We start from the raw sequence: 56,767 nt of genomic DNA, 5'->3' as shown, positions 1-56,767 counted from the left end.
GAGAAGTTCGACTACACCAAGGGCTTCAAGTTCTCGACGTACGCGACCTGGTGGATCCGCCAGGCGATCACCCGCGCGATGGCCGACCAGGCCCGCACCATCCGTATCCCGGTGCACATGGTCGAGGTCATCAACAAGCTGGCCCGCGTCCAGCGCCAGATGCTCCAGGACCTGGGCCGCGAGCCCACCCCGGAGGAGCTGGCCAAGGAGCTCGACATGACCCCCGAGAAGGTCATCGAGGTCCAGAAGTACGGCCGCGAGCCCATCTCGCTGCACACCCCGCTCGGCGAGGACGGCGACAGCGAGTTCGGTGACCTCATCGAGGACTCCGAGGCGGTCGTCCCGGCCGACGCCGTCAGCTTCACGCTGCTGCAGGAGCAGCTGCACTCGGTGCTGGACACGCTGAGTGAGCGCGAGGCGGGCGTGGTCTCCATGCGCTTCGGCCTCACCGACGGCCAGCCGAAGACGCTGGACGAGATCGGCAAGGTGTACGGGGTCACCCGTGAGCGCATCCGCCAGATCGAGTCCAAGACCATGTCCAAGCTGCGTCATCCCTCGCGTTCCCAGGTGCTCCGCGACTACCTGGACTGATCCGGCGGAACGCCCGGACGGGCCCTCGACCGCCATCGGCGGTCGAGGGCCCGTCGGCTTTTCCGGACAGTTCTCCGGATGCGGGCGTCGCCCGGTCAGGTCACTGTGGGTGCTCTGAGCATTCCGGACGGTGAGGAGAATGCATGCGTTCCTCGATCCGCACGCTGATCGGCGGGCTCATAGCCGGGTCTGCGCTCGCGCTGTCGCTGCCGGTTTCCGCCACCGCCGCGGTGGAGTACGCCCCCGGCGCCTCGAGCGCCGACAACGGTGTCATAGGTGGTACGCCGGTCACCACGGAGCAGTATCCGTGGGCGGTGACCCTGTCGAGCCGGTCCCGGTACGGAACGGGCCGCTCGGGGCAGTTCTGCGGCGGAGCACTCGTCGGGCCGACCACGGTGGTCAGCGCCGCGCACTGCTTCAGCCCGACCGCGCTGGGCGGGGACTGGAGCCAGGTGCCCGATCTGCGCATCATCGCCGGCCGGACGGACCTCGCGGGCTCCGCGGGCAGGGAAGTGCCGGTGCGCAAGGTCTGGGTCAATCCCGCGTACGACCCGACGACGAACAGCGGTGATGTGGCGATCGTCACAACCGCCCGACCGCTTCCCGCGGGAAGCGCGATACGCATGGCGGCACCCGGGGACACGGCGGCCTACGAGGCCGGCACGCCGGCGCAGGTCTTCGGCTGGGGGGACACGGCGGGACTGGGGACCTACTCGAACGTCCTGATGGCGGCGAATGTCACGGTGCTCGCCGACTCGGTCTGTGAGCAGGCCTATCCAGGCAGTGTGGAAGGCAAGTACCAGAAGAGCGACATGGTCTGCGCCGGTGATCTCGCCGGTGGGCACGACTCGTGTCAGGGGGACAGCGGCGGTCCGCTGGTGGCGGACGGGCGGCTGATCGGGCTGGTGTCCTGGGGCGCGGGATGCGCGCAGGCGGGACACCCGGGCGTCTACACCAGGGTCTCCGCGGTGGCGGGACTGGTCAGCCAGCTTTCATGACGCGGGGCGGACAAGCCGACGGGCGGCCTCCCTCGCGGGAGGCCGCCCGTCCTTGAGAGCTCGTCGCAGTGCTACGCGTCAGCGTTCGTCATCGGCCGCGACGGTCGGGGTGGCGGTGAGCCGACCGGTCTCGTCCTGTATTTCCGCAGCGATCTTCTTCAATTCGGGCTCGAACTTACGCCCATGGTGCGCGCAGAAGAGCAACTCGCCGCCGCTGATCAGTACGACGCGCAGGTAGGCCTGGGCGCCGCAACGGTCGCAGCGGTCCGCCGCAGTCAGCGGGCTCGCGGGGGTCAGAACTGTAGTCACGTCGCCTCTTCTCTAGCTCGACGAGCTGTCGTACCAGGGTCAACATCCAACCAGGCCGAAACTGTTCCCGCTCATGTCTTTTCCTTGGAAACTGTTGACATAGCGGCCGGATGCTACCGATTGGCGGCGAATGATCCTCTGGCGTCTTATCTGTCGGCTTCGGGTCGTTCTGGCAGATCTGGTCAGATTCTTCAGTTATGTCCCACCGGCCTTGCGGTCGGTTGTTGAGGAGGACGTGCCCCGAGCCTAAATGGTTCATGCCTCCAGGGGAACGTGACATGTGTATCACTCAAACGAGGGATCGAACGTACCTTCGATAACGGGCTAGCATGGTGCCCATACCGGGTCGCGGCGAAACGGCCGCGCGTGACCTCGGTACCCTCTCACCGATACGGCTGAAGAACTTCATCGAGGAGACGTTCGCGTGACCGCCGAAACATCCGTGCCGTCCACCGCGTTGCTGACCGGTGCAGATCGTGACGGCTCCAACTACACCGCGCGACATCTGCTGGTTCTCGAAGGTCTCGAAGCGGTCCGCAAGCGTCCCGGCATGTACATCGGTTCCACCGACAGCCGCGGCCTCATGCACTGCCTGTGGGAGATCATCGACAACTCGGTGGACGAGGCCCTGGGCGGCCACTGCGACCACATCGAGGTCATCCTCCACAACGACGCCTCCGTCGAGGTGCGGGACAACGGCCGCGGCATTCCCGTCGACGTCGAGCCCAAGACCGGTCTGTCCGGCGTCGAGGTCGTCATGACCAAGCTGCACGCCGGCGGGAAGTTCGGCGGCGGCTCCTACGCGGCTTCGGGCGGTCTGCACGGCGTCGGCGCCTCCGTCGTCAACGCGCTCTCCGCCCGGCTGGACGTCGAGGTCGACCGCAGCGGCCACACGCACGCGATCAGCTTCCGCCGCGGCGTCCCGGGCAGCTTCGCCAAGGCCGGCGCCGAGGCGCCCTTCGAGCCGGGCAACGGCCTCGACAAGACCAAGAAGGTGCCGCGGACCCGCACGGGGACCCGGGTTCGCTACTGGGCGGACCGTCAGATCTTCCTCAAGGACGCCAAGCTCTCCCTGGAGACGCTGTACCAGCGCGCCCGCCAGACCGCGTTCCTCGTCCCCGGGCTCACGATCGTCGTGCGCGACGAGCGCCCCGACAGCGGCTCCGAGGACGGGAAGCCGGTCGAGGAGCGCTTCCACTTCGACGGCGGCATCAGCGAGTTCGCCGAGTACCTCACGCCGGACAAGCCGATCTGCGACGTGCTGCGGCTGACCGGCAGCGGAACCTTCAAGGAGACCGTCCCGGTCCTCGACGACCGCGGTCACATGACCCCCACCGAGGTCACCCGCGAGTTGGGCGTCGACGTCGCCCTGCGCTGGGGCACCGGGTACGACAGCACGCTGCGCTCCTTCGTGAACATCATCGCCACCCCCAAGGGCGGCACCCATGTGCGCGGCTTCGAGGGCGCCGTCACCAGGACGATGAACGAGGTGCTGCGCGCCACCAAGCTGCTGCGCGTCGCAGAGGACGACATCGTCAAGGACGACGCCCTGGAGGGCCTGACCGCAGTGGTCACCGTCCGCCTCGCCGAGCCGCAGTTCGAGGGCCAGACCAAGGAGGTGCTGGGCACCTCGGCCGCCAACCGCATCGTGGCCAATGTGGTCTCCCGCGAGCTGAAGGCCTTCCTCACCTCCGTCAAGCGGGACGACAAGCAGCAGGCGCGCGCCGTCCTGGAGAAGGCCGTCGCCGCGGCCCGTACCCGGATCGCCGCCCGGCAGCACAAGGAGGCCCAGCGCCGGAAGACCGCGCTGGAGTCCTCGTCGCTCCCCGCCAAGCTGGCCGACTGCCGCAGCGACGACGTGGACCGCAGCGAACTGTTCATCGTCGAGGGCGACTCGGCGCTCGGCACCGCCAAGCTCGCGCGGAACTCCGAGTTCCAGGCGTTGCTCCCGATCCGGGGCAAGATCCTCAACGTTCAGAAGTCCTCGGTCTCGGACATGCTGAAGAACGCGGAGTGCGGCGCCATCATCCAGGTCATAGGAGCCGGCTCGGGCCGCACCTTCGAGATCGACCAGGCCCGCTACGGCAAGATCATCATGATGACGGACGCCGACGTCGACGGCAGCCACATCCGTTGTCTGCTGCTGACGCTCTTCCAGCGCTACATGCGTCCCATGGTCGAGGCCGGCCGGGTCTTCGCCGCCGTGCCGCCGCTGCACCGCGTCGAGCTCACCAACCCACGCAAGGGCCAGGACAAGTACGTGTACACGTACTCCGACCGCGAGCTGCGCGACACGCTGCTGGAGTTCGAGCGCAAGGGCATCCGCTACAAGGAGTCCATCCAGCGCTACAAGGGTCTCGGTGAGATGGACGCCGACCAGCTGGCCGAGACCACGATGGACCCGCGCCACCGGACCCTGCGCCGGATCAACATCAGCGACCTGGAGGGCGCGGAGCTCGCCTTCGATCTGCTGATGGGCAACGAGGTCGCGCCGCGCCGCGAGTTCATCACCAACTCGGCCGCCACGCTCGACCGTTCCCGGATCGACGCCTGACGGATCGACGCCCGCGCGTCGGCGTCCTCCGTGGTCACCCGGCCGTGGAGGACGCCGACACGTCCCCACCCCCAGGAGTGGGGGAGCGTCACCCGATGAGGTGAAGGTTTCTGCTTGGGGGCTCCCGGATCTTCCCGCAATGTCCATGCTTGGGCGCACGGCCGATCGGCCGTTGAGGCGAGGAGAGTTCGTGAAAGAGCACGACCGGGCGGAAACCGGAGGGCTGCGGGTGGACGACCCCTGGTACGACGTCCTGGCCGCGGGGGAGTGGGAGGGTCCCGAGCCACCGCCCGTCTGCCTCCCGTCGCAGGCCCGGCCCGCCGACGGGCACGCCGGGGTGTACCGGGAAGTGCAGGCCAGCGGCCCCTTCCAGGAGGTGCGCTCCCGGTACCGCCGGTTCGTCTTCCCCGCCGCGGCCGCCTTCCTCGCCTGGTATCTGCTCTACGTCGTCCTCGCGACGAGCGCGCCGCGGCTGATGGCCCGGCCGCTGGTCGGCGAGCTGAACGTCGCCATGGCCCTGGGTCTCGCCCAGTTCGCCTCGACCTTCCTCCTGACCTGGGCCTACGCCCGGCACGCCCGGCTGCGCCGCGATAGGGCCGCCCTCGAGCTGCGCTGGGACACCCAGGAGCGGATGCGGTGACCGGCAACCACCAGGGTCTGGCGCTGGTCCTCTTCACCGTCTTCGTCTCCGTCACCCTGGCGATCACGGCCTGGGCGGGCCGGCGGCGCAGTTCGTCGGTGGAGTTCTTCGCGGGCGGCCGTCTCTTCTCGCCCCTGGAGAACGGGTTCGCCATCGCCGGCGACTACATGTCCGCCGCGTCCTTCCTCGGCATCTCCGGACTCATCGCCCTCTTCGGCTACGACGGCATGCTCTACTGCGTCGGCTTCCTCGTCGCCTGGCTGCTCGTGCTGCTCCTCGTCGCCGAACTGGTCCGCAACTGCGGTCGCTACACCCTCGCCGACGTGCTCAGCGCCCGGATGCGGCAGCGCCCGGTCCGGATCGCGGCGGGCACCTCCTCGGTCACCGTCTCCGTGCTCTACCTCGTCGCGCAGATGGTCGGCGCCGGAAGCCTGGTCTCCCTCCTGCTCGGCGGCCAGGGATCGGCGGCCCGCACCTGGACGGTCATCGGCGTCGGCGGACTCATGGTCTTCTACGTGGCCTTCGGCGGCATGCGCGCCACCACCTGGATCCAGATCGTCAAGACCGTGCTCCTCATGGGCGGCACGATCACCCTCACGGTCCTGGTCGTCCTCCGCTTCCACGGGGACCTGGGGGAGCTGCTGCGCTCGGCCGCGGACGGCAGCGGCCAGGGCCGGGGGTTCCTCGCGCCCGGCCGGCTGTACGGGGACAGCTGGACCGACCGGCTGGACTTCATCAGCCTCGGCCTCGCCCTGGTCCTGGGCACCGCCGGGCTGCCGCACATCCTGTCCCGCTTCTACACCGTACCCACGGCGCGGTCGGCGCGGCGTTCCGTGGTCTGGGCGATCGGCCTCATCGGCGGCTTCTACCTGATGACGATCGTCCTCGGCTTCGGCGCGGCGGCGGTGGTCGGCTCGAACACCGTCCGCGCCTCCAATGCCGCCGGCAACACCGCGGTGCCGCTGCTCGCCCTCGACCTGGGCGGAGGCGCGGGATCCACCGGGGGAACGGTGCTCTTCGCGGTCGTCGGTGCGATCGCCTTCGCCACGATCCTGGCCGTCGTCGCCGGGATCACCCTCGCCTCGTCCGCCTCGGTCGCGCACGACCTCCACGCCACGCTGCGCCGGCGCCGCACGGCAGGCACCGGCGAGCGCGGGGAGCGCGGGGAGCACCAGGAGGTGCGGGTGGCCCGGGTGGCCGCGGTCTGCATCGGCGGGGTCGCCATCGGGTTGAGCCTGTTCGCGCAGGGCCAGAACGTGGCCTTCCTGGTGGGGCTGGCGTTCGCGGTCGCGGCGTCCGCCAATCTGCCGGCGCTGCTGTACACACTGTTCTGGCGCAGGTTCACCACCCGCGGAACGGTGTGGGCGATCTACGGCGGGCTGATCCCCGCGGTCGCGCTGGTGGTGCTGTCACCCGTGGTGTCGGGCAGTCCGCGGTCCCTCTTCCCCGGCGTGGACTTCCAGTTCTTCCCGCTGGAGAACCCGGGTCTGGTGTCCATCCCGCTGGGCTTCGTCGCGGGGTGGCTGGGCACGGTGCTCTCCCGCGAGGGCGCGGACGAGGACAAGTTCGCCGAGGTCGAGGTGCGCTCGCTCACCGGGGCCGGAGCCGTCTGACCCGGGCCCCGGAGGGCAGCGTCGCCGGACACGGCGTCACAACACGCCCCCGGGCCTTCCGTTCCGCCTGGCGGAACAGTCCGATTGCCGCAGACCCGCGCCGCCTCCACGCTGTGCTGCATGCCATCGAACCGTATGCGTTGGCTGCTGCGTGACGAGACGGGCGTGGCAGCGGTACTGGTCCTGCTGGTGCTGGTCGTGGGCATCGCCCAGCCGGACTTCGTCACGCGGTCGAATCTGACCGGGACGCGCACAACGCCGGTTCCGTGGAACTGATGGCGGCCGACATGGTCCTCGGCTCCAAAGTGACGTTCCACGTCGGCAACGACAACTACGAGATGGGCGCCGAACTCGCCGAGGAGGCCCTCAAGCGCCTGCCGGGAAACCCCGCCGGCACCGTCGTCCTCGGCGTCCCCAACCCCGTACCCCCGCGCTCGACAGCCGGGCCGAGGGGATCAAGGAGACCTTCGCCGCCAAGGCTCCCGGCACTAAGGTGCTCGGCCCGTTCCAGACCTACAGCGACCCGGCCCAACTACGGCGCCTGGCTCTCCCAGGCGCACGCCAATCCCGAAGCCCTGGCCTTCCTCGGCTTGGGCGACGCCGACAGCCACAACCTCGGCCGGATCAAGATCAAGGAGAAGGGAAAGCGGCCGAACTCTGCGACCGCGTACCTCCTCGCCGGCCGCCCTCGCCGGGCACCTGGCCCGGCACGTCCCCGAACACGCCGCCCGCGAGCGGATACGGGAGGCGGGCGAACCGGATCAGCCGGCCTGCGCCCACGCGTACCGGTGTTCGGGACGGCCGGTGTCGCCGTACTTGAGGGTGAGGCTGATCCGGCCCTCGCGCTCCAGGAACTTCAGATAGCGCTGGGCGGTGGAGCGGCTGATCCCCGCGCGTTCGGCGACCTCGTGGGCGGACAGCGGCTCCCCGGCCTCGGTGAGGACTTTGCGCACCAGGTCCGCGGTCGGCGCCGAGTGCCCCTTGGGCAGCTCCGCAGGTGCCGCACCGGCCGTGCGCAGTGCGCCGAAGATGCGGTCCACCTGCTCCTGGCCGGCCTCTCCCCGCCCGCCGACACCGTCGAGCGTACGGCGCAGCACGGCGTAGCCGTCCAGCTTGGCCCGCAGACCGGCGAAGCTGAACGGCTTGACCAGGTACTGCAGCGCGCCGAAGCGCATCGCCGCCTGCACGGTCGCCACGTCGCGGGCGGCCGTCACCATGATCACGTCCGCTGCGTGGCCGAGCTGCCGCATGCGTCTCACCAGGGTGAGACCGGTCTCGTCCGGGAGGTAGTGGTCGAGCAGCACCAGGTCGATGTGCATGCGCTCCAGGGTCGCCAGCGCCTGGGCGGCGGTGTGGGCCCGGGCGGTGACCCGGAAACCGGGCACCCTGGCGACGTACGCCGCGTTGATCTCGGCGACGCGGAAGTCGTCGTCCACGACCATGACGTCGATCATCGTGTTCCCCCTGCGGAGACGGCGGTTGCAGCGGCTGCCGCAGCTGCCGCCGTGGTGAGTTCCGCGCCGGCCAGCGCCTCCGGCAGGACGACGGTGAAGACCGCGCCGCCGCCCGCGCGGGCGGTCACCCGGGCCATGCCGCCGTACCGTTCGGCGAGCCGCCGCACCAGCGCGAGGCCGAGTCCGCGACCGCGGTGCGCCGGTGACTGCTTCGTCGTCCAGCCCTCCGCGAAGATCTGCTCGCGCGCTTCCGGAGGCACCCCGGGCCCGTCGTCGGACACCCGCAGCACGACCGTGGTGCCCTCGGCGCGCAGCTCCACCTCGACGAGCGAACCGGCCGCGTCCAGGGCGTTGTCGATGAGGTTGCCGAGCACGGTGACCAGGTCGCGCGGGTCCACCACCCGGTCCGGGAGCAGGGTGGTGGGGGAGACCGACAGGGTCACGCCCCGCTCCGCGGCGATCGCCGACTTACCGACCAGCAGTGCGGACAGCAGCGGGTCCCGGACCCGCTCGGCGACCTGCTCGGCGGAGGCCCGCTGGGCGTCGGCGACCTCGCCGACGAAGTCCACGGCCTCGTCGTACAGGCCGAGTTCGAGGAGCCCGAGCAGGGTGTGCAGCCGGTTGGCGTGCTCGTGGTCCTGGGCGCGCAGCGCGTCCAGCAGGCCGTGCGTGCTGTCCAGTTCCCGGCCCAGCCGCTCCAGTTCCGTGCGGTCCCGCAGGGTGGCCACGGCCCCGCCGTCCCCGGTCGGCATCCGGTTGGCGACCAGCACCCGCGCGCCGCTGACGGTCAGCAGGTCGGTGCCCGCGACGCGGCCGGTCAGCACGTCGGTCGTACGCCCGGAGGGCAGCACGTCGTCCAGCGCGCGGCCCGTGGCGTCCGGGCCGATCCCGAGCAGCCGCTGCGCCTCGTCGTTGAGCAGCCGCACCCTGCCCTGGGCGTCCAGGGCGATGACGCCCTCGCGGATGCCGTGCAGCATCGCCTCGCGCTCGTCGAGCAGCGCGGAGATGTCGGCGAACGCCAGCCCGTGCGTCCTGCGCTGCAGCCGCCGCGACACCAGGAGCGCCGCGAGGACGCCGACGCCGAGCGCGGCGCCCGCGTACAGCAGCAGCACGGGGACGGTGGCCAGCAGCCGCTCGCGCACGCTGTCGTAGGCGATGCCCACCGACACGGCACCGACGATGCGGCCGTCGCCGTCGCGCAGCGGCACCTTGGCGCGCGCTGAGCGGCCGAGGGTGCCGCGGTCGATCTGCATGATCTCCTGCCCCGACAGTGCCACGCTGGGGTCGGTGGAGACGTGCCGGCCGATCTGGCCGACGTCGGTGTGCGACCAGCGCACGCCGCGCGTGTCCATGACGACGATGTACAGGGCGCCGGTGGCGCGGCGGATCCGCTCGGCCTCCTCCTGCACCGGCCCGGTGACGCTCGGCCGGGTGCTGACCAGATCGTGCGCGAGGCCGGGCGTGGCGGCGGTGGTCTGCGCGATCGACAGGGCCTGGCGCATCGCCTGCTGGTCGAGCTGGGAGCTCAGCGGGGCGAGGAACAGCCCCGTGGCCAGGGTGATCACGCCGGTGGTGAGGACCACCTGGACGAGCAGCACCTGGGCGAAGACGCGGCGGGGCCAGCGGATGCGCATGTTCGTCACCCCCGTCCTCTCCGGTGTTCCGCGCCATGCGGAATTCGCTCGTCCGTTTGCCTGGCTGTGAACGCAACGTAAACGCGGCCGGGGCCCGCTGCCCAGCCCCTGTGGCCCTTTCGTTGTTGTAGCGCGAGCAAAACGAGCAGAACAGGGGGTTGTGGGCACAACACGGAGTTGTGACCGCAAGGCTGCCGCTGTGGCCCGGGCCACATCTAGCGTCCCGGCGCATGAGCACACACACCAGCCCCGCCATCGAATTGCGGGGTGCGAGCAAAGCGTTCCGGACCCCGTCCGGGGCCCTCCACACCGCCGTCCGCGATCTGGACCTGACCATCGGGCGCGGTGAGTTCGTCGCCGTGGTCGGCCCGACCGGATGCGGCAAGTCCACGACGCTGACCCTGGTCAGCGGGCTGGAGGAGCCCACCGAGGGCGAGGTGCTGGTCGCCGGCGAGCCGGTCCGCGGCATCGGCGACAAGGTCGGCTTCGTCTTCCAGCAGGACGCCGTCTTCCCCTGGCGGACCGTGCTGTCCAACGTCATGGCCGGCCCCCGCTTCCGCGGCGTGCCCAAGGCCGAGGCCAGGGAGCGGGCCCGCGAGTGGCTCGCCCGCGTCGGCCTGACCGCCTTCGAGGACCGCTACCCGCACCAGCTGTCGGGCGGCCAGCGCAAGCGCGTCGCGCTCGCCGCGACCTTCGTCAACGACCCCGAGATCCTGCTCATGGACGAGCCGTTCTCCGCGCTCGACGTGCAGACCCGCGCGTTGATGTCGGACGAGCTGCTGGAGCTGTGGTCCGGCACGGGGGCCTCGGTCGTGTTCGTCACCCACGACCTGGAGGAGTCCATCGCGCTCGCCGACAAGGTCGTCGTCATGACCGCAGGACCGGCCACGGTCAAGGAGGTCTTCGAGATCGACCTGCCGCGGCCGCGCAAGGTCGAGTCCGTGCGGCTGGAGCCGCGTTTCATCGAGATCTACCGGGAGATCTGGGCCTCGCTCGGCGAAGAGGTCCGCATCACCCGCGAGAGGGGTGCGGCGAATGTCGCCTGAGACCGTGGCGGCCCCGGCGGCCGCCGTCACCAAGGAGACCGGCGCGGGCACCGACCGCGCCCGGGCCCGGGCCCGGGCCGCCCGCAACCGCGCCTACCTCGTCTACGGCAGCCGGGTGCTGCTGCTGCTCGCCGTCCTGGGACTGTGGGAGTGGCTGGCCCGGGCCGAGGTCATCGACCCCTTCCACTTCTCGATGCCCTCGCGGATCTGGGAGCAGATGCGAACCTGGATGGTGGACGGCACCGCCCAGGGCTCGCTGTGGGAGCAGATCTGGTACACCCTCTACGAGGCCCTGCTCGGCTGGATCATCGGCGTCGTCGGCGGTGTGGTGCTCGGCATCGCGCTCGGGCGGATCCGCTTCCTGGCCGATGTGCTCGGCCCGTACATCAAGGTGCTCAACGCGCTGCCGCGCATCGTGCTCGCGCCGATCTTCCTGATCTGGTTCGGCCTCGGCCCGGCCTCGAAGGTGGCCTCCGCCGTCGTCCTGGTCTTCTTCCCGGTCTTCTTCAACGCCTTCCAGGGCGCCCGCGAGGTCGACCGCAACCTCGTGGCCAACTCCCGCATCCTGGGCGCCAGCAGCCGTCAGGTGACCCTTCAGGTGGTCATCCCCTCGGCGACGTCCTGGATCTTCACCAGCCTCCACGTGAGCTTCGGCTTCGCCCTCATCGGCGCCATCGTCGGCGAGTACATCGGCGCCACCAAGGGCCTCGGCCTGCTGGTGGCCGCCTCGCAGGGCACCTTCAACTCCGCCGGCGTGTACGCCGCCATGGCGATCCTCGCAGTCGTCGCGCTGCTCGCCGAGGGGCTGCTGACCTTCCTGGAGAAGCGGCTCTTCCGCTGGAAGCCGGCCGAAGCCGGCTCCGCCCGCTGACCCCCTCACCACCCGCCTCCCACGAACCACTTTTCACAAGGACGTGAACCAGATGCGCGCAACCCTCAGGATCTCGGCCGCCGTCGCCGCCTCCGCCATCGCCCTCACCACGCTCACCGCCTGCGGCGGCGACTCCTCCGCCTCCGCCTCCGGCGGCAAGGGCGACAAGGTCAAGATCATGGTCGGCGGCCTGGACAAGGTCATCTACCTGCCCGCGATGCTCACCGAGCGGCTCGGCTACTTCAAGGCCGAGGGCGTGGACGTCGAACTGCTCACCGAGCCGGCCGGCGTCCAGGCCGAGACCGCGCTCGTCTCCGGCGATGTGCAGGGCACCGTCGGCTTCTACGACCACACGCTCGACCTGCAGGTCAAGGGCAAGCAGGTGGAGTCCGTGGTGCAGTTCTCACAGGCGCCCGGCGAGGTCGAGATCGTTTCGAACAAGGCCGCCGGCGACATCGCGAGCGCCAAGGACTTCAAGGGCAAGAAGCTGGGCGTGACCGGCATCGGCTCGTCCACGGACTTCCTGAGCAAGTACCTGGCCGTCAGCAGCGGTGTGAAGACCAGCGAGTTCACCCCGGTCGCGGTCGGCGCCGGCCAGACCTTCATCTCCGCGATGGAGCAGGGCTCGATCCAGGGCGGCATGACCACCGACCCGACCGTCGCGACGATCCTGGACAAGGGACTCGGCAAGGTGCTCATCGACATGCGCACCCCGGAGGGCTCCAAGCAGGCGCTCGGCGGTCTGTACCCGTCGTCCAGCCTCTACATGCAGACGGAGTGGGTGAACAGCCACAAGGAGACCGTGCAGAAGCTCGCCAACGCCTTCGTGAAGACGCTGCAGTGGATGTCCACGCACAGCGCCGCGGAGATCGCCGCGAAGATGCCCTCCGACTACGCGCAGGGCGGCGGCCAGGATCTGTACGTCAAGGCCATCCAGAGCACGCTGCCGATGTTCACCAAGGACGGCGTGATGCCCGAGGGCGGCCCCGAGACGGTGGAGCGGGTCCTCAAGGCCTTCAACCCCAACCTGCAGAACGCCAAGGTGGACCTGAGCAGGACCTACACCACGGAGTTCGTCAAGAGCGCCGGCTGAATGCCGCTGATCTCCATCCGCAACGGCGCTCCCAGGGCCGCCCCGCAGCTTTCGGGCCGGGGCGGCTCCGCCGCGACCGGGGTCACCCCGACGTCCCAGACCCGGCCGTCGAGGTGCCGCACCCGGGTGCCGTGGGCGCCGTCCACGGTCAGTGCCTCGGCCCGCAGCTCGCCGGTCAGCCGCCGGACGGCCAGTTCGGCCGCCTGGCCCGGCCGCTCCCACGCCGAACGCCCCCGGCAGCCCTCCAGCACCATGTGGCCCTCCCGGGCGGCGGCCAGCACCTGCCTGGCCAGCCGGGCGTCGACCCGGCCGTACGCGTAGCCGTACGGCAGCACCAGCATCGTCGGCGAGAACCGGTGTCCGCCCAGGTGGGTCACCTCCCACACCTGGCCGAGCCCCGAGGCCGCGAGCTCCGCGGCGAGCGGGCGGCCGTTGAGGGCGCAGCAGCGGTCCCGCTTGCCGTTGGTGCACACCAGCGCCAGCGGGTCGCCCTCGTAGGCCATCCCGAAGCCGCGGTGGTCCCCGCGGCCCAGCGCCTCGAAGTCCAGGCCCAGCAGCGCGGCCGGGTCCTCCACGATCGCGTCCCGCACCCAGGAGCCGCCCGGCACGGTGTGCGCCATGTACGCCACGCGCCGGCGCACGTCGTGCCGGTCCGCATGCCGCCCCGGCCGCCGGATCAGCCCGACCCGTACCCCGGTTCCGGCAGCGGCCCGCTCCAGCGCCCTGCCCACCCGGGGATCCAGATGGCTCCCCGTCAGCGCCTTGGGGCCCCACGGCCCCGGCTGCTCCAGCAGCAGCCAGGTCCGCGCGGTGGCCGCCGTCGCGGCGACGGGCTCCGCCAGAGAGCTGGACGCGGAAGTGCAGGTGCTCATGAAGGTAAGCCTAACCTTGCGGATCACCTCCGGCTCTCCTGCCCCACCTGTAGTGCGCGAGCCGCCCCTCAGGCGTCCGGGATGTCCGCCTTCGCCCGCAGCAGGGTCTCCCGGGAGATCACCACGATCCGTTCGTAATCGGCCCGGCCGGCATCGGCGGGGAGTCGACCGTCGAGCGTCGCCGTCGCATCGGTTCCGATGACGGCGAAATCACCGTTCGCCAATTCGAAAATGTCCGGACACGTCGACCCGCTCATGCTTCCGCGCAGACGAGGTGACACACCGAGACGACGCACGATCTCCACGACACTCCCTAACGCTCTCCGGGGCGGCGGTCACCCGGAGGGTGGGAAGTGCGCACGCTGACCGCCCCGCGGACAGCGATGCGATTTTGGACGAATGGGGTTCAAAGGTGACACAAAACCGGACGTGCCGGTTCCCGACACGCCGCAGAGGGAAGTGAAATTACGCCATCCGGGGGGAAGTTGTTCGTGGAATTACCGACCTGATACCAGTGCGGCAGGCGTCGCGACGCAGTGCGACTAAGGTTGTATGGATCTGCCCTGTTCGTACTCCGCGACCGCCGCGTCGACGAGCCTGCCGAACTGCACCTCGTCACTGTCGGGGTCGAGTACGGCCCGGTGCGGACGTGTGAACTCCCAGTACTCGCGGAACTTGGTGCTCTGCACCAGGACCCTGAGGTGGCCCCGCATCTCGGAGGGGCGCAGGTTGTCCAGCCGGAAGGCCAGCAGGTGCTGGGCGAAGACCAGGTTCGTGTAGAGGAGCTCCCTGCCCCGTTCGGCGGGGATGGACTCGAAACCGGGCCAGACGCTGATGAGTTCGGGGTTCTCGATGGCTATCTTGAGCAGTTCGACGTGCACGGCCCGGACGTCCGCCTCGGCGCTGCGGTACAACTCCGCGTGGGTCCGAGTGAGTTCGCGGCGCTGGAGCGTTAACTCCCGCCGGTGATGGCGCGCCTTCCGCTGCTGCACCGCGAACGTCACGAGCACCGCCGCCAGTGCCAGCCCGGAGAACGCGGCGTTCGCGGCCATGAAGGTCGACGCGGAGGCGTCCGGGCCCGCGCCGCCCGAGGGTGATGCGAGGGCGACCATGAGCTTGCCGAGGGCCACGGCGACGGCGGCCGTGAGCACCAGGACGGCGGTGACCCCGATGACCAGCAGTGCGGCGATTCCGCCCATCTCTCTGGAACGCGCCATGTGACCCCCCGATCCGCGCATGACCGCCCGTCGTGGCGGCCGCAGCCCGAAGAAACGAAGCTCCGGGCAAGTGCGAGCGGCTCTGATCGACTGCCTCGGAGAGGTGAGAAGCACGCAGGGACGCACGGGTCCGGCACCCGCCGTCCTAGGAGTGTTACCCGCTGGGAAGGGTCGTGAAGCGCGCTATTCAGGCCAGGGGCACCTTGTATTGCTCCAGGCTGTGGGCGGGGAGATACTTGCGCCCCAGCTGTCCCAGCTGCCCCAGCTGCCCCCGCGGAGCACCCGCGCATCCCGCGCCCCGGGCGTTTTGCGCAAGAGCGCAAACCACTTGCATGGCATGTCGTATGCTTGCGTTCATGACGCGACGGCTTGCCGAAGTAGCGAAGAAGGTCGGGGTCAGTGAGGCCACCGTCAGCCGTGTGCTGAACGGGAAGCCCGGGGTGTCGGAGGGCACCCGGCAGGCGGTGCTCACGGCGCTGGACGTGCTGGGGTACGAGCGGCCGACGCAGTTGCGGGGGAACCGTGCGCGGCTGGTCGGGCTGGTGCTGCCGGAGCTGCAGAACCCGATCTTCCCGGCCTTCGCCGACATCGTGGGGGCGGCGCTCGCCCAGCAGGGGCTCACGCCGGTGCTGTGCACGCAGACCGCCGGTGGGGTGTCGGAGGCGGACTACGTCTCGCTCCTGCTGCAGCAGCACGTGTCGGGAGTGGTCTTCGCCGGCGGCCTCTACGCCCAGGCCGACGCGCCGCACGACCACTACCGCCTGCTGGCCGAGCGGAACCTGCCGGTGGTGCTGATCAACGCCGCCATCGAGGACCTCGGCTTCCCGAGGGTGTCGTGCGACGACGCGGTCGCCGTGGAGCAGGCCTGGCGGCACCTGGCCTCGCTCGGCCACGAGCGGATCGGCCTGCTGCTCGGGCCCACCGACCACATGCCGTCGCGGCGCAAGCTGACCGCGGCGCGGGCCGCCGCGGCGGCCGCGGGCGGGACGGGGCTGCCCGACGAGCACGTCGGGCGGGCGATGTTCACCCTGGAGGGCGGCCAGGCCGCGGCCGCCAAGCTGTGGGAGCGCGGGGTCACCGGGATCATCTGCGCCAACGACCCGATGGCGCTCGGCGCGGTGCGCGCGGCCCGCCGGCTGGGGCTGTCGGTGCCCGGTGACGTCTCCGTGGTGGGCTACGACGACTCGGCGTTCATGACCTGCACCGACCCGCCGCTGACCACGGTGCGCCAGCCGATCGAGGCGATGGGCCGCACCGCCGTCGAGCTGCTCGCGCTGAAGATCGCGGGCAAGCAGGTGGCCTCCGACGAGCTGCTGTACGAGCCCGAGCTGGTCGTCCGCGGGACGACGGGGCCCGTGCGGGGCTGAGCCGTCGCGCGCGCCGCGGGCCGGGCCGTTCCGACACTGTCGGGGCGGCCCGGCCCGCGTTTGCGTCCGCCCGCATGTGACCCCGTACCCGCCGTTCCCGGGCTTCGCAGCTGAGCTGCGCAAGGCCGTCAATCTTTTGCGAAATCTGCGCGAGATCTTGCGGACATCTGTTTGTGGTGCTTGAGTGTGCGACGCCCCCGCTGCGTGTGGTCGGGGGCTTCCACGCTCATGCCCGAAGGGGACCACCGATGAGAAGCTCCTGGTTCCGCCCCGCCCGCCGTGCCTCCGCGGCCGCGCTCGTCTCGGCGCTGGCCCTGGCCGTCCTCACCGCCTGCGGCACCAGCAGCAGCGCGGACAACGACAACGCGGGCGGCGGCTCGTCCGACCCCACCGCCCCGCTGGACCCGAAGGCCAAGGTCACGCTCACCATCGACTGCATGCCGCCGGCCGCGAAGAAGGCGGAACTCAAGGAGTGGAAGGAGGACGTCGCCGCCTTCAACAAGAAGTACCCGAACGTGACGATCGACGGTAAGTCGACGCCCGGGCAGTGCGAGGAGCCGGCCCGCTTCACGGCCGCGCTGAAGGCCAAGTCCCAGCCGGACGTGTTCTACACGTACTTCACCGACCTGCAGCAGGTGCTCGACAACGACGGAGCCGAGGACATCTCCGCGTACGTCACCGACAAGACCGTCCCGGCGCTGAACGACATCGACCCCAACGTGCTGAACGTCCTGAAGAAGGACGGCAAGCTCTACGGCCTGCCCACCAGCAACTACACCATGGGCCTGCTGATCAACCGCAAGCTCTTCACGCAGGCCGGCCTCGACCCCAACAAGCCGCCGACCACCTGGGAAGAAGTGCGCACCGCGGCCAAGGCGATCGCCGGCCTGGGCAAGGGCATCGCCGGGTACGGCGACTACAGCGCCCAGAACACCGGCGGCTGGCATTTCACGGCCGCGATGTACGGCCTGGGCGGCGACCTCGTCTCCGCGGACGGCACCAAGGCGGGGTTCGACTCCGACCTCGGCAAGCAGATCGTGCAGAACCTGCACGACATGCGCTGGGCCGACAACAGTATGGGCCAGACGCAGTTGCTCAAGTGGGGCGACCTGCAGAAGCAGATGGCCGCCGACAAGCTCGGGATGTTCCTGGCCGCGCCGGACGACATCACGTACATGGTCCAGCAGCTCGGCGCCGACTACGCCAACTTCGGCATGGGCCCGATCCCCGGCGGCAAGACCACCCTCTTCGGCGGCAACGACTACATGATCAAGAAGGGCAGCTCGCCCGACAAGATCAAGGCCGCCATCGCGTGGCTGAACTTCAAGACGCTCAGCGTGGGCAAGGGCCAGTTCGAGTACGCCCGCTCCAAGGCGGACGGCCTGCCCGTCGGTCTGCCCCAGCCGGCCTTCTTCATCGGCGCCAGCAAGACCAAGGACGACCAGCTGAAGACCGAGAGCGCCACGATGCCGGTCGAGAACTTCCGCGCCTTCATGGACAACCCGATCCCCGGCAAGGCCGAGCCGCCGAAGGCCCAGGAGATCTACAAGGTCCTGGACAACGTGATGTCCGGTGTCCTCACCAACAAGAACGCGGACCCGGCCAAGCTGCTGTCCACCGCGGAGACCCAGGTCAACCAGGTCCTCGCCAACCAGTAGCCCCGGCTTCCCCGGCCCCCGGCACCCAGGAGCGACGATGTCCGCCCCCACCCTGCCCACCAGCACTCCCGCGAAGAGCCGGTCGCGCCGTACGGTGCGCCGCCCCGCCCCGGACGCCCGCCGTCCGGGGCGGGCCGGCCGCTCCCTGCGCCGCAACCTGACCGCGCACGGCTTCCTGATCGGCGCCGTGCTGTGCTTCGGGTTCTTCTCCTGGTACCCGATGGTCAGGGAATTCCTGCTGGCCTTCCAGAAGACCGAGAACGGGCACACCACCTGGGCCGGCTGGTCGAACCTGAACTACGTCTTCCACGACCCGGCGTTCTGGCAGGCCTGGCGCAACACCCTGCTGTACACCGGTCTGGCGCTGCTGCTCGGCTTCGCAGTGCCGTTCCTCGTCGCCCTGCTGCTCAACGAACTGCGGCACGCGCGGGGCTATCTGCGGCTGCTGGTCTACCTGCCGGTGATGCTGCCGCCGGTGGCCTCCGTGCTGCTCTTCAAGAACTTCTACAACCCCGAGTACGGCCTGTTCAACCGCATCCTGGAGCTGCTGCACCTGCCCACGCAGCAGTGGCTGCAGTCCACCGACACCTCGATGCTGTCGGTGGTCATCGCCGCCACGTGGATGAACATGGGCGGCGCCACCCTGATCTACCTGGCGGCGCTCCAGGGCATCCCCGGCGAGCTCTACGAGGCCGCCGAGCTCGACGGCGCCGGACTGCTCCGGAAGGTCTGGCACGTGACGATCCCGCAGACCCGGCTCATCCTGTCGCTGATGCTGCTCATGCAGATCATCGCCACGATGCAGGTCTTCACCGAGCCCTTCCTGCTGACCGGCGGCACCGGCCCGGAGGGCTCCACCACCACCGTCGTCTACCTGATCTACCAGTACGCGTTCACCTTCAACAACTACGGCAGCGCCGCGGCGCTCGGTCTGGTCCTGCTCGTGCTGCTGGCGGTCTTCTCCGCCGGGTACGTGCGGCTCAGCCGCGCCACGGACGAGTAGGGCGGGGAACCACCGATGAGCAGCAGCACCCGAACGCTGATATCGCCGACGCAGCTGGCGAGCCGCCGCGGCAAGACCGTCTACCGGACCGTCCTCGCCCTGGTACTGGTCGCCTTCACGCTGGTCTTCCTCGGCCCGCTGTACTGGATGGCCGCCAACGGCCTGAAGTCCACCGAGGAGTTCGCGCAGATCCCGCCCACCGCGTTCCCGCACGCGATCCACCCCGAGAACTACAAGAGCGCATGGGACGTGATGGACCTGTCCCACCTGCTGCTCAACACCCTCTGGTACGCCTTCGGGGCGCTCGCCTTCCAGCTGGTCCTCGACGTCGCCGCCGCGTACTCGCTCTCCAAGCTCCGCCCGGTGCTAGGCAACGTGATCCTCGGGATGATGCTGGCCACGCTGATGATCCCGGCGACGGTCCTGGTCATACCCCAGTACCTGACGGTGCTGGACGTGCCGGTCTTCCAGCGCAACCTGCTCAACTCGCCCTGGGTGATCTGGCTGCCGGCGGTCACCAACGCCTTCAACATCTTCCTGCTGAAGCGGTTCTTCGACTCGGTGCCGCAGGAACTGCTCGACGCCTCCGCGATCGACGGGGCCTCGCAGCTGCGCACCCTGTGGTCGGTGGTCCTGCCGATCTCCCGCCCGATCCTCGGAGTGGTCTCCATCTTCGCGATCGTCGGGGTCTGGAAGGACTTCCTCTGGCCGATGCTGACGCTGCCCGACCCGACGAAGCAGACGCTCAACGTCGGCATCTACTCGCTCGCCAGCGGGGTTCCGGAGAACTGGCTGCTCGCGGCCATCGCGATGGCCTCGGTGCCCACCCTGCTGATCTTCCTGATCTTCCAGCGCAACATCATGAGCGGCCTCACCGCCGGCGGCCTCAAGGGCTGAGACCCGGCCCCGACGGCCTCCCGGCCGCACCCGTCCAGCACCACGCCGCCCGCCCGGGGCGGGCGGCGCGGTCCCAGCTGCCCGAAAGGACCAGTCACGTGGCAGACATCCACCCGGCCGAGGCCACCGACGCGTGGTGGCGCGGCGCCGCCATCTACCAGGTGTACGCACGCAGCTTCGCCGACGGAGACGCGGACGGCACCGGCGACCTCGCCGGGGTGCGGTCCAGACTGCCGTACCTGGCCGCGCTGGGCGTGGACGCCCTCTGGTTCAACCCCTGGTACCCCTCGCCCATGGCCGACGGCGGGTACGACGTCGCCGACTACCGGGCCATCGACCCGGCCTTCGGGACCCTGGCCGACGCCGAGAAGCTGATCGCCGAGGCCCGTGGCCTGGGCATCCGCACCATCGTCGACATCGTCCCCAACCACATCTCCGACCAGCACGTCTGGTTCCAGGCCGCGCTCGCCGCGGGGCCGGGGAGTCCGGAGCGGGGGCTCTTCCACTTCAGGACCGGCCGCGGCGAGAACGGTGAACTGCCGCCCAACGGCTGGCGCTCCCAGTTCGGCGGCTCCGCCTGGACCCGGCTCCCGGACGGCGACTGGTACCTGCACCTGTTCGCGCCCGAGCAGCCCGACCTCAACTGGGCCCACCCCGCGGTCCGGCGGGAGCACGAGGACGTGCTGCGCTTCTGGTTCGAGCGCGGCGTGGCCGGGGTGCGCATCGACTCGGCGGCCATGGTCGCCAAGGATCCCGACCTGCCGGACTTCGTGGAGGGCCGCGACCCGCACCCGTACATCGACCGTGACGAGCTGCACGACATCTACCGCTCCTGGCGCACCGTCGCCGACTCCTACAGCGGCGTGCTGATCGGCGAGGTGTGGCTGCCGGACGCCGAACGCTTCGCCCGTTACCTGCGCCCCGACGAGCTGCACACGGCCTTCAACTTCGACTTCCTGGCCTGCCCCTGGGACGCCGGCCGGCTGCGCGCCTCCATCGACTCGACCCTCGCCGCGCACGCGCCGGTCGGGGCCCCGGCGACCTGGGTGCTGGCCAACCACGACGTGACGCGTACGGTCACCCGCTACGGCCGCCAGGACACCGGCTTCGCCTTCGCGGCCAAGGCCCACGGCATCCCCACGGACCTGGAGCTCGGCACCCGGCGCGCCCGCGCCGCGGCCCTGCTCACCCTCGCCCTGCCCGGTTCGGTCTACCTCTACCAGGGGGAGGAACTGGGGTTGCCCGAGGTCGAGGACATCCCGGCCGAGCTGCTGCAGGACCCGATGTACTTCCGCTCCGGGGGCACCGACCCGGGACGTGACGGCTGCCGCGTGCCGATGCCCTGGTCGGGCGACGCGCCGCCGTACGGCTTCGGGGGCGAGCGCCCCTGGCTGCCGCAGCCGGCCGACTGGGCGGCCTACACCGCGGAGGCCCAGGAGGCCGACCCCTCCTCCATGTTGAGCCTCTACCGGACCGCCCTGGAGCTCCGCCGCGCCGAACCCGGCCTCGGCGAGGGCCCGATGAGCTGGTACGACGGCCCCGCCGACGTGCTGCACTTCCGGCGCGAGGGCGGCTTCGCCTGCGTGCTGAACATGTCCGCGACCCCGGTCGAGCTCCCCTCCCACCGGCGGCTCCTGCTGGCCAGCGGCCCGCTCGCCGAGGACGGCCGGCTGCCCCGGGACACGGCGGTCTGGCTGCGCCTGGGCGAGTAAGTGCCTGTCCTCCTCCGGATCGGATCCCTGCGGCGCGACGCCGGGGCGATCCGGAGGACAGGCCCGCGGCCCGCTCCGGCGGGCCGCGGGCGTACGCGTCCTGACACCGCGGACGCCGAGGGGCGCGGCACCCGCACCGGGCGCCGCGCCCCTCATCGCTGTGTGCGGGCCGGTCACACCGGCCCGGAGATCACCGCCACCCGCTTGGTGAGCGCCACGCCCGAGCCGTCGCGGCGCGGGTCCTTCGGCGGGAGGTCGGCGGGCGCACCCGTGGAGGTGGCGGCCCGGGCGGGGGTACCGCCGGCCCAGGCGAGGAGCAGCATGTCCTCGCCCTTGAGGAAGCGCTGGCAGCGTACGCCACCGGTCGCCCGGCCCTTGCGCGGGAACTGGTCGAACGGCGTGAGCTTGGCCGTGCCCTCCTCGGCCCCGGCGAGCGTCTCGCGGGCCCCGGCCAGAGTGAAGACCACGGCGTCGGCCGACGGGTCCACCGCGTTGAAGGAGATCACCTTGGCGCCGTCCGCCAGCTTGATGCCGGCCATGCCGCCGGCCGGGCGGCCCTGCGGACGCACCTGGCCCGCCGGGTAGCGCAGCAGCTGGGCGTCGTCGGTGATGAAGACCAGGTCCTCCTCGCCGGTGCGCAGCTCGACCGCGCCGACGATCCGGTCGCCCTCCTTGAGGGTGATGACCTCCAGGTCGTCCTTGTTCGCCGGGTAGTCCGGCACTACGCGCTTGACGACGCCCTGCTCGGTGCCCAGTGCCAGGCCCGGCGAGGACTCGTCCAGCGTGGTCAGGCACACCACCTGCTCGTCCGGCTCCAGCGACAGGAACTCCGCGATCGGTGCGCCGCCCGCCAGGTTCGGCGCGCCCGAAGGCTCCGGCAGGATCGGCAGGTCGATGACGGCGAGCCGCAGCAGGCGCCCGGTCGAGGTGACCACGCCGATGTCGGCCCGCGCGGTCGTCGGGACCGCCGAGAGGATCACATCGTGCTTGACCCGCTTGCCGTCGCCCGGCGTCAGCGCCTCGCCGTTGGCCGTACGGGCCAGCAGCCCGGTCGAGGAGAGCAGCACGCGGCACGGGTCGTCGGCGACCTCCAGGGGCACGGCCGCGATCGGGGTCGCCCCCGGCTCCAGCAGCATCGTGCGGCGCTCGGTCGCGTACTTCTTGGCGACCGCGGCCAGCTCGGCGCTGACCAGCTTGCGCAGCTCGGCGTCGGACTCCAGGATCCGGGTCAGCTCCTCGATCTCCGCGGTCAGCCTGTCCCGCTCGGACTCCAGTTCAATCCGGTCGAAGCGGGTCAGGCGGCGCAGCGGGGTGTCGAGGATGTACTGGGTCTGGATCTCCGAGAGCGAGAAGCGCTCGATGAGTCGCTCCTTGGCCTGGGCGGCGTTGTCGCTGGAGCGGATGATCGAGATGACCTCGTCGATGTCGACCAGGGCGACCAGCAGGCCCTCGACCAGGTGCAGGCGGTCGCGGCGCTTGCCGCGGCGGAACTCGCTGCGCCGCCGGACCACCTCGAAGCGGTGGTCGAGGTAGACCTCCAGCAGCTCCTTCAGGCCCAGCGTAAGCGGCTGGCCGTCGACCAGCGCCACGTTGTTGATGCCGAAGGACTCCTCCATGGGGGTCAGCTTGTACAGCTGCTCCAGGACGGCCTCGGGGTGGAAGCCGTTCTTCACCTCGATCACCAGCCGCAGTCCGTGCTCGCGGTCGGTGAGGTCCTTGACGTCCGCGATGCCCTGCAGCTTCTTCGAGCCGACCAGGTCCTTGATCTTGGAGATGACCTTCTCCGGGCCGACCGTGAACGGCAGCTCGGTCACCACCAGGCCCTTGCGGCGGGCCGTCACGTCCTCGACGGAGACCGTGGCGCGGATCTTGAACGTGCCGCGACCGGTCTCGTACGCGTCCCGGATGCCGTCCAGACCCACGATCCGGCCGCCGGTCGGCAGGTCCGGGCCGGGGACGTGCCGCATCAGCGTCTCGAGATCCGCGTTCGGGTAACGGATCAGGTGGCGGGCGGCGGCGATGACCTCGCCCAGGTTGTGCGGGGGCATGTTGGTCGCCATGCCGACCGCGATGCCGGAGGCGCCGTTGACCAGCAGGTTCGGGTACGCGGCCGGCAGGGCCACCGGCTCCTGCTCCTGGCCGTCGTAGTTCGGCGCGAAATCGACGGTGTCCTCGTCGATCGACTCGACCATCAGCATCGCGGCCGGGGCCGTACGGCACTCCGTGTAACGCATGGCGGCCGGAGGGTCGTCGTTGCCGAGCGACCCGAAGTTGCCGTGGCCGTCGACCAGCGGCAGGCGCATGGAGAACGGCTGCGCCATGCGCACCAGCGCGTCGTAGATCGAGGCGTCGCCGTGCGGGTGGAGCTTGCCCATCACCTCGCCGACGACGCGGGCGCACTTCACGAAGCCGCGCTCGGGGCGCAGCCCCATCTCGTTCATCTGGTAGACGATCCGGCGGTGCACCGGCTTGAGCCCGTCGCGGGCGTCGGGGAGCGCGCGCGAGTAGATGACCGAGTAGGCGTACTCGAGGAAGGACCCCTGCATCTCGTCGACGACGTCGATGTCGAGGATGCGCTCCTCGAAATCGTCCGGCGGCGGGGTCTTCGTGGTGCGGCGGGCCATCAGGGCGCTGCTCCTTCGGCTGGACCTCATCGGGTAAGAACACGGGACTGACGCGGACCATTGTGGACCGCCCCACCGACAGCCCGGACACCCCCCGCCTCATTCGTGGCGGTGACGGGAACTTCGCGGGCCGTTTGTCCGCTGCCTAGAGTGGCAGGTCTCAGCACAAAACTAACGAGTACGCGACCGGAAGGACAGCTTGCCCATGGGTCACACGGCCACGCCGGAGGCAGAATCCGGCGGCCTCACCGCGACCGAGCACCGCCTGGCCAACGGCCTGCGCGTGGTGCTCTCCGAGGACCACCTCACCCCGGTCGCCGCGGTCTGCCTCTGGTACGACGTCGGTTCCCGACACGAGGTGAAGGGCCGTACCGGACTCGCCCACCTCTTCGAGCACTTGATGTTCCAGGGATCGGCGAACGTCAAGGGCAACGGCCACTTCGAGCTGGTCCAGTCCGCCGGCGGCTCGCTCAACGGGACCACCAGCTTCGAGCGGACCAACTACTTCGAGACCATGCCGGCCCACCAGTTGGAGCTGGCCCTGTGGCTCGAGGCGGACCGCATGGGCAGCCTGCTGTCCGCGCTGGACCTGCAGAGCCTGGACAACCAGCGCGACGTGGTCAAGAACGAGCGCCGCCAGCGGTACGACAACGTCCCGTACGGCACCGCCTTCGAGCGGCTGACCGCGTTGGCGTACCCGGACGGCCACCCGTACCACCACACGCCCATCGGCTCCATGGAGGACCTGGACGCCGCCTCCCTGGATGACGCGCGCGCCTTCTTCCGTACCTACTACGCGCCGAACAACGCCGTACTCGCGGTCGTCGGCGACATCGATCCCGAGCAGACGCTCGCCTGGGTCGAGAAGTACTTCGGCACCATCCCCGCCCACGAGGGCAAGCCGGCGCCTCGCGACGGTTCACTCCCCGGAGTGATGGGCGGGCAACTGCGCGAGGTCGTCGAGGAGGACGTCCCGTCCAGGGCGCTCATGGCCGCCTACCGGCTGCCCCACGACGGCACCCGCTCGGCCGACGCCGCCGACCTCGCCCTGACGGTCCTGGGCGGCGGGGAGTCCTCCCGGCTGCACAACCGGCTCGTGCGCCGTGACCGCAGCGCCGTCGCCGCCGGCTTCGGCCTGCTGCGGCTGTCCGGGGCGCCCTCGCTGGGCTGGCTCGACGTGAAGGCCTCCAGCGGCGTCGAGGTGCCCGCCATCGAGGCAGCCGTCGACGAGGAGCTGGCCCGCTTCGCCGAGGAGGGCCCGACCCCGGAGGAGATGGAGCGGGCGCAGGCCCAGCTCGAACGCGAGTGGCTGGACCGGCTCGCCACGGTCGGCGGCCGCGCCGACGAACTGTGCCGGTACGCCGTACTGTTCGGCAACCCGCAGCTGGCGCTGACCGCCGTGAAGCGGATCCTGGAGATCACCGCCGACGAGGTGCGCGACATCGCCGCCGCCACCCTGCGGCCCGACAACCGCGCCGTGCTGGTCTACGAGCCCACGGGCTCCCCGGCAGCCTCCGGCGAGGACTCCGACGAGGACGAGGAGGGCGCGGACCAGTGACCGACGTCCACAGCACCATGACGTTCCACCCGCAGCCCAAGCCGGGGCAGCCCAAGCCCTGGGACTTCCCGGCCCCCGAGCGCTCCACGCTGCCCAACGGGCTGACCGTGCTGCGCAGCCACCGCCCCGGCCAGAAGGTCGTCGCCGTCGAGGTGCTGCTCTCCGCGCCGCTCGACGCCGAGCCCGAGGGTCTGGACGGCGTCGCCACGATGATGGCCCGGGCCCTGTCGGAGGGCACGGACAAGCACACGGCCGAGGAGTTCGCCGCCGAGCTGGAGCGCTGCGGGGCCACCCTCGACGCCCACGCCGACCACCCCGGCGTCCGGGTCTCCCTGGAGGTCCCCGCCTCCCGTCTCGACAAGGCCCTCGGCCTGCTCGCCGACGCGCTGCGCGCGCCGGCGTTCCCGGAGAGCGAGGTCGAGCGGCTGGTGGGCAACCGCCTCGACGAGATCCCGCACGAGCTGGCCAACCCCGCGCGCCGCGCCGCCATGGCGCTGTCCAAGGAGCTCTTCGCCGCCGACCTGCGCTGCTCCCGGCCGCGCCAGGGCACCGAGGAGACGGTCTCGCGCATCGACGCCGCCGCCGTCCGCGCCTTCTACGACACGCACGTACGGCCGTCCACCTCGACCGTCGTCGTGGTCGGCGACCTCACCGGGATCGCGCTGGACGACCTCCTGGCCAACACGCTGGGGGAGTGGAGCGGCAAGCCCGCCGAGCGCCGCCCGCTGCCCGCGATCACCGCGGACGACACCGGCCGCGTCGTGATCGTCGACCGGCCCGGCTCCGTCCAGACCCAGGTGCTCATCGGCCGCGCCGGCGCCGACCGCCACGACCCCGTCTGGGCGGCCCAGGTGCTGGGCACGTACTGCCTCGGCGGCACGCTGACCTCGCGCCTGGACCGCGTCCTGCGCGAGGAGAAGGGCTACACGTACGGCGTGCGGGCCTTCGGCCAGGTGCTGCTCGCCACACCCGAGGGCACCGGGGTCTCCCTGCTGGGCATCAGCGGGTCCGTGGCGACCGACGTCACCGCTCCCGCGCTGGCCGACACCTGGCAGGTGCTGCGCACCCTGGCGGCGGAGGGGCTCACCGACGAGGAGCGCGACGCCGCCGTGCAGAACCTGGTGGGCGTAGCCCCGCTGCGGTACGAGACCGCCTCGGCGGTCGCCGGCACCTTCGCCGACCAGGTCGAGCAGTATCTGCCGGACGACTTCCAGGCCCGGCTCTACGAGCGGCTCGCCGCGACCGGCACGGTCGAGGCGACGGCCGCGGCCGTCAGCGCCTTCCCCCTGGACCGGCTCGTCGTCGTCCTCGTCGGCGACGCCTCCGCCATCGCCGGTCCCGTCCGTGAGCTGGGCATCGGCCCGGTCGAGGTCGTCACGGGCGTCTGAGCGGCACCTTCGACGCGACCCCGGGAGCCCCAGCGGCACCCGGGGCCGCGGCACGCACGGCCTCAGCGGTCCAGCCGCGCGGCGGCCCTATCGATCCTCATACCTCATGGAATGCGACCGTCGGGAGCGGCCAGTTCGGCGGCGCGTTCCAGGAACGCGGCGCGGAGCTGCGCCACCTGCTCCTCGTCCAGGATCTCCATGTCGTAATAGGTCCGGATATGGGCGGACCAGACCTCCGAAGGGGGCCCGTCCATGCCCATGACGACCGGGTCCCAGGACAGCGGTGCGAACCAGAGCGGTGCGAGAAGCCCGGGAGCTGTGGTGTCGCGGGATTACGGACCGTTGCGGCCGGTTGGGGGCCGGTGTGGCATCCGGCACATATTGCCGGATTTTTTTGGTCCCGGGCGCAACACCCGGTTAGCGTCCTCGGGTTGCCCGGCGGAAGCAGCCGCCTCCCGCGGCACCGGAGCAACGATCGCCGAGTCCCCGTCAGGCGCGAGCCTGGGGAGCCGGGGACCCATCCGAGATGTCCCTGGGGTGAATCGGGCGGCCTGCCGCCGCCCGTAGGAGACCTTCCTGCTCCGAACCCGTCAGCTAACCCGGTAGGCGAGAAGGAAGGAAAGGATCTCCGCCTGCCCATGGCGTCGTTCTCCATACGCTCCACCCTGGCCGGCGCCGCCGCGCTGACCGCCATGACCACCGGCGCGTTCGTCGGGCCCGCCGCTGCCGCCGACACCAAGACCGACGGTTCCGCCTTCGCCCGCTGCGCCGCGGTCGCCGGCGACCTGGCCGCGCACATCGCCGACCAGGCGACGGCCCAGCACCGGGCCGCCGACGTCGCGCAGAAGCGCCATGACGCCCACGTCGCGCACGCCAAGCGCGTCGCCCGTGAGCGGGCCGCCAGGGAAGCCGCCGCGAAGGCGGCCAAGGCCAAGGCCGCCCGCGAGAGCGCCTCGCACGCGTCGCGGGGCGGCGCGCAGGCCCGCGGCGCGCTCGGCGGGTGGATGCTGCCGGTCGCCGGCTCCATCGGCACCCCGTACCACGCGACCAGCAGTCTGTGGTCCTCCGGTTACCACACCGGCGTGGACTTCCACGCATCCATCGGCACCCCCGTGCACGCCGCCGGGGCCGGCACCGTCGTCGAGGCGGGCTGGGGCGGCTCCTACGGCAACAACGTGGTGATCCGCCACGCGGACGGCATGTACACCCAGTACGGGCACCTGTCCTCCCTGAGCGTGTCGGTCGGCCAGAAGGTCTCCGCGGGCCAGCAGATCGGCCTGTCGGGCGCCACCGGCAACGTGACCGGTCCGCATCTGCACTTCGAGGCCCGTACGGCCCCGACGTACGGCGCCGACGTGGACCCGCTGGCGTACCTGCGCTCCAAGGGCGTCCACATCTGAGCCATCCCCTCCCCCCACACGAAGGCCCCGGTCCCCCGCCGGGGCCTTCGGCGTACCCGGTGCTTCCCGGCCGCCGACTGTCCAAAAATGCTCCATGAATTCGGGGCTGCCGTCGGAATCGGCGCCGTGCTGGAATAGAGTCGCCGCAGAAACGCCGACTCCTCCGTTACGCGGGGATTAAACGACGGCGGTCGGCGCGCACCGAAAGGAACCGGCGATGTGGGGTCGGATGTGAACGGGACCGGGGGCGCTGCGCGCCGAATTTCGGCCCAGGCGGTGTGCACGGCGATCCGTGACGACATCATCAGCGGGTTCTTCGCGCCGGGCAGCCGGCTGACCGAGGAGCAACTGGCCAAGCGCTACGGGGTGTCCCGGGTCCCGGTGCGCGAGGCGCTGCGCACCCTGGAGTCAGAGGGCTTCGTGCAGACCCGCAGGCACGCCGGGGCGTCCGTCGCCGAGCCGACCGAGCAGGAGGCCGCCGACCTGCTGGACATCCGCGGCCTGCTGGAGCCCCTGGGGGCCGCGCGGGCCGCGCAGCGGCGCACCGAGGCGCATGTGAAGGTGCTGCGCGGCCTCGTCCGGCTCGGCCAGGAGCGCTCCCTGCAGGGGCAGTTGTCGGACCTGCCTGCGCTGGACGGCTGGTTCCACGAGACGCTGGCCCAGGCCTCGGGCAGCCCGACCCTGGTGGCCCTGCTGACCCAGCTGCGGCACAAGATCGCCTGGGTGTACGCGGTGGACACCCCGGGCCGCGCCGTGGAGTCCTGGGAGGAGCACGGGGCGATCGTGGACGCGGTGGCCCGCGGCGACGCGGAGCGGGCCCGCAGGCTGATGGCGGCCCACGTCGAGCGGGCGACCGCGGCGCACCGGCTGCGCCGGCCGGAGCGCGCGGGACGCGGCGCGGCGGCGCGGTGAGGAATTGGAAACACGCCGTACACACGCCGAGCGGCCACGATTAACAGAAGTGCCGTATACAACTGTAGGAATTGTGCACGGGCCTATTTCCCGTGCCTGATTCCGCTGCGCGCTGCGCGGAATTGGCTCCGCAATGACGAAGAGGCGGGCCCGCGAAATCCGGCCGGATTTCGCGGGTCCGCCTCTTTCGTCGTACCGCGGTTTCCCGCGGTTTCAGACGGTCTCGGGGAGCTCGTCCAGTCCCTCGGAGACCAGCTTGGCCAGGCTGTCGAGCGCGGCGTCCGAGCCCTCGGCGTCGGAGGCGAGGACGACCTCCTCGCCGCCGGCCGCGCCCAGGCTCAGCACGGCGAGCATCGAGGCGGCGTTGACCGGGGCGCCGTCCGACTTGGCGATGGTGACGGGGACGCCCACGGCGGTGGCGGCGCGGACGAAGATCGAAGCGGGACGTGCGTGGAGGCCCTCGGCCCAGCCGATGGTGACGCGGCGCTCAGCCATGGTGTTGCCCTTCGGATCGTTCCAGGGAGGTCTAGACCAGTCTGCCATGCCGCGAGGAGCGGCCCGTCCACCACATCGTCGCACTCATCCCACAGTGCCCCGATACCCGTACGCTTGGGCCATGACAACGCCGCCGCCCGCCGCAGAGCGCGACTACCCGGTCCACTGGGAGGCGGACGTGGTCCTGCGCGACGGCGGCATCGCCCACGTCCGGCCCATCGCGCCGGACGACGCGGGACGGCTGGTCAGCTTCTACGAGCAGGTCTCCGACGAGTCCAAGTACTACCGCTTCTTCGCGCCCTACCCCCGGCTCTCCGACCGGGACGTGCACCGCTTCACCCACCACGACTACCGCGACCGCGTGGGCCTGGCGGCCCTCGTCGGCGGCGAGTTCATCGCGACCGTGCGCTACGACCGCACCGACGACGGCGAGGCCGAGGTCGCCTTCCTGGTCCAGGACGCGCACCAGGGCCGCGGCGTGGCCTCCGCGCTCATGGAGCACATCGCGGCGGTGGCCCGCGAGCGCGGCATCCGCCGCTTCATCGCCGAGGTGCTCCCGGCCAACCGCAAGATGATCAAGGTCTTCACCGACGCGGGCTACACCCAGCAGCGCAGTTTCACCGACGGCGTCGTCCGGCTCGAATGCGACCTGGAGCCCACCGAGCAGTCCCTCGCCGTCATGCGCGCCCGCGAGCAGCGCGCCGAGGCCCGCTCGGTCCAGCGGCTGCTCGCCCCGTCCTCGATCGCCGTGATCGGCGCCGGCCGCCGCCCCGGGAGCGTCGGCCGCGGCCTGCTCCGGCACATCATCGCGGGCGGCTACACCGGTCGCGTCCACGCCGTGAACCGTTCGTTCCCCGAGGAACTGCGCACCCTCGACCCCGAGGGCGTGCCCGCCCACCGCTCCGTCGCCGAGATCCCCGACACGATCGACCTGGCCGTCATCGCCGTCCCCGCCGACAACGTCGCCGAGGCCGTCGCCGACTGCGGCCGGCACGGCGTCCTCGGGCTGCTGGTGATCTCCTCCGGCTATGCCGAGTCCGGCGCCGACGGCCGCCGCAGGCAGCGCGCGCTGGTGCGACAGGCCCGCTCGTACGGCATGCGCGTCATCGGCCCCAACGCCTTCGGCATCCTCAACTCCGCCGACGACGTACGGCTCAACGCCTCCCTGTCGCCGGAGACCCCGGACGCCGGACGGCTCGGCCTGTTCACCCAGTCCGGCGCGATCGGCATCGCCCTGCTCTCCGGGCTGCGCCGGCGCGGCGCCGGGCTGTCGTCCTTCGTCTCCGCGGGCAACCGGGCGGACGTCTCCGGCAACGACATCCTGCAGTTCTGGTACGACGACCCGGCCACCGACGTCGCCCTGCTCTACCTCGAAACCCTCGGCAACCCGCGGAAGTTCTACCGCCTCGCCAAGCGCACCGCCGCCGTCAAGCCGGTCGTCGTCGTCAAGGGCGCCCGGCACTCGGAGGCTGCCCCGCCCGGCCACGCCGTGCCCGCCACGCGCATTCCCGACAGCACCGTCTCCGCGCTGCTGCGGCAGGCCGGCGTCATCCGCACCGACACCGTCACCGAGCTCCTCGACACCGGACTGCTGCTGTCGTGCCGGCCGCTGCCCGCCGGGCCGCGCGTCGCGATCCTCGGCAACTCCGAGTCCCTCGGCCTGCTCACCTATGACGCCTGCCTCACCGCCGGACTGGAGCCGGGCCTCCCGCTCGACCTCACCACCGCCGCCGGTCCAGAGGACTTCCGCGTCGCCCTCGCCGCCGCCCTCGCCGACCCCGCCCATGACGCCGTCGTGGTCACCGCCATCCCGAGGGTCGGGTCCGAACTCGCAGAGGACCCGGGCACCAGTGACGACCCCCCGCTGGCCGAGGCCCTCCGCGCCGCCGCGGACGAGTCCGGCGGCGCCAAGCCCGTCGTGATCGTCCACACCGCGCTGGAGGCCATGGGCACCCGCCTCGCGGCCGCCCGGATCCCCGCCTACGGCGCCGCCGAACGCGCCGTGAAAGCGCTGGCCCGGGCCGCCGCCTACGCCCAGTGGCGCCGGGACGCCCAGGCACCCGGCAGGGTGCCGGACTTCGAGGACGTCGACGAGGCGGCCGCGTGCCGGGACGTCACACGGCTGCTCAAGGACGCGGGGGAGCCCGCCGCGGACACCTCCGGCGTCACCCTCGACGAGTCCTCGGCCGCCGACCTGCTCGCCCGGTACGGCGTCGTGGTCCGGCCCGCGCTGCCCGCGCCCGGGATCGACGCCGCCCTGGAGGCCGCCCGCCGCCTCGGCTACCCCGTCGCCCTGAAGACCACCGCACCCCACCTGCGCCACCGCGCCGACCTCGGCGGCGTACGCCTGGACATCGCCGACCCCGACGACCTGCGCCGCGCCTTCGAGGAGCTGACCGCCCGGCTGGGCAAGCCCGAGGAGCTGCACCTGGTCGTCCAGGCCATGGCGCCGCGCGGCGTCGACACCGTCGTGCGCGCCACCGTCGACCCGGCCGCGGGCGCCGTGCTCTCCTTCGGCATCGCGGGCGCCGCCTCCGAACTCCTCGGCGACATGGCGCACCGGCTGGTGCCGGCCACCGACCGGGACGTCGCCGAGCTGGTCCGCTCCATCAAGGCGGCCCCGCTGCTGTTCGGCTGGCGCGGCGCGGAACCGGTGGACACCGGAGCCCTGGAGGAGCTGCTGCTGCGGGTGTCGCTGCTGGTCGACGACCTGCCCGAGGTGGTCTCCGTCGACCTCGAACCGGTCGTCGTGGCCCCCGCCGGCCTCACCGTGCTCGGTGCCTCCGTCCGTCTCGCGCGCCCCCCGGCCCGCACGGACCTCGGACCGCGCGCACTGTCGTCCTTCTGAACACGTGCTCCGCACTAGGATGGTCCGCATGGCAAAGACCGGTACGACGACCCAGGGGCTGCGCGCAGCGATCGAGCGCAGCGGCTACTACCCGGCCCTCGTGGCCGAGGCCGTGGAGGCCTCCGTCGGCGGGGAGCCGGTCGCCTCGTACCTGGTCCACCAGGAGACGACCTTCGATGCGAACGAGGTCCGCCGGCACGTCACCGTCCTGGTCCTGACCAGCACCCGCTTCATCGTCAGCCACACCGACGAGCAGAGCGCCGACGACACCTCCCCGAGCCCCTACGCCACCACCTCCACCGAGTCGGTCAAGCTCGAGCGGATCTCCTCGGTCGTACTGAGCCGGGTCGTGGCCAACCCCGAGTCGTACACCCCTGGCACCCTGCCCCGCGAGGTCGTCCTGACCATCGGCTGGGGGGCGGTCAGCCGCATCGACCTGGAGCCCGCCGCCTGCGGCGACCCCAACTGCGAGGCGGACCACGGCTACACCGGCTCATCCACCGCCGACGACCTGAGCCTGCGCGTCAGCGAGGCGGGCGACGGCCCGGAGACCGTCCGGCAGGCCCTCGCCTTCGCGCAGGCGCTCTCCGAGGCCACCGCGAGCACGGCCTCCTGATGGTCCATCCCGCCCCGTCGTACGAGCCGCTCGATCCGTACACCGCACCCGCCCCCCGCTACGGCAGCGCCGCGCTGAGCGACCTGCTGCCCGCGGTCGCCGCCGGACTCGGCGTCTCCACCGCCCCGCCGACCTCGCTCGACCTCGCGCCCGCCGACCGTGCGTGCGTGTTCCTCGTCGACGGCATGGGCTGGGAACTGATCCGCCGGCATCCGGACGAGGCGCCGTTCCTCAACTCGCTGATGGCCGGCTCGGCCACCGGCAGCGGCCGTCCGATCACCGCGGGCTTCCCCTCCACCACCGCGACCTCGCTCGCCTCCGTGGGCACCGGACTGCCTCCCGGCGCGCACGGCCTGGCCGGGTACACCGTGCTCAACCCGGACACGGGCGAGCTGATGAACCAGCTGCGCTGGCAGCCGTGGACCGACCCGTACGTCTGGCAGCCGTACCCCACGGTCTTCCAGCTCGCCCGGGCCGCCGGCATCGAGACCTGCCAGGTCACCTCGCCCACCTTCCAGCACACCCCGCTGACGAAGATCGCTCTCAGCGGCGGGACCTTCCACGGACGGCTCACCGGCGAGGAGCGCATGGACCTCACCGCCGAGCGGCTCGCCGCGACCGACCGGGCGCTGGTCTACACGTACTACAGCGAGCTGGACTCCATGGGCCACCGGCACGGCGTCGACTCCGACGCCTGGCGCGGCCAGCTGATGATGGCCGACCGGCTCGCCCAGCGGCTCGCCGAACAGCTCCCGCCGCGCAGCGCGCTCTACATCACCGCCGACCACGGCATGATCGACATCCCCTTCGACCCCGAGTCGCGGATCGACTTCGACGAGGACTGGGAGCTGCGCGCCGGAGTCGCCGTCCTCGGCGGCGAGGCACGCGCCCGCCACGTCTACGCCGTGCCGGGCGCGGCCGCCGACGTGCACGCCGTGTGGAGCGAGGTGCTCGGCGAGCAGATGTGGGTGGCCTCCCGCGAAGAGGCCATCGCCGCGGGATGGTTCGGCCCCCTCGTGGAGGACCGGGTGCGCGGCCGCATCGGCGACGTCGTCGCCGTCGCCCGGGACGACATCGCGATCGTCGCCACCCGTACCGAGCCGGGGGAGTCCACCATGGTCGGCCTGCACGGCTCGATGACCCCCGCGGAGCAGTTGGTGCCCCTGCTCGAAGTCCGCACCTGAAGCACCGCCCCCACTCTCACCGCCCACCACTCCGCCCCGCCCGAAAGGCCGCCGCCTCCTCATGCCTGAGCTCGTGTTCTTCTCCGGAACGATGGACTGCGGGAAGAGCACCCTCGCACTGCAGATCGAGCACAACCGCTCGGCCCGCGGCCTGGAGGGCCTGATCTTCACCCGCAACGACCGGGCCGGCGAGGGCGTCCTCTCCTCCCGGCTCGGCCTGGAGACCAAGGCCGTCGAGGCCGCCGACGACTTCGACTTCTACGGCTACCTGGTCACGCACCTGTCCGGCGGCGCCCGCGCCGACTACGTGATCGTCGACGAGGCCCAGTTCTTCACCCCGGACCAGATCGACCAGCTCGCCCGCATCGTCGACGACCTGAGACTGGACGTCTTCGCCTTCGGCATCACGACCGACTTCCGCACCAAGCTCTTCCCCGGCTCCCAGCGGCTGGTCGAGATGGCCGACCGGATAGAGGTGCTCCAGGTCGAGGCGCTGTGCTGGTGCGGCGCCCGGGCCACCCACAACGCCCGCACGGTGGGCGGGAAGATGGTCGTCGAGGGCGAGCAGGTCGTCGTCGGCGACGTCAACCGCACCGACGCGGAGATCGGCTACGAGGTTCTGTGCCGCCGCCACCACATCCGCCGGATGACCGCGGCCGCGGCGCGCGCGGCGGCGATCTCGCCGGAGGTCCTGCCGGTCGACTAGTCCACGGCTCCGCCGGTCCGCTGCTCCCCGTCCCGGTCGCCCGGCTGCGGCCGGGAGCGGATCACGGTGAAGACCGCGCCCTCGGGGTCGGCCACGGTCGCGAGCCGGCCGTACTCGGAGTCGCGCGGCGAGCGGATGACGCTGCCGCCCAGCTCCAGCACCTGTCGTGCGGCGGTGTCGGTGTCGGCGACCTCGAAGTACGTCATCCAGTGCGCCCCCCGGTCGCGCGGCAGGGCACGGCCGACGCCGTGGATCCCGCCGACGGGACGGCCGGAGAGGTGCAGCGTGAGGTAGTCGAAGTCGGTGGAGACGACCGCGTCGGCCTCCAGCCCGAAGACCACCGAGTAGAACTTGCCGACCAGCGAGGCCTCACGGGTGACCAGTTCGTTCCACACCGGCGCGCCGGGCTCCCCGGAGACCTCGATGCCCCGGTGGTGCAGGGCCTGCCACACCCCGAACACCGCGCCCATCGGGTCCGAGGCGATGGCCACCCGCCCGGCGTCGTCCGCGTCCAGCGGGCCCACGCCGACCGTGCCGCCGCAGATCCGGATCAGCTCGGCCGTCTTGTCCGCGTCGTCCGCCGCGAAGTAGGTGGTCCAGGCGATCGGCAGATGCCGGTCCCTGGGCAGCTCGCCGATGCCGGCCACGCTCTTCCCGTTCAGTGTGGCGCGCATGTACTGGCCCAGCGAATGCGGACCGGGGTGGAACTCCCAGCCGAACAGATGGCTGTAGAACTCCTGCGTGGCCTCGACGCCGCGTGCCAGCAGGCTGACCCAGCACGGAGTGCCGTGCGGGTGGCGGTTCCCTACCTCGGTCATCAATTCTCTCCTGGGGAGCAACGCTCGGGCTTGCAGGGGAGGTGCCACAGCGATGCTCGCACCACCGGGCGTGCCGCGGACCGGGGCCGCGCCGCGGGTTTCCCGCGCCGGTTGACCACAATGGGCTTATGCATCCTGTCATTACCGTAACCGAATTGGCCGCGCAGCCGAAGGGAGTCCCCTCAGGCGCCGCGCTTCTTGACGTCCGCTGGCAGCTGGGCGGCCCGCCCGACCGTCCCGCGTACGAGGCCGGGCACCTCCCCGGCGCGCACTACGTCGACCTCGACACCGAACTCGCCGGACCGCCCGGGGCGGCTGGGCGTCACCCCCTGCCGGACCTCGCGGTGTTCACGGCCGCCATGCGCCGCGCGGGAGTGGGCCCGGACCGCGACGTGGTGGTCTACGACGGCGGTCTGGGCTGGGGCGCCGCCCGCGCGTGGTGGCTGCTGCGGTGGGCCGGGCACGAGCGGGTTCGCGTCCTCGACGGCGGCCTCGCGGCGTGGACGGCCGCGGGACTGCCCCTGGAGACGGACGTCCCCGCCGACGAGGACGGCGACTTCACCGCCGCGCCCGGCGCGCTACCCGTCCTCACCGCCGACGAGGCGGCGGCGCTGGCCCGGCGCGGCATCCTGCTGGACGCCCGGGCCCCGGAGCGCTACCGGGGCGACACCGAGCCCATCGACCCCGTCGCCGGCCACATCCCGGGCGCGGTCAACGCCCCCACCACGGAGAACGTCGCCGCGGACACCGGGCTCCTCCTCCCCGGTGAGGAGCTCGCGGCACGCTTCTCCAAGGCGGGTGCCACGCCCGACGCCGAGGTCGGCGTCTACTGCGGCTCCGGCGTCTCCGGCGCCCACGAGGTACTGGCTCTGGCGGTCGCCGGGATCCCCGCGGCGCTGTACGTCGGCTCCTGGAGCGAGTGGTCCACGGCCGGCCGGCCGGTGGCGACGGGGCCGCAGCCGGGCTGACCCCGGCAAGCCCCCTGAGCTGTCAGCCGGCGTCCGGCGACGGGTCGGCCTCCGCCCGCCCGTCGCCGGACTCCACGGTGGGTGCCTTGCCCGGAGGCATCGCGGGTGCAGTCATCAGCACCCGCGCGTACGCGCCCATGGCCACCACCATGACGGCGAGGATCACCAGCCATCTCACATGGAGACGCGCGGGCAGACTCAGCACACGTACGGAGAAGCCCCCGTACATCGGCCGCGCGATCCGTCGTCTGCGGTTGGTACGGCGGCTCAACGGCGCTTCCTCCTGTTCACGGTCCGCGAGGGCGGACGGGTGCGGCCGATGGACTCCCTGTGCTCCAGCAGTTCCAGCGGCATGTCGAAGGCCACGGCGGCCACGATTTGGGGCCCGTGCGGCGTGTCCCGGGAGTAGCGGGCCACGAACCGCTCGGAACGCAGTGATCCGTCGACCACCTCTACGTGCTCCCCCAGTGCGGGGATTCCCACCGCCTGCATCCGGACCCCGTGCTGCTCCGACCAGAAACGCGGCACCGGAGTGAAGCGCTGCGCAGCGGGGCCGCGCAGCAAGGAGTCCGCGGCATGCTGGCCCATCTCGACGGCGTGGATCAGATGCTCGACGCGCCGGGGCGTGGCGTCGAAACGCGCGTTGGGCCACCGGGCCACGTCCCCGGCCGCGACGATCGTCCCCACGAGGCGCCCGGAGACGTCGGTCGCGTGGCAGGTCGGCCCGCAGAGCACACCGTCGGAGATCTCCAGGCCGCTGCCGCGCAGCCACTCGGTACGGGGCACACTGCCGAGCCCCAGGACGACGAAGTCACAGTCGAGGACCTCGCCGGTGTCCAGTCGCAGGCGCAGCCCCTCGCCGTGGTCGGCCCAGTCGGTGATCTGTGTGCTCAGCCGCACATCGACACCTGCCCGCTGCTGGATCCCGGCCACCACCTCGCCGACCCGCGGGCCCAGTACCCGGCGCAGCAGCGGCGCGCTGTGCACCACCAAGGTGACGTCCATGCCGTGCTCCCGCGCCGTGCAGGCCAGCTCGCAGCCGACGAAGCCGCCACCGAGGATGACGACGCGGCGGGCCCGGGCGGCGTGCAGCGCGCGCTGCACCGCGGCGGCGTCCTCCAGCGTCCGGATGGTGCGCACCCGGTCGCTGAACACCGGCGCTTCGGGGAGCCGCTTCGCGTCCACCCCCGTGGCGATGACGAGGCCGTCGTACGGCAGGCGCTCCCCGCCACGCAGTTCCAGCGTCCTGCCGGGTACGTCGAGCCCGACCAGCCGGGTGTCCAGCAGCCAGTGGGCGTCGAGCGTCTCGTCCGCCCGGAAGGTCAGTTGCTCGGCGCCGAGCCGGCCGGCGAGGTACTGCTTCGACAGCGGCGGGCGGCTGTACGGCCGGCGGCTCTCCTCGCCCACGATCACCAGCTCGCCGTCGAAGCCCCTTTCCCGCAGCCGGGTCGCGGCGCTCAGCCCGGCGAGTCCGCCGCCCGCCACAACGATGCGCCGGCTGCTGCCGCGGGTGGTCGAGCCACTGCGCTGCCTCCGGACGGGCTGTCGTCCGCCGGGGGCCGGGCCGCTCCGGATCCCGATGGCCTGCATCGGACAGCAGCGCACGGCCTGCCGGGCCTGCGCGGCGAACTCGGCGGGCACATTGCGCGTGTAGTGGAGCGAGCCGCTCGCGGAGATCCGGAAGACCTCGGGGGCCTCCTGCTGGCAGATCCCGTAGATGTGGCAGCGGTTGTTGTCGACGCTGATCCGCACAGGCGCCGTCTCGGGCACGAGCGTCGGGGCCGGGGGCTGGAAGGACTCGGCCGGGACCGGCGCCTGCTCCCGCTCCGGGACCGCGAGCGGGGGAGGCCCGGCGTCGTGCGGCAGCGGATGGCCGCCCTGACGCTGTTGCTGGTGCGGGACGTACGGGGCAGGGTGCGACGGCGCATACCCGGGCGGCCCTGGCCGCAGGGGGACGGATCCGGGATGACGGTCCGCCGGGGCCGGGTGAGGGTACCCGGTGTACGGGGCCGGCTGCCGGGGGGCGGGGCCACCGTAGGGCCGGGCATCCGGCGCGGGATACGTCAACGCAGACCCTCCGAGGCGAGAGCCGAGTGCTGCCGCAGCCTCGAGCGTGACGGCAGGACACGGATCAGGAAGGCGAGTAGGCACGCGCCCGCACCGCCCGCCACGACGACCGCGACGACGTCGAGATGGCGTGGCTCCGGATGCACCGTGAAGACGTGGAGCCAGATCAGGAGGAACGCCGCGTAGGCGAGCTGATGGAACCTCAGCCACCGGTGGTATCCCAGCCGCTGCTGCAACCACACCGAACAGCCGACCGCGATCCCCAGTTCCGTTCCCAGAATCCCGAACCCCACCGGCAGCCGCTGCAGACCGCCGGTGAAGGGAACGGTGAGTTCGCTCACCCCGATGTGCCAGATCGGCTGGTACAGGAAGGTGACGCCGTGAATCGCCCCGAAGATCAGCGCGGACAGCGCCAGGGTCATGTGGGCTCCGTAGATCGTCGCCCGGTTGACCGTGCGCTGCAGGAACCTGAGCCGCAGCACGACGCCGAACATCACCGTGGTCACCATCAGCGTGTAGGAGATCAGGGCCGCGAGGCGGGCGATCTTGTGCACGCCGGTGTCGTACGCGATGTGCCGGTTGTAGGCATCCAGGGGCGAGCCGGGTATCGGGGCCGAGGACACCGCTGCGGACGCCTCCGGCGCGACGGCGACCGACAGGACGAGTACCAGCAGCAGCGCGGCGACGCGGCCGGCCGGTGCGAGCGCTCCGCGCCGTTCGTGCGGAAGGGTGGATTTTTGGGTCACGCCTGAATTCCCTGCTCCTCCGTGCCGGGGCAATATGACGGAACAAGCGTGGCGGTATTCGTATGGACGTGCAGCCGCCCCCATGATGCGTTCTCACGCGATTACCCGACAGCGTCTGCGCCGGCTCGGGAAACCTCGGCCGAGGCCACTCGCCACTTCGAACGGAGACGGTACACCATGAGTCTCCTGTGACTCATTCGCTCGCGGGGCATCCACGAGATGCACACATCCCCGGGTGGTAGCACCGGACAATGCGTGCACAAGGTGCGCAGTACGCCGATCCGCGGGCCGTCCGCGGTGTGACATATCCCTCTCTTCTGGGCATGGCGGGATCTATGTGTCACGTTCGAGGAGTGGCCGCGGCGTCCTCGGCTGGGAGCGCTCCCGCGTCCTGCTCCAAGAATTCAGAGGATTCTCAGAAGTTGTGCACGGCGAGCTCCGAGCGATTCGCCTGCTGCGCACCCTTTCTGTCGGATGTCATTCTGGGACTTCATTCCGGGGCGCCCGGCCGGCGGGCGCGCGGCGACGGCAGAGAGCCGGACCCGAGGCCGGGTCCGGCTCTTTGCATCTGGTCCTGGGCGCGGGTGGGGACCCGCCGCTCGGACTTCCGGGAGGCGGAAGGCCTAGTCCTGCTTCTTGCGCCGGCTGCCGAACACGATCTCGTCCCAACTCGGCACCGTCGCCCGCCGTCCCGGACGGACACCGTCCGCCTCCGCCTGGCGGTCCGTGGACCCGACCAGCCGGTCGCGGTGGGCGCCGACCGAGCGCGGCATCAGGACGTCCGCGTACGCGGAGCCCGCGCCGGCGCTGGCCGCGGGCGGTGCCGCCTCGTCCGCCTCGGGCGCGTCGGGTTCGGCGTCCGTGACCGTGGCCGCGGTCGCCGTGTCGGGCGTGGTGGAGGGCGGCCCGGCCTGCGCCGGCACGACCATGTCGCCGCGGAAGCTGGGCACCGCCTCCAGGAGGCTGGTCAGGGAGTCGCGCTCCTCCTCCGCGCGCTCCTCGGCGGTGCGTTCGGCCCGCTCCGTCCGCTCGGCGCGGTCGGCCCGGTCCAGCGCCCGGTCGCGCGGCAGCCGCGCGATCCTCGGCACGAAGGGGTAGCTCGGCTCCTGCGCGGGCTCCTGGGTCGTCTCCCCGATGAGCGCGCGCGCCTCGTCGTCCACGGCCTGGACGAGCCGGCGCGGCGGGTCGTACGTCCAGCTCGCGGAGTGCGGCTCGCCGGCCACGCGGTAGACGAGGAGAACCTCCCAGGTGCCGTCGTCGCGCCGCCAGGAGTCCCAGAGGACGCTGTCCTTCTCGGCGCCGCGCAGCAGCAGCCGCTCGGAGACGGCCTCGCCGAGCTGCGGGCCGGTGCTCTCACCCTGTCGCCGCACCGCGGTCTTGCGGGCCCGCTCGGCCATGAAGGCACGCTCCGCCAGCACGGGGCCCTCGAAGCGCCGGACACGCTCCACCGGGATGCCGGCCAGTTGCGCGACCTCCTCGGCGGTGGCGCCCGCTCGTATCCGCGCCTGGATGTCGCGGGGGCGCAGATGGCTCTCGACCTCGATCTCGATCTGGCCCAGCCGCGCCCGGTCGTTGCGAATGGCCGCACGCAGGCGCTCGTCGATCGGAAGCGTGTACTCCGTGCTGTCGGCAGCCTTGAGCACCAGTCGTGTGCCGTCGTTGCTGACGGCCACGACACGCAGTTCGGGCACGGTTACCTCCCGGGTGGTGCCTGCCGACGTCACGTGCGTCGCTGCTCCCGATGGACGAGTGTGACCTGCCCGGGTGCAGCCTGCCACAACCTTGCTGAGTTTCTCGGCGTGTCGGGCGTGTGCCGTGACGCGCCGTTATGGCACCGTTACCTATTTGCAACGCTGAGTGACCAAGCGCTCCACTCGGCGTCCGGTGACTTCGGATCGATCGACGGCACCCCGGGACGAGTGCGCCGTCTCCCCCCGGAGCCAGGATTTGTCACAGTACTCCATTTGGACCACGTCGGTGGGGCGCCGCGCCGTCGAACTTTGCGTACGCCAAGGGAGTTGGGGCAGGATCTTCACAAAAACCCCACAAGTGGAACTACTCTCCGAGCACCCGCCGCAGGTAGTCGTTGCGGAACAGCCGGTCCGGGTCCAGCCGGTCGCGCAGCGCGGTGAACTCCCCGAAGCGCGGGTACGCCTTGGCGAAGTAGTCCGCGTCACGGGTGTGGATCTTGCCCCAGTGGGGGCGTCCCTGATGGGCGGTCATGATCTGCTCGACCGCGGTGAAGTACTCCTGGTACCGGCTGCCCCGGTACATGTGCACCGCGACGTACGCGGTGTCCCGGCCCGAGGCCGTCGACAGGGCGATGTCGTCCGCCGGGGCGACGCGTACCTCCACCGGGAAGCTGATCCTGAAGTCCGAGGAGTCGACCATGGACTTCAGCTCCCGCAGCACCTCCACCGCGGACTCGCGCGGCACCGCGTACTCCATCTCCACGAAACGCACACGGCGCGGGTGGGTGAACACCTTGTACGGGATGTCGGTGTAGGTGCGGGCCGACAGGGCCCGGCTGGAGATCTGGGCGATGCCGGGGATGAGCGAGGGCACCGCCCGGCCCGCGGCGCAGGCCGCCTGGAAGACGCCGTTGGACAGGAACTCGTCGTCGATCCAGCCGCGCACCGCCGGGACCGGGGCGGCGGGACCCTGGCTGCGGTTGTTCCGCTTGGTGTTGCAGCCGTCGGTGTGCGGGAACCAGTAGAACTCGAAGTGCTCGTTCTCCTCGACCAGTTGGTCGAACTCCGCGACCACCCGCTCGAAGCGCATCGGCTCCTCGCGCGCGGTGAGCAGGAAGACCGGCTCCACCGCGAAGGTGATGGCGCTGGCCACGCCCAGCGCGCCCAGCCCGATCCGGGCGGCGGCGAACACGTCGGCGTTCTCCTCCGCCGAGCAGGTCAGCACCGAACCGTCGGCGAGCACCAGCTCCAGTGCCGTGATCTGGGCGGCTATGGACCCGGAGTCGCGGCCCGTGCCATGGGTGCCGGTGCTGGTCGCCCCGGCCACGGTCTGCTCCATGATGTCGCCCATGTTGGTGAGCGACAGGCCCTCCGCGGCGAGCATGGCGTTGAGGTGCTTGAGCTGGACGCCCGCCTCCACGGTGACCGTGCCGGCCGCGCGGTCCAGGGCGCGCACCGCGGTCATCCGCTCGGGCCGGATCAGGACGCCCGAGGTCGCCGCCGTCGAGGTGAAGGAGTGCCCGGTGCCCACGGCCTTGGCCGGCAGCCCGTCCGCGGCCGCCTTGCGGACCACGGCCGACAGCTCGTCCACCGAGGCGGGCGACTCGACCCGCGCGGGCACGGCCCGCACCGTCCCCGCCCAGTTACGCCATGTGGTCTTCCCGGCGGTCCTGCTCGTCGTAGCCATGCGTACGCGATCCCTCCAGCTCCGGCGCCGGCTCCAGCCGGCGGTACCCCAGGAAGGCCGCCACCACGGCGAGCGCCGCGGCGGAGGCGGGCACCGCGAACGCCGCCCGGGCCCCCGCCGCGTCGATCACCGACCCGGCCAGCGAGGCGCCGAGCGCCACACCGACCGCGAGTCCCGTGCTCGTCCACGTCATGCCCTCGGTCAGCTTCGCGCGCGGTACCAGCTGCTCGACGAGGGCCATGGTCGTGACCATCGTCGGTGCGATGGACAGGCCCGCGACGAACAGCGCCACGGCCAGGAACGGCAAGTTCCCGACCAGTAGTGGCGGGATCATACTCACGGCCATGGCCGCCACGCCCAGCAGGAAGCGGCGGGACGCCGCACCGCTCGGCTTCATCAGGCCGAAAAGCACCCCCGCGAGGCAGGAACCCGCCGCGTACACGGCGAGCACCAGGCTCGCCGCGGCCTTGTGCCCCTGCTCCTCGGCGAAGGCCACGGTGTTCACGTCCACCGCGCCGAAGATCGCCCCGGTCGCCACAAAGGTCAGTACGAGCACCTGGAGCCCGGGGGAGCGCAGTGCCGAGCCCGGGCTGTGCTGCTCGCGCGGATGCGGCGGCGGTTCGGTGGAGCGCTGCGCGGTCAGCAGCCACACCCCGGCCGCGAGGAAGAGCACGGCGAGCAGCGGCCCCGCCTCGGGGAACCAGATCGTGCACAGCCCGATCGACAGGATCGGGCCCACGATGAAGCAGATCTCGTCGACCACCGACTCGAAGGAGTAGGCGGTGTGCAGCAGCGCGGGCGAGCCGCGGTGGATCATGGCCCACCGCGCCCGCACCATGGCGCCCAGACTCGGCGTCAGCCCCGCCGTCGCGACGAACGCGAAGAGGGTCCAGTCCGGCGCGCCGGTCCGTACGCACACCAGCAGGGCCGCGACCGCCAGCACCGTCACCCCGGCCGCCGGGCGCAGGACCCTGCGCTGGCCGTACCGGTCCACCAGGCGCGAGACCTGGGGCCCCAGCGCGGCCCCGGCCAGGGCCAGGGTCGCCGCGAGCGCGCCCGCGATCCCGTAGCGGCCGGTGACCTGGGACATCATCGTCACGATGCCGATGCCCAGCATGGACAGCGGCATCCGGCCGATGAAACCCGCCGCCGAGAAACCCCTGGTGCCCGGGGTGGAGAAGATCGCGCGGTAGGGACTGGGCACAGGGCGCTCCACGGCTTCGTCGCCGACGTTCAAAGGGGCAGGAGTAAGGAATGTGACTCCGTCACACAGCTTACAAAGGGAGCGCAAGCGGTTTTCGCCGGTTCCTCGGCCGTCACCGCCGGGTGGCAGGATCGGAGCATGTCCGATCACACCGAGGCCGGCACCGCCGCTCCGTACGACGCACTGCTCCTGCTGTCCTTCGGGGGGCCGGAGGGGCCCGACGACGTCGTCCCGTTCCTGGAGAACGTCACGCGCGGCCGTGGCATCCCCCGCGAGCGCCTGAAGGAGGTGGGGCAGCACTACTTCCTCTTCGGCGGGGTCAGCCCCATCAACGCGCAGAACCGCGAGCTGCTGGAGGCGTTGCGCAAGGACTTCGCCGAGCACGGCCTCGACCTGCCCGTCTTCTGGGGCAACCGCAATTGGTCGCCCTACCTGACCGACACGCTGCGCGAGCTGGCCGACGGCGGGCACCGCCGCGTCCTGGTCCTGGCCACCAGCGCGTACGCCTCGTACTCCGGCTGCCGGCAGTACCGCGAGAACCTCGCCGACTCCCTCGCCGCCCTCGAGGCCGAGGGACGCCCGGTGCCCCGGGTGGACAAGCTGCGGCACTACTTCAACCACCCCGGCTTCGTCCGGCCCATGGTCGACGCGGTGGTGACCGCCCTCGCCGAGCTGCCCGAGGACGTCCGAGACGGCGCCCACCTGGCGTTCACCACCCACTCCATCCCCACCGCGGCCGCCGACACCTCCGGGCCGCCCGAGGCGCACACCGAGGACGGAGCCGGCGGCGCCTACGTGGCCGAGCACCTGGACACCGCGCGGGTGATCGCCGACGCCGTCCGCGAGGCCACCGGCACCGACCGCCCCTGGAAGCTGGTCTACCAGTCCCGCAGCGGCGCCCCGCACATCCCGTGGCTTGAGCCCGACATCTGCGACCACCTGGAGGAGCTGCACGCCTCCGGCGCGCCTGCCGCGGTCATGGTGCCGATCGGCTTCGTCTCCGACCACATGGAGGTCAAGTACGACCTCGACACCGAGGCGACCGCCAAGGCCGCCGAGCTGGGCCTGCCCGTCGCCCGCGCCGCCACCGTGGGCGCGGACCCGCGCTTCGCCGCCGCTGTGCGCGAGCTGGTGCTGGAGCGCGCCGCCACCGAGCGCGGCCTGGCCCCCGAGCGCTGCGCGCTGGGCGCGCTCGGGCCGAGCCACGACGTGTGCCCGGTGGGCTGCTGTCCGGCCCGCACCCCTCGCCCCGCGGCCGCGGGCGCCGAGTGACCGACGTACCCCGACGCACGAGGAGTGCTGTGACCGACCACCTCAAGGACGAACTCCTGGCCGTGGCCCTCGAGGCCGCCCGCAGGGCGGGCGCGCTGCTGCGCGACGGCCGCCCGGCGGACCTCGGCGTGGCCGCCACCAAGAGCACTCCGATCGACGTCGTCACCGAGATGGACATCGCCGCGGAGAAGCTGATCACCTCCTTCATCGCCGAGCGCCGCCCGGACGACGGGCTCCTCGGCGAGGAGGGCGCCAGCACCCCCGGCACCAGCGGCGTCCGGTGGGTCATCGACCCGCTGGACGGCACCGTGAACTACCTCTACGGCCTACCGTCGTGGGCAGTGAGCATCGCTGTCGAGCGGGACGGAGAGACGATCGTCGGGGTCGTCGAGGCCCCGATGCGCGGCGAGAGCTACCGCGCGGTGCTGGGCCGGGGCGCGTGGGTCAACGACCGGCGGGCCACGGTCCGGCCGGCACCCCCGCTGGACCAGGCCCTGATCAGCACCGGCTTCGGCTATCTCAAGGAGCGCCGCGAGGGCCAGGCCAGGGTGCTGCGCGAGCTGGTGCCGCAGGTGCGGGACATACGCCGCGGGGGATCCGCCGCCATCGACCTGTGCGACGTGGGCTGCGGCCGGCTCAACGGCTACTACGAGCGCGGCCTCAACCCCTGGGACTACGCGGCGGGCGCCCTCTTCGCCCGCGAGGCCGGCGCCCTGACCGGCGGCCGCCCCGGGGTGCCCGAGTCCACGGAGCTGACCGTCACGGCCGCGCCGGGGCTGTTCGAGCCCCTGCAGCGGCTGCTCGACGAGCTCGGGGCCTGGCACGACTGACCCGCCCGGCAGACGCCTGCCCGCCTGCCCGGTTGCTCCGGGCGGCGGGCAGGGGAACGCCCCGGCACCTTCCAGGTGTCCGGGGCGCGGCGTTCGGCAGGGCTGCCCGGGTCGATCAGGCGATCTTGGGCAGCACCTGGACGCCGTGCTCGGCGGCGAGGCGGCGCAGGTCGGCCAGTTCGGCCTCCTCGACCTCGGCCAGGAAGTCGTCCCCGTCCTCGCGGGCGCGGAGGAGGTCTGACTCGGTGCTGTGTATGCGCTGCAGGATGCCAGTGGTGAATGCGTCCATCAGATGGCGCCCCCTCGTCGTCGTGGGTTGACACAGGGATGTGCGGGGTCGTGCACAGGTCTCGTCCGGGGACCCCACGGATCACACAGCGGCTACTGCCACGGGACGACTGCGGACGCCCTGCGGGCGTGATCGGGGGTGTGCAGTCGTCCTCCCCAGGCCCGCCGGAGGGGAAACCTCCGGGACGCGAAGAATTCGGCTCAGGCTCCCCTTACCCCTGTTTTACGGCCGTCCGGTGCAGGATGGAGGGACATCCAGCCTGCGCAGGGGGCCTGTACACGGCTCTTCCTGTGCACGGCTCTTTGAGAAGTGCTCAGGGAAGGACAAGCGCCTTGCGCGTACTGGTCGTCGAGGACGAGCAGCTGCTCGCCGATGCGGTAGCCACCGGACTTCGGCGTGAGGCCATGGCCGTCGACGTCGTCTACGACGGCGGTGCCGCGCTCGAGCGGATCGGGGTCAACGACTACGACGTCGTCGTCCTCGACCGCGACCTGCCCATCGTCCACGGGGACGACGTGTGCCGCAAACTCGTGGAGCTGGGTCTGCCGACCCGTGTCCTGATGCTCACCGCGGCCGGCGACGTCAGCGACCGCGTCGAGGGCCTGGAGCTCGGCGCCGACGACTACCTGCCCAAGCCCTTCGCCTTCACCGAGCTCATCGCCCGGGTGCGGGCCCTGGGACGCCGTACGACGGCGCCGCTGCCGCCCGTGCTGGAGCGCTCCGGGATCAAGCTGGACCCCAACCGCCGCGAGGTCACCCGTGAGGGCCGGCAGGTCCATCTGGCACCCAAGGAGTTCGCCGTGCTGGAGGTCCTGCTGCGCAGCGAGGGCTCCGTGGTCTCCGCGGAGCAGCTGCTGGAGAAGGCCTGGGACGAGAACACCGACCCCTTCACCAACGTCGTGAGGGTCACCGTCATGACGCTGCGCCGCAAGCTCGGGGAGCCCGCGGTGATCGTCACGGTGCCCGGCTCCGGCTACCGGATCTGATCCGCCGTGCCCGCGCCCTCGTCGTCGCCGACGACCCCGCCGCCGGCCCCGCAGGCCGTCCCGCCGAAGCCCACCTGGGACCCGAAGCCGGCCGGCTCGCGCCCCATGCCGCTGCTGCGCCCCACGATCCGGATAAGGCTCACGCTGCTCTACGGCGGCATGTTCCTGATCGCGGGAGTGATACTGCTGTGGATCATCTACCTGCTGGCGGCGCAGGCCATCCGTCAGGGCACCGAGGCGCAGTTCCACGTGGTCGCCGGGCGGCTGGCCCTCACGGGTCTGTGCAGTGAGCTGCCGACCGGCGGGGTGGACCCCGACGTCTTCAACAAGGCGTACGTCCACTGCCTGGCGGAGCAGCGCGAGTACGCCCTGAACATCCTGCTGAAGCGCTCGCTGTTCTCCCTGATCGGCCTGGCGGTGCTCGCCTTCGCCTTCGGCTACCTGCTGGCCGGCCGTGTGCTGGCGCCGCTCGGCCGGATCACCCGCACCGCCCGCGGTGTGGTCAGCTCCGACCTGACCCAGCGGATCCACCTGACCGGCCCGGACGACGAGCTCAAGGAGCTGGCGGACACCTTCGACGACATGCTGGAGCGCCTGGAGCGGTCCTTCGACGCCCAGCGCCGCTTCGTGTCCAACGCCTCCCACGAGCTGAGAACGCCGCTGGCGATCACCCGCACGCTGCTGGAGGTCCAGCTCGCCGACCCGAACGCCTCCCCGGACATGCAGCAGCTGGGGAAGAACCTGCTCGCCACCAACACGCGCAGCGAGCAACTGGTGGAGGGCCTGCTGCTGCTCGCCCGCAGCGACAACGAGATCGTCGACCGCAAGCCGGTGGATCTCTCCGAGGCGGCCTCCCAGGCGCTGGAGCTGACCCGCAGCGAGGCCGACGCGAAGGGCGTGGCGCTGCGCAGCACGCTGGGCGAGGCCATCGTGCAGGGCAACGGGGTGCTGCTGGAGCGCATCGCGCTGAACCTGGTGCAGAACGCGGTCAGGTACAACGTGCGCGACAAGGGGTGGGTGGAGGTCGCCACCGGCGTCGAGCCGGGTGCCGCGGTGCTGACGGTGGTCAACACCGGGCCCGTGGTTCCCGCGTACGAGATCGACAATCTGTTCGAGCCGTTCCGCAGGCTGGGCACCGAGCGGACGGGCAGCGACAAGGGGGCCGGCCTCGGGCTCTCGATCGCCAAGTCCGTCGCCCGGGCTCACGGCGGCACGATCACCGCGGTCCCGCGAGAGGGAGGTGGCCTGGTCATGCGGGTTGTCATCCCCGTGTGACCAGTCCCACGACACCCCCGGGAGTGTGTTCGCTTTGCGCTGAATTTTGCGGTCTGCGTGCCCTCGGGGCATGCTGTGAGCGATCGCACATACGAATCCGGCCACGCGCACTCTCCGTGATGTTTGTCTCCGGGAAAAGACCGGAAAATCCATGTTTCCGCAGGTCATGATCACGGGAAGTACACGTGGAGGCGCGAGCAAGGTGCGACAAGTGGGCCGTTTCCGGTCATGACCGGCAGCGGATGGGATCACCTCTTCGGGGGTGCGGTTGGGTGTCGATTGAGTAACGGCACTTGATGTAAGGCAAAATCTCCGCTTCGGGCCGGGCACAAGACCGGCCTCCCATGCGTTACGTGCGCTGGAGACACCGCAGACACCCAGAGGGGGAGAGCGATACATGGCTACTGATTACGACACCCCACGCAAGACCGACGATGACGTCAACGAGGACAGCATCGAGGAACTCAAGGCCAGGCGGAACGACAAGTCGACCTCCACGGTCGACGTCGACGAGTACGACCAGGCCGAGTCCCTTGAGCTGCCCGGAGCCGACCTCTCCAACGAGGAGCTGTCGGTCCGGGTGCTGCCCCGGCAGGCCGACGAGTTCACCTGCATGAGCTGCTTCCTCGTGCACCACCGCAGCCAGCTGGCCACGGAGAAGAACGGCAACCCGATCTGCCGCGACTGCGCGGCCTGACGGACAGCCGGACCGTGGAAAGCGACGACGAGCGAGGCCATGAGGCCTCGCTCGCGGGCGCATCGGAGGGGCCGGCGGGCGATCTCGTCCCGTCCCGTCTCCCCGGCCGTGCCGCACGGGCACGCGCGCGCGCCAAGGCGGCGCTGAACACCTTCGCCGAGGGGCTCATCGAAACGGCCCCGAGGATCCCCGTCAGGGACCTGGAGACGCTTCGCCGCCAGTTCCCCGGGCTCGGTCCCGAGGAACTGGCCGACAAGCTCGTGAACGCCGCCACGATGGGCACGGCGACGGTCGGCGCCGGCATCGGTGCCGCCGCCATGCTGCCCACCCCGCCGGCCATGCCGGCGGAGCTGGCCTCGGAGACCCTCGGGGTCGCCCTGGTCGAGTACAAGCTCATCGCCGAGCTGCACGAGGTCTACGGGCTGCGCGCCCCGGGCTCGCTGCGGCAGCGGTCGGTGATGTACCTCGCCGAATGGACCGAGCGGCGCGGGATCGACTTCTCCAAGCCGTCCACGCTGAACATCGCCCTCGGCGGCAGGATGAAACGCGAGCTGCGCCAGCAGCTCATGAAGCGCACCATGCGCAATCTGCCGACGCTGACCCCGTTCATGGTCGGCGCGGCCGTCGGTGCCGTGATGAACCGGCGCGACACAAGAAAGCTCGCGGAGCAGATCCGCAAGGACCTGCGGGCCCGCCAGGTGCCCTGGGGCCTGCTGTCCGTGGAGGAGAAGCCCCTGCCCGGGCTGGAGCCCGGAGGCTGACCCCGGCGCCCCGCACAGGGGGCGCCCGCGCCCTCAGGCGCGCAGGTCCCGCAGGGCCGCGGCGAGCCGCTCGGGCGAGCGGGTCGACAGGTACAGGTAGGGCGTCGGGTCCTCGGGGTCGGTGACCTCGACCTTGAGCGCGGTGGGCACATAGGCGCGCAGCAGCATGAATGCCCGCGGATCGGCCTTGTACGACCGCCAGGCCAGCGCCTCGTCCCGGTCCAGCACCGTGGCCTCGCCGAGCGCCGCCACCGGGATCCTCGCGTCCCCGGCCACCAGCGAGCCGGCGACCACCCGCAGCCGCGGCGAGCCGTACGCGCTGACCAGGGCCGCGCCCGCGGCCGTGCCGCCCACCAGCCCGCCGAGCAGCGCCAGGGGCCCGAAGGGCAGCAGGATCAGCGCCAGCGACACGCCCGCCCCGACGGCGAGCGCCCACCACGAACGCGGCGCGGTCAGCCGCTCCTCATAGGTCATAACGGTCATGACACCAAGCTTGTCATGCCGTCCGCTCAGCGCCCGCCCCGGGACCGCAGCCTCGTCAGCGCGTGCGCCGCGCGCGGGGGGCGGCGCAGCCCTGTGGCGACCTGCTTGGCCCAGTCGGTCGCCGCCGTCGGCAGTGCCGCGTCCAGGACGGCCGAGGACCGGGCGTCGTTGCCCACCAGGTAGCGGGGGAGCGGCCGCGGCGCCGTCAGCGCCTTCAGGACGGTACGGGCCACCGGACGAGGCGACGGCAGCTCCCGCTTGACCATCTCCTCCGCCGCCTCGTACTGGTGGCGGTAGGGCGAGTTGCGGCCCCGGGGGAGCCGGCCCGCGCTGCGCTGCCAGATGTCGGTGGCGTACGAGCCCGGCTCCACCAGCACGACCTTGACCCCGAAGGGCGCGGCCTCCATCCGCAGCGCGTCCGTCACCGCCTCCAGGCCCTGCTTGCTGGCGCAGTACCAGCCGAGCAGCGGCATCGAGACCCGCCCGGAGATCGAGGAGATGTTGACGATCCGGCCCGCCCGCCGGGCCCGCATCGTGGGCAGCACCAGGCGGGCGATGCGCGCCGGGGCCACCAGGTTGGTCTCCAGTTGCTGGCGCACCTGCTCGTCGTCGACGTCCTCGATCGCGCCGGGCTGGGCGATCCCCGCGTTGTTCACCACCGCCCACGGGCCGCCGTCGGTCATCGTGGCGATCTCGGTGAACGCCCGGACGGAGGACGTGGCGTCCGTGACGTCCAGGAGCACCGTGCGCACCGACGCGCCGCTCCGCTCCACCGCCTCCCGCAGCGCCCCGGCCTTGTCCTCGCTCCGTACCGTCCCGATGACGTCGAAACCGGCATGGGCCAGCTCGAGGGTCGTGGCGAGGCCGATCCCGCACCCGGCTCCTGTGACGACGACGGACCTGGGGGTCATGTGGTGCTCCAAGGGGATGGTGCTCCGGTGATGGGCAGGCCGCGGGGCCGGAAGGACAACGGCCGGGCGGCGGGAAAGGATCCCGCAGGAGGGTAGGGTCTCCCGCGTGAGTGGAGCTACAACCGACGCCGGCCCGGACCGCCCGGGCCTGACACCGCCCCGCGACGCCGTCGCGCCCGAGCGGCACCCCGACGCGCCCGCCCCCGGCGAACCGCTGGGCGCGCACTACGACCACTGCTTCGGCTGTGGCGGGGCCCAGCCGCACGGGCTGCACCTTGAGGCCAGGGCCGGTGAGGGCGTCAGCGTGACCGCCGAGTTCACGGTCCAGCCCGCCCACCAGGGCGCTCCCGGCCTGGCGCACGGCGGCGTGCTGGCCACTGCGCTCGACGAGACGCTCGGCTCGCTCGCCTGGCTGCTGCGCACCATCGCGGTCACCGGCCGCCTGGAGACGGACTTCGTGCAGCCGGTGCCGGTCGGCGCCACCCTCCACCTGGAGGCCCGCTGCACCGCCGTCGCCGGGCGCAAGATCTACTCCAGCGCGGTCGGCCGGATCGGCGGCCCGGACGGCCCGGTCGCGGTCCGCGCCGACGCGCTCTTCATCGAGGTCAAGCTCGACCACTTCACCGACAACGGACGCCCCGAGGAGATCCGGGCCGCGATGGCCGACCCCGATCAGGTCAAGGTCGCGCGGGCCTTCGAGGTGAACCCGTGACCGGCGGCGCTCGCCCCCCGGTCGACGTGCTGATCCGCCGTTTGCACCAGGACGTCCCGATTCCCTCGTACGGGCACCCGGGCGACGCCGGGGCCGACCTCGTCACCACGGAGGCGGCGGAACTGGCTCCCGGCGAGCGAGCCGTGCTGCCCACGGGGGTGTCGATCGCCCTGCCCGACGGGTACGCCGCGTTCGTGCATCCGCGCTCGGGTCTCGCCGCGAGGTGCGGAGTGGCGCTCGTGAATGCCCCGGGAACGGTTGACGCCGGGTACCGTGGGGAGATCAAGGTGATCGTGGTCAACCTGGACCCGCGCGAGAGCGTACGGTTCGCAGCAGGGGACCGGATCGCCCAACTGGTCGTCCAGCAGGTCGAGCGGGTCCGCTTCCACGAGGTGGCGGAGCTGCCCGATTCCGCGCGGGCGGCGGGGGGCTTCGGCTCCACGGGGGGTCATGCCGCGGTGGATGGCTCGCCGGTCGGTCCGTCCGGCAATGGATACGCATCGGTCATCGCTGACCGGGAAGGACAGTGACGTGTTCCGTCGTCGTCGCAAGGAGCGCGGAGACGCCCTCGACGAGCTCGAGGCCGAGAGCCCTGACGAGCTGGCCGAAGACGCCGAGGAGTCGGACGACTCCATGGAGTCCCGTCGGTACAACCTTCCGCCCGCCCCGAGGCCGGACGGCCCGTGGGACGTGAGCGAGGTCAGGGAGCCCGCCGAGGGCCGGGTCGACCTGGGCGGTCTCTTCGTGCCCGGTGTGCAGGGCATGGAACTGCGCGTCGAGGTGGCCGGGGAGTCCATCGTCGCCGCGACCGTGGTGCTGCGGGAGAGCGCCGTCCAGCTGCAGGGCTTCGCCGCCCCCAAGTCGGAGGGCATCTGGGGCGAGGTCCGCGACGAGATCGCGTCCGGGATCACCAAGCAGGGCGGCATCGTCGACGAGGTCGAAGGCCCGCTCGGCTGGGAGCTGCGGGCCCAGGTGCCGGTGCAGCTGCCCAACGGCGCCAACGGCGTCCAGGTCGTGCGCTTCGTGGGCTGTGACGGCCCGCGCTGGTTCCTGCGGGGCGTCATCTCCGGGCAGGGTGCCGTCCAGCCCGAGACCGCCGGTCTGCTGGAGCAGATCTTCCGGGACACCGTCGTCGTCCGCGGCGAGTCGCCGATGGCGCCGCGCGACCCGATCGTGCTGAAGCTGCCGAACGACGCCCAGATGGTGCCCGAGGGCATCTCCCAGGAGGAGGGCGGACGCTTCTCCGACGGCATCGACCCCATGCGCCGTGGACCGGAGATCACCGAGGTGCACTGAGCGCCGGGGCCCGAAGGCTGCCCCACCCACGCCGAACGCCCGTGGGCCGACCTGTGAGAACAGGTCGGCCCACGGGCGTCTTCGCAGGTCATGGCGGGGGACGCCAATGCTCCGTCAAGGCGGTGCGAGGGCCCGTATGGAAGCCCTCAACAGGGCGTTCGAGGTGCGGAAACGGAGGTTTCCCGGGCTGGTCAACGTCCGATTCCGACCTAGGAGCACACGATGGCCGACCTGGCCTTCGTGGTCACCACGATCGCGGTCTTCGCACTGGTGGCCCTCATCGCCAAAGGGGTGGCGAAGCTGTGAGCGCCGAGAACATCGCCGGCCTCGTCGTCGCCGTCGCCCTGCTGGGCTACCTGGTCCTGGCGCTCGTCCGACCCGAGGGGTTCCGAGGCCGGGCATGAGCCCCGTCCTCGCTGACGGGGGAGTCGGCCCCGGTCATCCGGGAGTCCGCCGGTGACCGGTCGGCGGTCACCGGCGGCACCAAGGTGCTGTCGGACCGGATCGTCGTCCGCATCACCACGAAGCCCGGTGAGACCTTCATCGACCGGATGATCGCCCTGGTCGAGGGTGCCACCCGGCAGAGGACGCCCAACGAGATCGTCCTGGAACCCAACGTCGCGCTGAAGACCCTGGCCGGCTGACCCACCGCCGCCCTGCCCCCGTCCGGCACCACGCTTGCCGGACGGGGTTCAGCACGTCCCGGGGACCGGCCGTGGCGGCGGCCACGGGCCGTCGTGGTGGCCCTCCTCGTCGCCGCCGGGGCCCGCGGCCCGGTGCCGCGTCAGGAACGCGTCAAGCTCCGGGCGTTCGCCGTCAGGAGGCCGCCAACGCGGGCGGGACCCCGCCCCCGCCGGGGAGAGAGTGGGGGCACGGAGGGAGGCCGGCGGAGGCCGCTCGACGGTGCGGAGGGGGGCTGCGGAATGGTACACACCGTCACCGCTGAGGAGCGGCGGCAGGTGCCACCCGGTCCGGAACCGGACGGTGGTGGGGATTCCGGGTCAGGGAGACGGCACCGTGTTCCGCCTCGGCCTCCCGTCCGCGGGGGATCGCCGGGCCGGCCGCGTCGCGCGTCGACGGCGTCGCTGCGCGGCCGCCCCGGCAGCGTGCCCGCCCGGCTGCGGCTGCTGCGGGCGACGGCGCTCACCGCGTGTGCCGCCCTGGCGGCGGCTCTCCTCGCGGGCGGCGTCCGGGCGGACACCTCCTGGTCGGCGATCCGCACGCACTCCGCGCCGCAGGTCACCAGCGCCGCGGGCCTGTACCTCGCGCTCAACGACATGGACGCGCAGGTCGCGAACCGGTTGCTGACCCGCGGCAACGGCGACGCCGAGCGCATCTTCGAGCAGCGCCGCGCCGAGGCCGCCGGATACCTCCGCGACCTCGCCGAGGCGGCGGCCGGCGATCCCGCCGCCGAGCGGGAGGTCGCCGCCGCGATCCGCGACTTCGGCAGCTACGAGGAGCGGGCCGCCCGTGCGCTGCTCCTCGGCGAGCGCTCCGACCGGGCCGCCGTCGACGCCTACCGCTCCGCCTCCGGGCTGATGCGCAGCCGCCTGCTGCCCGAGGCCGACGCCCTGGTGACGGCCAACGACGCCTCCTTCGAGCGCACCTACGGCGACGCGCGCGACCGCGCCTCTTCGGTGCGCGTCGGCGTCCTGTGCACCGGTCTGCTCCTGCTCGCGGTCCTGCTGGCGCTCCAGCTGTTCCTCGCCGCCCGCTTCCGGCGTGTCCTCAACCCCGGGGTCGCCGCCGCCACGCTCATCGTGCTCGTCGCCACGGCCGCCGGTGCGGCGGGCCTGGGCGCCCAGCGGGACGACCTGACGGCCGCCCGTCGCGACGCCTTCGACTCCGTCCTCGCCCTCACCCGCGCCCGCGCGGTGGCGTACGACGCCAACGCGGACGAGTCCCGCTACCTCCTGGACCGGGCGCACGCCGCCGAGCACGAGGAGGCCTTCCTCGACAAGAGCCGGCGGTTGGCGCGGCTGCCCGGCGTCACCTCCGTCGACGACTACGACCCCGCCCTCTCCCGTGCGGTGGACGCCTACCGCGCCGATCCCGCGGACGTGCGCTTCACCGGCTTCCTCGGCGACGAGTTCCGCAACATCACCTTCCCCGGGGAACGCGCCGCCGCCGAGCGCGCCCTCGCCCGCTACCAGGCGTACGAGCGGGACGACCGCAGGATACGGCTCCTTGCCGGGGCCGGCCGGCTCCCCGCCGCCGTCGCCTACTGCACCGGCCACGCACCGGGGGAGTCGAACCACGACTTCGCGGCCTTCGACGGGGCGCTCGGGAAGGTCATCGCCATCAACGTCGCCGCGTACGAGAAGGCCGCCTCCGACGGCACGGACCGGGCGCTGCAGCTTCCCCTGGGCCTCGCCGGGGCCCTGTGCGCCGCCGCCGGGCTGGTCGTGCTCGGACTGCGGCCGCGGCTCGCCGAGTTCCGCTGACGCGCCGTGACGGCACGTCCCGGAGGCGTCAAGGACGCGTCAACGTGCGCCGCACGGGAACACGACGCCCGATTTGTCCGCAGCTGGGACCATAGGATTCCTACTGTCGGGCGCGTCCGGAAGGGGCGCGCCGCGAGGCGGAACGTGGAGCCATGGCACGCGGGACTTTGCGGATATACATGGGGGCGGCCCCCGGAGTGGGCAAGACCTACGCCATGCTCTCCGAGGCCCACCGGCGCATGGAACGCGGCACCGATGTCGTGGTCGCCTTCGTCGAGCACCACGGCCGGGCCCGGACCGAGGTCATGCTGCACGGCCTGGAGGTCGTACGGCGCAAGGAGATCGAGTACCGGGACGCCGTTTTCACCGA

At 71.7% G+C, this 56,767-nt stretch carries 53 protein-coding genes, 2 pseudogenes and 1 riboswitch (1 of these 56 cut by a window edge); of the genes and pseudogenes, 36 read left to right on the top strand and 19 right to left on the bottom strand.

Annotation, left to right across the window (positions count from 1 at the left end):
• Both ACWDAS_RS21585 and ACWDAS_RS21580 read left to right on the top strand, forming a co-directional pair.
• Positions 1-591, top strand: partial view of an RNA polymerase sigma factor gene (locus ACWDAS_RS21585; protein ID WP_450393178.1) — the 3' portion only. Its footprint begins 975 nt before the window's first position; the window shows 591 of its 1,566 coding nt (coding positions 976-1,566); its start codon lies beyond the left edge, outside the window; its stop codon occupies positions 589-591.
• A gap of 143 nt (positions 592-734) precedes the next feature.
• Positions 735-1,589, top strand: a complete 855-nt coding sequence (locus tag ACWDAS_RS21580) for a serine protease (protein ID WP_450393177.1) — start codon at positions 735-737, stop codon at positions 1,587-1,589.
• Positions 1,590-1,667: 78 nt separating this feature from the next.
• Here ACWDAS_RS21580 and ACWDAS_RS21575 read toward each other — a convergent pair whose 3' ends face one another.
• Entirely contained in the window at positions 1,668-1,898 is a 231-nt protein-coding gene (locus ACWDAS_RS21575; protein ID WP_354796799.1) for a DUF7455 domain-containing protein, read from the bottom strand.
• Between the two features lie 424 nt (positions 1,899-2,322).
• Here ACWDAS_RS21575 and ACWDAS_RS21570 point away from each other — a divergent pair, with 424 nt between their 5' ends.
• From ACWDAS_RS21570 to ACWDAS_RS21555, 4 genes are all read left to right on the top strand, one after another.
• Positions 2,323-4,452 carry a DNA gyrase/topoisomerase IV subunit B gene (locus tag ACWDAS_RS21570; RefSeq protein ID WP_450393175.1) on the top strand — a complete coding sequence of 710 codons (2,130 nt, stop codon included), beginning with the start codon at positions 2,323-2,325 and terminating at the stop codon, positions 4,450-4,452.
• 190 nt (positions 4,453-4,642) lie between these two features.
• Entirely contained in the window at positions 4,643-5,092 is a 450-nt protein-coding gene (locus tag ACWDAS_RS21565; RefSeq protein WP_450393172.1) for a DUF485 domain-containing protein, read from the top strand.
• Positions 5,089-6,705, top strand: coding sequence for a solute symporter family protein (locus ACWDAS_RS21560; RefSeq protein ID WP_450393170.1), 1,617 nt, complete (start codon positions 5,089-5,091; stop codon positions 6,703-6,705). Before ACWDAS_RS21565 ends, ACWDAS_RS21560 begins: the two co-directional genes overlap by 4 nt.
• 120 nt (positions 6,706-6,825) lie before the next feature.
• Positions 6,826-6,981: a hypothetical protein gene (locus ACWDAS_RS21555; protein ID WP_450393167.1), complete on the top strand. Its 156-nt coding sequence runs from the start codon at positions 6,826-6,828 to the stop codon at positions 6,979-6,981.
• A gap of 485 nt (positions 6,982-7,466) precedes the next feature.
• Here the strand turns inward: ACWDAS_RS21555 and ACWDAS_RS21550 are convergent, their stop codons facing one another.
• A complete protein-coding gene (locus ACWDAS_RS21550) occupies positions 7,467-8,159 on the bottom strand; it encodes a response regulator (RefSeq protein ID WP_450393164.1) in 693 nt (230 codons plus the stop codon).
• Positions 8,156-9,793: an ATP-binding protein gene (locus ACWDAS_RS21545; RefSeq protein WP_450393161.1), complete on the bottom strand. Its 1,638-nt coding sequence runs from the start codon at positions 9,791-9,793 to the stop codon at positions 8,156-8,158. Before ACWDAS_RS21545 ends, ACWDAS_RS21550 begins: the two co-directional genes overlap by 4 nt.
• Before the next feature lie 230 nt (positions 9,794-10,023).
• On the opposite strand from ACWDAS_RS21545, the gene ACWDAS_RS21540 reads away from it, so the two are divergent.
• The 3 genes from ACWDAS_RS21540 to ACWDAS_RS21530 are packed head-to-tail and all read left to right on the top strand — an operon-like array spanning position 10,024 to position 12,803.
• Positions 10,024-10,839, top strand: a complete 816-nt coding sequence (locus tag ACWDAS_RS21540) for an ABC transporter ATP-binding protein (RefSeq protein WP_450393159.1) — start codon at positions 10,024-10,026, stop codon at positions 10,837-10,839.
• The gene (locus tag ACWDAS_RS21535) at positions 10,829-11,710 is read left to right on the top strand and encodes an ABC transporter permease (protein ID WP_450393157.1); all 882 of its coding nucleotides are present in this window, start codon (positions 10,829-10,831) and stop codon (positions 11,708-11,710) included. Before ACWDAS_RS21540 ends, ACWDAS_RS21535 begins: the two co-directional genes overlap by 11 nt.
• 52 nt (positions 11,711-11,762) lie before the next feature.
• Positions 11,763-12,803 carry an ABC transporter substrate-binding protein gene (locus ACWDAS_RS21530; protein ID WP_450393156.1) on the top strand — a complete coding sequence of 347 codons (1,041 nt, stop codon included), beginning with the start codon at positions 11,763-11,765 and terminating at the stop codon, positions 12,801-12,803.
• Here the strand turns inward: ACWDAS_RS21530 and ACWDAS_RS21525 are convergent.
• From ACWDAS_RS21525 to ACWDAS_RS21515, 3 genes are all read right to left on the bottom strand, one after another.
• The gene (locus tag ACWDAS_RS21525) at positions 12,770-13,675 is read right to left on the bottom strand and encodes a sucrase ferredoxin (protein ID WP_450393153.1); all 906 of its coding nucleotides are present in this window, start codon (positions 13,673-13,675) and stop codon (positions 12,770-12,772) included. The genes ACWDAS_RS21530 and ACWDAS_RS21525 overlap by 34 nt on opposite strands.
• 68 nt (positions 13,676-13,743) lie before the next feature.
• Positions 13,744-13,980, bottom strand: a complete 237-nt coding sequence (locus ACWDAS_RS21520; RefSeq protein ID WP_450393151.1) for a hypothetical protein — start codon at positions 13,978-13,980, stop codon at positions 13,744-13,746.
• Positions 13,981-14,217: 237 nt separating this feature from the next.
• Entirely contained in the window at positions 14,218-14,892 is a 675-nt protein-coding gene (locus ACWDAS_RS21515) for a DUF6082 family protein (protein WP_450393148.1), read from the bottom strand.
• Positions 14,893-15,248: 356 nt separating this feature from the next.
• Between ACWDAS_RS21515 and ACWDAS_RS21510 the strand changes: the two genes are divergently transcribed.
• The 5 genes from ACWDAS_RS21510 to ACWDAS_RS21490 all read left to right on the top strand — a co-directional run bounded on the left by ACWDAS_RS21510 (position 15,249) and on the right by ACWDAS_RS21490 (position 21,529).
• A complete protein-coding gene (locus ACWDAS_RS21510) occupies positions 15,249-16,259 on the top strand; it encodes a LacI family DNA-binding transcriptional regulator (protein WP_450393146.1) in 1,011 nt (336 codons plus the stop codon).
• A 248-nt stretch (positions 16,260-16,507) separates the two neighbouring features.
• Positions 16,508-17,917 carry an extracellular solute-binding protein gene (locus tag ACWDAS_RS21505; protein ID WP_450393143.1) on the top strand — a complete coding sequence of 470 codons (1,410 nt, stop codon included), beginning with the start codon at positions 16,508-16,510 and terminating at the stop codon, positions 17,915-17,917.
• Positions 17,918-17,954: 37 nt separating this feature from the next.
• Positions 17,955-18,920 (top strand): carbohydrate ABC transporter permease, encoded by a 966-nt coding sequence (locus ACWDAS_RS21500; protein WP_450393140.1) that lies wholly within the window; start codon positions 17,955-17,957, stop codon positions 18,918-18,920.
• Between the two features lie 15 nt (positions 18,921-18,935).
• Positions 18,936-19,817 (top strand): carbohydrate ABC transporter permease, encoded by an 882-nt coding sequence (locus ACWDAS_RS21495; protein ID WP_450393137.1) that lies wholly within the window; start codon positions 18,936-18,938, stop codon positions 19,815-19,817.
• Positions 19,818-19,915: 98 nt separating this feature from the next.
• Entirely contained in the window at positions 19,916-21,529 is a 1,614-nt protein-coding gene (locus tag ACWDAS_RS21490) for a glycoside hydrolase family 13 protein (RefSeq protein WP_450393135.1), read from the top strand.
• A 173-nt stretch (positions 21,530-21,702) separates the two neighbouring features.
• Here the strand turns inward: ACWDAS_RS21490 and ACWDAS_RS21485 are convergent, their stop codons facing one another.
• Complete coding sequence (locus ACWDAS_RS21485; RefSeq protein WP_450393132.1) at positions 21,703-24,153, bottom strand: DNA gyrase/topoisomerase IV subunit A; 2,451 nt, start codon at positions 24,151-24,153, stop codon at positions 21,703-21,705.
• Between the two features lie 205 nt (positions 24,154-24,358).
• Between ACWDAS_RS21485 and ACWDAS_RS21480 the strand changes: the two genes are divergently transcribed.
• Positions 24,359-25,711 carry a M16 family metallopeptidase gene (locus ACWDAS_RS21480; protein WP_450393129.1) on the top strand — a complete coding sequence of 451 codons (1,353 nt, stop codon included), beginning with the start codon at positions 24,359-24,361 and terminating at the stop codon, positions 25,709-25,711.
• A 17-nt stretch (positions 25,712-25,728) separates the two neighbouring features.
• Positions 25,729-27,099, top strand: a complete 1,371-nt coding sequence (locus tag ACWDAS_RS21475) for a M16 family metallopeptidase (protein WP_450393412.1) — start codon at positions 25,729-25,731, stop codon at positions 27,097-27,099.
• A gap of 104 nt (positions 27,100-27,203) precedes the next feature.
• Here ACWDAS_RS21475 and ACWDAS_RS21470 read toward each other — a convergent pair whose 3' ends face one another.
• On the bottom strand, positions 27,204-27,353 hold the full coding sequence (locus ACWDAS_RS21470; protein WP_450393127.1) for a hypothetical protein: 150 nt from the start codon (positions 27,351-27,353) through the stop codon (positions 27,204-27,206).
• Positions 27,354-27,565: 212 nt separating this feature from the next.
• A riboswitch (cyclic di-AMP (ydaO/yuaA leader) is annotated at positions 27,566-27,722 on the top strand.
• 15 nt (positions 27,723-27,737) lie between these two features.
• Between ACWDAS_RS21470 and ACWDAS_RS21465 the strand changes: the two genes are divergently transcribed.
• Positions 27,738-28,499 carry a M23 family metallopeptidase gene (locus tag ACWDAS_RS21465; protein WP_450393124.1) on the top strand — a complete coding sequence of 254 codons (762 nt, stop codon included), beginning with the start codon at positions 27,738-27,740 and terminating at the stop codon, positions 28,497-28,499.
• Positions 28,500-28,718: 219 nt separating this feature from the next.
• Positions 28,719-29,411, top strand: coding sequence for a GntR family transcriptional regulator (locus ACWDAS_RS21460; RefSeq protein WP_450393120.1), 693 nt, complete (start codon positions 28,719-28,721; stop codon positions 29,409-29,411).
• Between the two features lie 213 nt (positions 29,412-29,624).
• Here ACWDAS_RS21460 and ACWDAS_RS21455 read toward each other — a convergent pair whose 3' ends face one another.
• On the bottom strand, positions 29,625-29,906 hold the full coding sequence (locus ACWDAS_RS21455; RefSeq protein WP_450393117.1) for an HPr family phosphocarrier protein: 282 nt from the start codon (positions 29,904-29,906) through the stop codon (positions 29,625-29,627).
• A 121-nt stretch (positions 29,907-30,027) separates the two neighbouring features.
• Between ACWDAS_RS21455 and ACWDAS_RS21450 the strand changes: the two genes are divergently transcribed.
• The 4 genes from ACWDAS_RS21450 to ACWDAS_RS21435 all read left to right on the top strand — a co-directional run bounded on the left by ACWDAS_RS21450 (position 30,028) and on the right by ACWDAS_RS21435 (position 35,260).
• Positions 30,028-32,754 (top strand): bifunctional acetate--CoA ligase family protein/GNAT family N-acetyltransferase, encoded by a 2,727-nt coding sequence (locus ACWDAS_RS21450; RefSeq protein ID WP_450393115.1) that lies wholly within the window; start codon positions 30,028-30,030, stop codon positions 32,752-32,754.
• A gap of 28 nt (positions 32,755-32,782) precedes the next feature.
• Entirely contained in the window at positions 32,783-33,370 is a 588-nt protein-coding gene (locus ACWDAS_RS21445) for a DUF5998 family protein (protein WP_450393112.1), read from the top strand.
• Positions 33,370-34,554 carry an alkaline phosphatase family protein gene (locus ACWDAS_RS21440; RefSeq protein ID WP_450393110.1) on the top strand — a complete coding sequence of 395 codons (1,185 nt, stop codon included), beginning with the start codon at positions 33,370-33,372 and terminating at the stop codon, positions 34,552-34,554. Before ACWDAS_RS21445 ends, ACWDAS_RS21440 begins: the two co-directional genes overlap by 1 nt.
• A 61-nt stretch (positions 34,555-34,615) precedes the next feature.
• Positions 34,616-35,260 carry a thymidine kinase gene (locus tag ACWDAS_RS21435; protein ID WP_450393107.1) on the top strand — a complete coding sequence of 215 codons (645 nt, stop codon included), beginning with the start codon at positions 34,616-34,618 and terminating at the stop codon, positions 35,258-35,260.
• Here the strand turns inward: ACWDAS_RS21435 and ACWDAS_RS21430 are convergent.
• Entirely contained in the window at positions 35,257-36,078 is an 822-nt protein-coding gene (locus ACWDAS_RS21430; RefSeq protein ID WP_450393104.1) for a VOC family protein, read from the bottom strand. The genes ACWDAS_RS21435 and ACWDAS_RS21430 overlap by 4 nt on opposite strands.
• A 128-nt stretch (positions 36,079-36,206) precedes the next feature.
• Here ACWDAS_RS21430 and ACWDAS_RS21425 point away from each other — a divergent pair, with 128 nt between their 5' ends.
• Entirely contained in the window at positions 36,207-37,046 is an 840-nt protein-coding gene (locus ACWDAS_RS21425; protein WP_450393102.1) for a sulfurtransferase, read from the top strand.
• A gap of 22 nt (positions 37,047-37,068) precedes the next feature.
• Here the strand turns inward: ACWDAS_RS21425 and ACWDAS_RS21420 are convergent, their stop codons facing one another.
• The 6 genes from ACWDAS_RS21420 to ACWDAS_RS21395 form a co-directional block, all read right to left on the bottom strand.
• Positions 37,069-37,317: a hypothetical protein gene (locus ACWDAS_RS21420; RefSeq protein ID WP_450393100.1), complete on the bottom strand. Its 249-nt coding sequence runs from the start codon at positions 37,315-37,317 to the stop codon at positions 37,069-37,071.
• Positions 37,314-38,798, bottom strand: a complete 1,485-nt coding sequence (locus ACWDAS_RS21415; protein WP_450393098.1) for an FAD-dependent oxidoreductase — start codon at positions 38,796-38,798, stop codon at positions 37,314-37,316. The genes ACWDAS_RS21420 and ACWDAS_RS21415 overlap by 4 nt, the downstream gene beginning before the upstream one ends.
• Before the next feature lie 311 nt (positions 38,799-39,109).
• Positions 39,110-39,859 (bottom strand): ferric reductase-like transmembrane domain-containing protein, encoded by a 750-nt coding sequence (locus ACWDAS_RS21410; RefSeq protein WP_450393096.1) that lies wholly within the window; start codon positions 39,857-39,859, stop codon positions 39,110-39,112.
• Between the two features lie 623 nt (positions 39,860-40,482).
• A complete protein-coding gene (gene sepH, locus ACWDAS_RS21405) occupies positions 40,483-41,583 on the bottom strand; it encodes a septation protein SepH (RefSeq protein ID WP_450393095.1) in 1,101 nt (366 codons plus the stop codon).
• Between the two features lie 331 nt (positions 41,584-41,914).
• Complete coding sequence (locus ACWDAS_RS21400; RefSeq protein WP_450393092.1) at positions 41,915-43,237, bottom strand: D-arabinono-1,4-lactone oxidase; 1,323 nt, start codon at positions 43,235-43,237, stop codon at positions 41,915-41,917.
• On the bottom strand, positions 43,194-44,441 hold the full coding sequence (locus ACWDAS_RS21395) for an MFS transporter (protein ID WP_450393090.1): 1,248 nt from the start codon (positions 44,439-44,441) through the stop codon (positions 43,194-43,196). The genes ACWDAS_RS21400 and ACWDAS_RS21395 overlap by 44 nt, the downstream gene beginning before the upstream one ends.
• Positions 44,442-44,579: 138 nt before the next feature.
• On the opposite strand from ACWDAS_RS21395, the gene ACWDAS_RS21390 reads away from it, so the two are divergent.
• Positions 44,580-45,713: a ferrochelatase gene (locus tag ACWDAS_RS21390; RefSeq protein WP_450393088.1), complete on the top strand. Its 1,134-nt coding sequence runs from the start codon at positions 44,580-44,582 to the stop codon at positions 45,711-45,713.
• Positions 45,714-45,742: 29 nt separating this feature from the next.
• The gene (locus ACWDAS_RS21385) at positions 45,743-46,543 is read left to right on the top strand and encodes an inositol monophosphatase family protein (RefSeq protein WP_450393085.1); all 801 of its coding nucleotides are present in this window, start codon (positions 45,743-45,745) and stop codon (positions 46,541-46,543) included.
• Positions 46,544-46,658: 115 nt separating this feature from the next.
• Here the strand turns inward: ACWDAS_RS21385 and ACWDAS_RS21380 are convergent, their stop codons facing one another.
• Positions 46,659-46,832 (bottom strand): hypothetical protein, encoded by a 174-nt coding sequence (locus ACWDAS_RS21380; protein ID WP_319132283.1) that lies wholly within the window; start codon positions 46,830-46,832, stop codon positions 46,659-46,661.
• A gap of 332 nt (positions 46,833-47,164) precedes the next feature.
• Between ACWDAS_RS21380 and ACWDAS_RS21375 the strand changes: the two genes are divergently transcribed.
• The 4 genes from ACWDAS_RS21375 (at position 47,165) to ACWDAS_RS21360 (ending at position 50,551) form a co-directional block, all read left to right on the top strand.
• Complete coding sequence (locus tag ACWDAS_RS21375; protein WP_450393082.1) at positions 47,165-47,818, top strand: response regulator transcription factor; 654 nt, start codon at positions 47,165-47,167, stop codon at positions 47,816-47,818.
• Positions 47,819-47,824: 6 nt separating this feature from the next.
• Positions 47,825-49,093: a sensor histidine kinase gene (locus ACWDAS_RS21370; protein WP_450393080.1), complete on the top strand. Its 1,269-nt coding sequence runs from the start codon at positions 47,825-47,827 to the stop codon at positions 49,091-49,093.
• A 397-nt stretch (positions 49,094-49,490) separates the two neighbouring features.
• Positions 49,491-49,790 (top strand): DUF4193 domain-containing protein, encoded by a 300-nt coding sequence (locus ACWDAS_RS21365; protein WP_450393077.1) that lies wholly within the window; start codon positions 49,491-49,493, stop codon positions 49,788-49,790.
• A gap of 14 nt (positions 49,791-49,804) precedes the next feature.
• Positions 49,805-50,551 (top strand): hypothetical protein, encoded by a 747-nt coding sequence (locus ACWDAS_RS21360; protein WP_450393074.1) that lies wholly within the window; start codon positions 49,805-49,807, stop codon positions 50,549-50,551.
• 33 nt (positions 50,552-50,584) lie between these two features.
• On the opposite strand, the gene ACWDAS_RS21355 is transcribed toward ACWDAS_RS21360, so the two are convergent.
• Positions 50,585-51,034 carry a DUF3093 domain-containing protein gene (locus ACWDAS_RS21355; RefSeq protein ID WP_450393072.1) on the bottom strand — a complete coding sequence of 150 codons (450 nt, stop codon included), beginning with the start codon at positions 51,032-51,034 and terminating at the stop codon, positions 50,585-50,587.
• Between the two features lie 26 nt (positions 51,035-51,060).
• Entirely contained in the window at positions 51,061-51,945 is an 885-nt protein-coding gene (locus tag ACWDAS_RS21350; RefSeq protein ID WP_450393068.1) for an SDR family oxidoreductase, read from the bottom strand.
• Between the two features lie 106 nt (positions 51,946-52,051).
• Here ACWDAS_RS21350 and ACWDAS_RS21345 point away from each other — a divergent pair, with 106 nt between their 5' ends.
• From ACWDAS_RS21345 to ACWDAS_RS21315, 7 genes and pseudogenes are all read left to right on the top strand, one after another.
• On the top strand, positions 52,052-52,657 hold the full coding sequence (locus ACWDAS_RS21345) for a PaaI family thioesterase (protein ID WP_450393065.1): 606 nt from the start codon (positions 52,052-52,054) through the stop codon (positions 52,655-52,657).
• On the top strand, positions 52,654-53,187 hold the full coding sequence (gene dut / locus ACWDAS_RS21340; RefSeq protein WP_450393063.1) for a dUTP diphosphatase: 534 nt from the start codon (positions 52,654-52,656) through the stop codon (positions 53,185-53,187). The genes ACWDAS_RS21345 and dut overlap by 4 nt, the downstream gene beginning before the upstream one ends.
• 1 nt (position 53,188) lies before the next feature.
• Complete coding sequence (locus ACWDAS_RS21335) at positions 53,189-53,953, top strand: DUF3710 domain-containing protein (protein WP_450393060.1); 765 nt, start codon at positions 53,189-53,191, stop codon at positions 53,951-53,953.
• A gap of 302 nt (positions 53,954-54,255) precedes the next feature.
• Complete coding sequence (gene kdpF, locus ACWDAS_RS21330; RefSeq protein ID WP_450393057.1) at positions 54,256-54,357, top strand: K(+)-transporting ATPase subunit F; 102 nt, start codon at positions 54,256-54,258, stop codon at positions 54,355-54,357.
• 6 nt (positions 54,358-54,363) lie between these two features.
• Positions 54,364-54,588 (top strand): annotated as a pseudogene (locus ACWDAS_RS21325) (P-type ATPase); the annotation flags it as partial.
• A 471-nt stretch (positions 54,589-55,059) separates the two neighbouring features.
• On the top strand, positions 55,060-56,397 hold the full coding sequence (locus ACWDAS_RS21320; protein WP_450393054.1) for a hypothetical protein: 1,338 nt from the start codon (positions 55,060-55,062) through the stop codon (positions 56,395-56,397).
• Between the two features lie 152 nt (positions 56,398-56,549).
• A pseudogene (locus ACWDAS_RS21315) lies at positions 56,550-56,767 on the top strand (sensor histidine kinase KdpD); the annotation flags it as partial.

The sequence above is a fragment of the Streptomyces sp. NPDC001070 genome (assembly GCF_053598835.1).
Note: the sequence above shows the minus strand (reverse complement) of the source record. Positions and strands in the feature narration are given on the sequence as shown.

Coding starts and splice junctions, on each gene's coding strand:
- ACWDAS_RS21580 (WP_450393177.1), top strand. CDS start 735: ATGCGTTCCTCGATCCGCACGCTGATCGGCGGGCTCATAGCCGGGTCT.
- ACWDAS_RS21555 (WP_450393167.1), top strand. CDS start 6,826: ATGCCATCGAACCGTATGCGTTGGCTGCTGCGTGACGAGACGGGCGTG.
- ACWDAS_RS21550 (WP_450393164.1), bottom strand. CDS start 8,159: ATGATCGACGTCATGGTCGTGGACGACGACTTCCGCGTCGCCGAGATC.
- ACWDAS_RS21545 (WP_450393161.1), bottom strand. CDS start 9,793: ATGCGCATCCGCTGGCCCCGCCGCGTCTTCGCCCAGGTGCTGCTCGTC.
- ACWDAS_RS21540 (WP_450393159.1), top strand. CDS start 10,024: ATGAGCACACACACCAGCCCCGCCATCGAATTGCGGGGTGCGAGCAAA.
- ACWDAS_RS21535 (WP_450393157.1), top strand. CDS start 10,829: ATGTCGCCTGAGACCGTGGCGGCCCCGGCGGCCGCCGTCACCAAGGAG.
- ACWDAS_RS21530 (WP_450393156.1), top strand. CDS start 11,763: ATGCGCGCAACCCTCAGGATCTCGGCCGCCGTCGCCGCCTCCGCCATC.
- ACWDAS_RS21525 (WP_450393153.1), bottom strand. CDS start 13,675: ATGAGCACCTGCACTTCCGCGTCCAGCTCTCTGGCGGAGCCCGTCGCC.
- ACWDAS_RS21515 (WP_450393148.1), bottom strand. CDS start 14,892: ATGGCGCGTTCCAGAGAGATGGGCGGAATCGCCGCACTGCTGGTCATC.
- ACWDAS_RS21510 (WP_450393146.1), top strand. CDS start 15,249: ATGACGCGACGGCTTGCCGAAGTAGCGAAGAAGGTCGGGGTCAGTGAG.
- ACWDAS_RS21505 (WP_450393143.1), top strand. CDS start 16,508: ATGAGAAGCTCCTGGTTCCGCCCCGCCCGCCGTGCCTCCGCGGCCGCG.
- ACWDAS_RS21500 (WP_450393140.1), top strand. CDS start 17,955: ATGTCCGCCCCCACCCTGCCCACCAGCACTCCCGCGAAGAGCCGGTCG.
- ACWDAS_RS21495 (WP_450393137.1), top strand. CDS start 18,936: ATGAGCAGCAGCACCCGAACGCTGATATCGCCGACGCAGCTGGCGAGC.
- ACWDAS_RS21485 (WP_450393132.1), bottom strand. CDS start 24,153: ATGGCCCGCCGCACCACGAAGACCCCGCCGCCGGACGATTTCGAGGAG.
- ACWDAS_RS21480 (WP_450393129.1), top strand. CDS start 24,359: ATGGGTCACACGGCCACGCCGGAGGCAGAATCCGGCGGCCTCACCGCG.
- ACWDAS_RS21475 (WP_450393412.1), top strand. CDS start 25,729: ATGACGTTCCACCCGCAGCCCAAGCCGGGGCAGCCCAAGCCCTGGGAC.
- ACWDAS_RS21470 (WP_450393127.1), bottom strand. CDS start 27,353: ATGGACGGGCCCCCTTCGGAGGTCTGGTCCGCCCATATCCGGACCTAT.
- ACWDAS_RS21465 (WP_450393124.1), top strand. CDS start 27,738: ATGGCGTCGTTCTCCATACGCTCCACCCTGGCCGGCGCCGCCGCGCTG.
- ACWDAS_RS21455 (WP_450393117.1), bottom strand. CDS start 29,906: ATGGCTGAGCGCCGCGTCACCATCGGCTGGGCCGAGGGCCTCCACGCA.
- ACWDAS_RS21450 (WP_450393115.1), top strand. CDS start 30,028: ATGACAACGCCGCCGCCCGCCGCAGAGCGCGACTACCCGGTCCACTGG.
- ACWDAS_RS21445 (WP_450393112.1), top strand. CDS start 32,783: ATGGCAAAGACCGGTACGACGACCCAGGGGCTGCGCGCAGCGATCGAG.
- ACWDAS_RS21440 (WP_450393110.1), top strand. CDS start 33,370: ATGGTCCATCCCGCCCCGTCGTACGAGCCGCTCGATCCGTACACCGCA.
- ACWDAS_RS21435 (WP_450393107.1), top strand. CDS start 34,616: ATGCCTGAGCTCGTGTTCTTCTCCGGAACGATGGACTGCGGGAAGAGC.
- ACWDAS_RS21430 (WP_450393104.1), bottom strand. CDS start 36,078: ATGACCGAGGTAGGGAACCGCCACCCGCACGGCACTCCGTGCTGGGTC.
- ACWDAS_RS21425 (WP_450393102.1), top strand. CDS start 36,207: ATGCATCCTGTCATTACCGTAACCGAATTGGCCGCGCAGCCGAAGGGA.
- ACWDAS_RS21400 (WP_450393092.1), bottom strand. CDS start 43,237: ATGGCTACGACGAGCAGGACCGCCGGGAAGACCACATGGCGTAACTGG.
- ACWDAS_RS21390 (WP_450393088.1), top strand. CDS start 44,580: ATGTCCGATCACACCGAGGCCGGCACCGCCGCTCCGTACGACGCACTG.
- ACWDAS_RS21380 (WP_319132283.1), bottom strand. CDS start 46,832: ATGGACGCATTCACCACTGGCATCCTGCAGCGCATACACAGCACCGAG.
- ACWDAS_RS21365 (WP_450393077.1), top strand. CDS start 49,491: ATGGCTACTGATTACGACACCCCACGCAAGACCGACGATGACGTCAAC.
- ACWDAS_RS21355 (WP_450393072.1), bottom strand. CDS start 51,034: ATGACCGTTATGACCTATGAGGAGCGGCTGACCGCGCCGCGTTCGTGG.
- ACWDAS_RS21350 (WP_450393068.1), bottom strand. CDS start 51,945: ATGACCCCCAGGTCCGTCGTCGTCACAGGAGCCGGGTGCGGGATCGGC.